This window comes from Streptomyces sp. NPDC007971 (assembly GCF_042958635.1).
GTDB lineage: Bacteria > Actinomycetota > Actinomycetes > Streptomycetales > Streptomycetaceae > Streptomyces.
In genome coordinates this window covers 590695-645869 of sequence record NZ_JBIBJK010000001.1, presented here as the reverse complement: position 1 = coordinate 645869, position 55175 = coordinate 590695, and the positions used below count along the sequence as shown (strand labels likewise).

Genomic DNA, 55175 nt, shown 5'->3' with positions numbered 1-55175 from the left:
TGGCGAGGGCCTTGTACTCCTTGACGAGTTCGGCGACCTGTCCGGGCAGGGGGTCCGGCACGGTCTCCTCGATCCGTGCGCCCTCCACCCACAGCGCCGCGCCCGGGCCCGTCGTACCGGCGCCGATGCGCACCCGGCCGCGGCCGCGGATCAGGGCGCCGGGGTCGCCGTCGGCCAGCCGGCCGACCTGCTCGACCGTGCCGAGGACGCCCGTCTTCGCGTACGTTCCGTCGATGCGCGGCACCAGCAGCACCCTGGGCTTGCCGGGCTCCGACCGGGCGGCGGCCTGTGCGGCCTCCACCGCGGCACGGACCTCGCTGTCGCTCAGGTCCAGCGGAACCACCATCCCGGGCAGCACGACCTCGTCGTCGAGCGGCAGCACGGGCAGCACGAGCGTGAACGCCGTGGACTCAGCAGCCATGATCTCCCCTTAGGCATTCAACTTGAGTTATGCCGACTCAATGCACGGGGCTGCGCCGATGTTCCCGGGTTGGTGTTCGCCGTGAGCGATCAGGCGGTGACTGACGTGTTTGCGCAGGCAGGGGCGCCCAGGGGGATGGCGTTCCGGACGGGCGCCCTGGTGCGGGCCCGTGGTGGCGGGTCGGTGAGGGGGCCCGTGGCGGCCGGCCGCGCGGTGCCCCGCGTCCCGGGCCGGGCTCAGCCGGAAAGTGCCGGAACGCCCGGCGACAGGCGCCAGGCGCGCACCAGCGGCCAGCCCGCGATGCCGATGCCCAGGGCGATCAGGTGGCCCCAGTTGGTCATCGGGTCGAGGAAGTCGATCAGGTCGCTCACGAGCATGCCCGCGAACAGGGTGAGCAGGGGCCAGCGGACCCAGGGGCTGAGCAGGCCGGCCAGGGCGCCGGTGCTGGCCGCGACACCGAAGCTGATGCCGTAGTCGAGGCGGTGCAAAGAGGTGTCCGGGAGGTGGCCGAACAGGACCGCGAGGCCCACCGGGACCTCCGTGGCAAGCGTGGCCAGGACATGGCCCGCCAGAAACACACAGGCCGCCCGCGCCCCGCCTATCCGCCGCTCCAGCGCGGTCAGCACCAGCACGAAGGCGACCGCGTACGGCGAAACGATCCCGCCCGCGATCCACAGCGCGCTCGCCAGCAGCACCGCGACGGGCGTGCGCACCAGGTGGGCGACGTCGGTGCTGGAGTCCTGGTACAGCACCTGCATGACGGAGGGGGTCGCGTAGGCGGCGAAGAGGGAGGTGACGGCGAGGACGGCCGCGTAGACGAACGTGAACGGCGTGCTGGTGGGGTTGGGCAGCAGGTGCCAGGGCCGGAAGGGGCGGCGGGTTGCCGCGGGCACGGAGGCCGGGGCCGCGGCGGGGGCCGGGGCCGGCAGTTCGCGCTGCCGTGGGACACCGTCGAGCAGCCCGGCGACGTCCGGCAGGGAACCGGCGGGAAAAGGCGTGCCCAGGGGCGGGGACGCGGCCGTCGCGGGGCCGGTCACGATCCGTTCCACGGTGAGGCGCTCCTTCCGTCGCGCCCCACCCTTCGTGTTCACGGGGCCCGCTGTCTATGACCGACGCCACGCGAGAGCGGATTCACAGCAACCTCAGAGGCTCCGGACGCGTCCGGAGCAGCCGGGTTCACGCCCGCCGCAGGCCGATCGGAGGGCCATCCTCCCTCCCTTCCCCCCGAATTCCCGTGAAACCCACCTCCCGTTCGACCAAGATGGATCCATGACTGCCGTGTACGCCTCGCCCGTGGTCCTGGATCGCCGGAACGGCCCCTACGGGGAGGTGGTGCTGCGCCGGGACGGCGCACTGCTGCAGATCATCGCCAACGGCTGCTTCCTGATGGACACGTCCGACGGGCGCTCCGAGCGGCTGCTGGTCGATGCCGCGTACGGCGCGCTGGACGGGCGCCCGGCGCCGGACGTGCTGATCGGGGGGCTGGGCGTGGGATTCTCTCTTGCACACGCGGCGGCGGACGGCAGATGGGGGCGGATCACCGTCGTGGAGCGGGAGCCCGCCGTCATCGCCTGGCACCGGGACGGCCCTCTGTCGGAACTGTCCGCGCAGGCGCTGGCCGACCCCCGGACGGTGATCGTCGCAGCGGATCTGGTGACGTACGTCCATGAGACATCGGACACGTTCGATGCATTGTGCCTCGATATCGACAACGGGCCCGGCTGGACCGTCACCGAGGACAACGGCGGCCTCTATGCGGAGGCCGGACTCGCCGCCTGCGCCCGGGTGTTGAGGCCCGGCGGGGTTCTGGCGATATGGTCGGCGCAGCCCTCTCCGGAATTTGAAGGAACCATGCGGAATGCCGGGTTCCAGCAGGTGCGTACCGAAGAGGTGCCCGTTGCCCGGGGCGTTCCGGACGCCGTACACCTCGCCGTCCGCCCTGGATAGCGACGGCACGGTGAGTCCCCGTAATGTGCTGCCGTGACGCGGATCATTCAAGCGTCAATCGCAGTCATGGGATCACCCCACTGGTTCCGGAAAGCAACAGGGGCGGGCGATGGAGCAGACACACACCTCCCAGACCGGCGCGGCCACGACCACCCCGGGCGCGCAGCGCCGGGTGCTGGTCGTCGAGGACGATCCCACGATCGTCGACGCCATCGCGGCCCGGCTCCGCGCCGAGGGATTTCTCGTACAGACGGCGTCCGACGGTCCGGCCGCGGTCGACACGGCCGAGGCCTGGCAGCCCGACCTGCTGATCCTCGACATCATGCTGCCGGGCTTCGACGGACTCGAGGTCTGCCGGCGGGTGCAGGCGCAGCGGCCGGTGCCGGTGCTGATGCTCACCGCGCGGGACGACGAGACCGACATGCTGGTCGGGCTCGGCGTCGGCGCCGACGACTACATGACCAAGCCGTTCTCGATGCGGGAGCTGGCCGCGCGGGTGCACGTCCTGCTGCGGCGCGTGGAGCGGGCGGCCGTCGCGGCCTCCACGCCCCGCTCCGGCATCCTGCGCCTGGGCGAGCTGGAGATCGACCACGCACAGCGCCGGGTGCGGGTGAAGTCCGAGGACGTCCACCTCACGCCGACCGAGTTCGACCTGCTGGTGTGCCTGGCGAACAGCCCGCGCGCGGTGCTCTCCCGCGAGCAGCTGCTGGCCGAGGTCTGGGACTGGGCGGACGCCTCCGGCACCCGGACCGTGGACAGCCACATCAAGGCGCTGCGCCGGAAGATCGGCGCCGAGCGGATCCGCACCGTGCACGGCGTGGGTTACGCGCTGGAGACCCCGACGCCATGAGCGACGGGCGTCAGGCCGCACGGAGGAGCCCCGGGTTGCCCGGAGAGGAACCCTGGGGCGGCGTACGCCCGTTCTCGATCAAGACCAAACTGGGCACGCTGGTCGTCATCTCGGTGCTGATCACCACGGGTCTGTCGATGATCGCGGTGCACACCAAGACGGAACTGCGCTTCATCACGGTCTTCTCGATGATCGCCACACTCCTGATAACGCAGTTCGTGGCGCATTCACTCACCGCTCCGCTGGACGAGATGAACGCGGTGGCCCGCTCGATCTCGCAGGGCGACTACACCCGCCGCGTGCGTGAGAACCGCCGCGACGAGCTGGGCGACCTGGCACAGACGATCAACGTCATGGCCGACGAGCTGGAAGCCCAGGACCGGCAGCGCAAAGAACTGGTGGCGAACGTCTCGCACGAGCTGCGCACACCGATCGCGGGGCTGCGCGCGGTGCTGGAGAACATCGTCGACGGGGTCACCCAGGCCGACCCGGAGACCATGCGCACGGCTCTCAAGCAGACCGAACGCCTCGGCCGCCTGGTGGAGACCCTGCTGGACCTCTCCCGGCTCGACAACGGCGTCGTACCGCTGAAGATGCGCCGGTTCGAGGTGTGGCCGTACCTCTCGGGCGTGCTGAAGGAGGCCAACATGGTCGCCTCCGCGCGCGCGGGCATCACCTCGGGCTCCGGCAGCCACACCCGCACGGACGTCCATCTGCACCTGGACGTCTCCCCGCCGGAGCTGACCGCGCACGCGGACCCGGAGCGCATCCACCAGGTCGTCGCCAACCTGGTCGACAACGCGGTCAAGCACAGCCCGCCGCACGGGCGCGTGACCCTGAAGGCGCGGCGCGGGCCGCAGCCCGAGTCGCTGGAGCTGGAGGTCCTGGACGAGGGCCCCGGCATCCCCCGCTCGGAGTGGCACCGGGTGTTCGAGCGGTTCAACCGGGGCGCGGTGACCCGGCCGCACGGACCGGGCAGCGACGGCGGCACGGGGCTCGGCCTGGCGATCGCCCGCTGGGCGGTGGATCTGCACGGCGGCCGAATCGGTGTGGCCGAATCCGACCGGGGCTGTCGGATCATCGTCACTCTCCCGGGACTGACTTCCGTCCCAAGTTGACGTAAAGTCCGAATCGGAGCCACAAGATCCACGAGCGTCGGCGCAGCCGGACACGTGTGATCAGGGACTGGCCCGGGTCGCCGTCGCGCCGGGCCCCGCTCGGTGATCCCACATACCCTCGCCCAGATGCGGAACCACGCTTGTTTCCCGCCATATCAAGCCCTGAAACAAGATTTCTGATGTGACTTACGCGACGATGAACGGGCCTGACCTGACCTTCACGCTCTGGGGGGCGTAGCCTTTATTTCCGCTGTCCATCACCTTGTGAAGCGGAAGAGGGCGGTTGCCGCCGTGTCGCCACAGTCCCCCAGTAACTCGAGCTCCCCCACCCTCCGGGCGGGGGGTGCCTCCACGACCGATGACCAAGCCGGGAAGAACCCCGCTGCTGCGTTCGGTCCCAACGAGTGGCTCGTCGACGAGATCTATCAGCAGTACCTCCAGGACCCGAATTCGGTAGACCGCGCCTGGTGGGACTTCTTCGCCGACTACAAGCCGGGTGCTCCGGCTGCGGCCGCGGGGGCCGCAGAGACCGCCACCCCGGCCCCGCAGGCCCAGCCCGCGGCTCCGGCAGCTCCGGCCGCCCCGGCCCCGAAGCCCGCCGCAGCGGCTCCGGTCCAGACCCCGGCGCCCGCGAAGGCCGCCGCCCCTGCCCCGGCCAAGCCGGCGACGCCCGCACAGGCGCCCGCTCAGCCGCAGGCGAAGGCCGCGCCGGCCACCACGGCCACGGAGGGTCCCGAGCTGATCACGCTGCGCGGCCCGGCCGCCGCCGTGGCGAAGAACATGAACGCCTCCCTGGAGCTGCCGACCGCCACCTCGGTCCGCGCGGTCCCGGTGAAGCTGCTGTTCGACAACCGGATCGTCATCAACAACCACCTGAAGCGCGCCCGGGGCGGGAAGATCTCCTTCACGCACCTGATCGGCTTCGCGATGGTGCAGGCCATCAAGGCCATGCCGGCCATGAACTGGTCGTTCGGCGAGAAGGACGGCAAGCCGACCCTCGTCAAGCCCGCGCACGTCAACCTCGGCCTGGCCATCGACCTGGTCAAGCCGAACGGTGACCGCCAGCTCGTCGTGGCCGCCATCAAGAAGGCCGAGACGCTGAACTTCTTCGAGTTCTGGCAGGCCTACGAGGACATCGTCCGCCGCGCCCGCGACGGCAAGCTGACGATGGACGACTTCACCGGTGTGACGGTCTCCCTGACCAACCCCGGCGGCCTCGGCACCGTCCACTCCGTGCCGCGTCTGATGCCCGGCCAGTCCGTGATCATGGGCGTCGGCTCCATGGACTACCCGGCGGAGTTCCAGGGCACCAGCCAGGACACCCTGAACAAGCTCGGCATCTCGAAGGTCATGACGCTCACGTCGACCTACGACCACCGGGTGATCCAGGGTGCCGCCTCCGGCGAGTTCCTGCGCCAGGTCTCGAACCTGCTGCTGGGCGAGAACGGCTTCTACGACGAGATCTTCGAGGCGCTGCGCATCCCCTACGAGCCGGTCCGCTGGCTCAAGGACATCGACGCCTCGCACGACGACGACGTCACCAAGGCCGCCCGCGTCTTCGAGCTGATCCACTCCTACCGGGTCCGCGGCCACGTCATGGCCGACACCGACCCGCTGGAGTACCGCCAGCGCAAGCACCCCGACCTGGACATCACCGAGCACGGCCTCACCCTGTGGGACCTGGAGCGCGAGTTCGCCGTCGGCGGCTTCTCCGGCAAGACCCTGATGAAGCTGCGCGACATCCTCGGTGTGCTGCGCGACTCGTACTGCCGCACCATCGGCATCGAGTTCATGCACATCCAGGACCCGAAGCAGCGCAAGTGGATCCAGGACCGCGTCGAGCGCCCGCACACCAAGCCCGAGCGCGAGGAGCAGCTGCGCATCCTGCGCCGGCTGAACGCGGCCGAGGCCTTCGAGACCTTCCTGCAGACGAAGTACGTCGGCCAGAAGCGCTTCTCGCTGGAGGGCGGCGAGTCCGTCATCCCGCTGCTGGACGCGGTCATCGACTCCGCCGCCGAGTCGCGCCTGGACGAGGTCGTCATCGGCATGGCCCACCGCGGCCGCCTGAACGTCCTGGCGAACATCGTCGGCAAGTCGTACGCGCAGATCTTCCGCGAGTTCGAGGGCAACCTCGACCCGAAGTCGATGCACGGCTCCGGCGACGTGAAGTACCACCTGGGCGCCCAGGGCACCTTCACCGGCCTGGACGGCGAGCAGATCACGGTCTCGCTGGCCGCCAACCCGTCCCACCTGGAGACGGTCGACCCGGTCATCGAGGGCATCGCCCGCGCCAAGCAGGACATCATCAACAAGGGCGGCACGGACTTCACGGTCCTGCCGGTCGCGCTGCACGGCGACGCGGCCTTCGCGGGCCAGGGCGTGGTGGCCGAGACCCTGAACATGTCGCAGCTGCGCGGCTACCGCACCGGCGGCACGGTCCACATCGTCATCAACAACCAGGTCGGCTTCACCGCGGCCCCCGAGTCCTCGCGTTCCTCCATGTACGCGACGGACGTGGCCCGCATGATCGAGGCCCCGATCTTCCACGTGAACGGCGACGACCCGGAGGCCGTGGTCCGCGTCGCGCGGCTCGCCTTCGAGTTCCGCCAGGCGTTCAACAAGGACGTGGTGATCGACCTCATCTGCTACCGCCGCCGCGGTCACAACGAGTCGGACAACCCGGCCTTCACCCAGCCGCTGATGTACGACCTGATCGACAAGAAGCGCTCGGTGCGCAAGCTCTACACCGAGTCCCTGATCGGTCGCGGCGACATCACCCTGGAAGAGGCCGAGCAGGCCCTGCAGGACTACCAGGGCCAGCTGGAGAAGGTCTTCACGGAGGTCCGCGAGGCCACGTCCCAGCCGGCCTCCGGCCCGGTGCCGGACCCCCAGGCGGACTTCCCGGTCGCCGTGAACACCGCGATCTCCACGGAGATCGTGAAGCGGATCGCCGAGTCCCAGGTCAACATCCCCGACTCCTTCCACGTCCACCCGCGTCTGCTGCCGCAGCTGCAGCGCCGGGCGACGATGGTCGAGGACGGGACGATCGACTGGGGCATGGGCGAGACCCTCGCCGTCGGCTCCCTCCTCCTGGAGGGCACCCCGGTCCGCCTGTCCGGCCAGGACTCCCAGCGGGGCACCTTCGGCCAGCGCCACGCGGTCCTCATCGACCGCGAGAACGGCGAGGAGTTCACGCCGCTGATGTACCTCGCCGAGGAGCAGGCGCGGTACAACGTCTACAACTCCCTCCTGTCCGAGTACGCGGTCATGGGCTTCGAGTACGGCTACTCGCTGGCCCGCCCCGACGCGCTCGTCATGTGGGAGGCGCAGTTCGGCGACTTCGTCAACGGCGCGCAGACGGTGGTCGACGAGTACATCTCGGCCGCGGAGCAGAAGTGGGGCCAGACGTCCGGCGTCACCCTCCTCCTCCCCCACGGCTACGAGGGCCAGGGCCCGGACCACTCCTCGGCCCGCGTCGAGCGCTTCCTGCAGCTCTGCGCCCAGAACAACATGACGGTCGCCATGCCGACCCTCCCGTCGAACTACTTCCACCTCCTGCGGTGGCAGGTGCACAACCCGCACCACAAGCCGCTGGTGGTCTTCACCCCGAAGTCGATGCTGCGCCTCAAGGCCGCCGCGTCGAAGACGGAGGAGTTCACGTCGGGTCAGTTCCGCCCCGTCATCGGCGACGCCACGGTGGACCCGGCCGCGGTCCGCAAGGTCGTCTTCGTGGCCGGCAAGCTGTACTACGACCTGGAGGCCGAGCGGATCAAGCGCGGTGTCACGGACACGGCGATCATCCGCATCGAGCGGCTGTACCCGCTGCCGGGTGCCGAGCTCCAGGCGGAGGTCAACAAGTACCCGAACGCCGAGAAGTACCTGTGGGCGCAGGAGGAGCCGGCGAACCAGGGTGCCTGGCCGTTCATCGCGCTCAACCTGATCGACCACCTGGACCTGGCGGTCGGCGCGGACATCCCGGCCGGCGAGCGGCTGCGGCGCATTTCGCGTCCGCACGGCTCGTCCCCGGCGGTGGGCTCCGCCAAGCGCCACCAGGCCGAGCAGGAGCAGCTGGTGCGTGAGGTGTTCGAGGCGTAAGGCCTCCGGCACGGCGAACGAAAGGGCCCGGCCCCGAGTCCCTACGGACTCGGGGCCGGGCCCTTCGCATGCGGCCGGGTTCCGGCCCGGGTGCGCGGTGCGGGGCGGCCGGCGACCGCCGCCCGCCCCGGAGCCGGCCGGTGCTACTCGTCGTCCTCGTCGTCGAGCCGGGCGAGCCAGGTCGCGAGCCGCTCGACGGGCACCTCGAAGTCCGGGTTGAGATCCACGAACGTGCGCAGCTGCTCGGCAAGCCACTCGAAGGTGACCTCTTCCTCGCCGCGCCGCTTCTCCAACTCCTCGATACCGCGGTCGGTGAAGTACATGAGCTGCCTCTCCTGCGTGTACGTCCATACGGATGATGAATCCAGGGACAGCCTATGCGTAGTCGCACGTCCAGGGCGGCCGGCCGGCACGGCACCGCGGCCGATCACGCACGCGCCGGCCGATCACGCACGCGCCGGCCGATCACGTACGCGCCGGCCGATCGCACGCGTGCCCGCTGAACCCACGAGTGCTGCCCGATCGCGTATGTGCCGGCCGGACCCACGGGTGCCGCCCGATCGCGCATGTGCCGGCCGGCCCCGTGCGTGCCGGACGACCGCCTACGAGCCGGCCGACCGTGGCCGGGCGGGCAGTTCCGGCTGTCCCTTCGGGGCGCTCGTGGCCCGGCATCCCGCAGGTCGCCAGCCGCCGCCGGCCGACCGCCGCCGGCCGCCACCGCCGATCGGCTCCCACGAAAGGGTGTCTTGACTTTCCTTGACCACGATATATCGTGATTGGAAGAAGACGCGATATGGCGTGTCGCGGTGTCGTGACCACGCCCGGTCGAGGAGGTTCCCCATGTCCGAGTGGTCCGTCGCCGAGCCCCGGAAGCTCACGTTCGACGCCCCCGTGAGCGACCTTCACGTACGCATCGTCAACGGAACGGTGAACGTCGTGGGCACGGACGAAGGTTCCGCCCGCCTGGAAGTCTCGGACATCGAGGGCCCACCCCTGATCGTCACGCAGCGGGACGGCACCCTCACCGTGGCCTACGAGGACCTGCCCTGGAAGGGCTTCCTGAAGTGGCTCGACCGCAAGGGCTGGCGCCGCAGCGCCGTCGTCTCGCTCGCGGTCCCCGCCGACACGCGCGTGGAGGTGGGTGTGGTCAGCGCCGGCGCGGTCGTCTCCGGCATCAGCGGCGCCTCGGTGGTCAAGGGCGTCAACGGCGACACGACTCTCGTGGGCCTGTCCGGCCCGGTCCGCGCCGACACCGTGTCCGGAAGCCTGGAAGCCCAGGCCGTCACCGGTGACCTGCGGTTCAACTCGGTCTCGGGCGACCTGACCGTGGTCGAGGGCTCGGGCCCGTCCGTCCACGCCGACTCCGTCAGCGGCTCCATGATCATCGACCTGGACCCGGACGGCCCCACCGACGTCCGGCTGACCAGCGTCTCCGGCGAGATCGCCATCCGCCTGCCGCACCCTGCGGACGCGGAGGTGGAGGCGAACACCGCGAGCGGCACGATCTCCAACGCGTTCGAAGGCCTGCGGGTGCACGGCCAGTGGGGCGCCCACAAGATCACCGGCCGGCTCGGCGCCGGCACCGGCAGGCTCAGGGCCACCACGGTCTCCGGCTCCATCGCCCTGCTGCGCCGGCCGCCGGGCGAGGACGAGAAGGACACCACCGAGGACACCCCCTGGGAGACCGAGTCCCCCGCCGGCCCTGCAGCCGCGGAGACACCCACCGCCCCGGCCGAGGGCACGACCGACAAGAAGGTGCTCTGACCATGCCCCCCGTCTTCGCCCACGGCCGTCTGCGCCTCTATCTGCTCAAGCTGCTCGACGAGGCCCCACGCCACGGCTACGAGGTGATCAGGCTCCTTGAGGAGCGCTTCCAGGGCCTGTACGCCCCCTCCGCAGGCACGGTCTACCCCCGCCTGGCCAAGCTGGAGGCCGAGGGTCTGGTCACGCACACCACCGAGGGCGGCCGCAAGGTGTACGCCATCACGGACGCCGGCCGCGCCGAGCTGGCCGACCGCAGTGGCGAACTGGCCGACCTGGAGCTGGAGATCCGCGAGTCCGTCGCCGAACTCGCCGCCGAGATACAGGCCGACGTGCGCGGCGCCGCCGGCGATCTGCGGCGCGAAGTGCGCGCGGCCGCCTCCGAGGCCCGCAGGGGCGGCAAGGCGGCTCCGGGCGAGGCGGGCCCCTTCGGGGAGTACGGCGACCTCGGCGACAAGGAGGCATGGCGGGCCGCCAAGGAGGAGATGCGCCGGGTCAAGCAGGAGTGGAAGGAACAGGCCCGCCGCGCCAAGGACGAGAGCCGCCGGGCCCGCGAGGAGGCCCAGCGGGCCCGCCGCCAGGCCCAGGAGGCGCAGTCGCGGGCGCGGGCCCAGGCGCAGGAGGAGATGCAGCGCATCGCCCGGCACGTCCAGGACCGCGTCCAGGACCACTTCACCCGGGGCGACTGGCCGACCGGCATGCGGGAGGGCCTGACCGAACTGGCCAAGGAGTTCGGCGAGTTCGGCAAGGACTACGGCAAGGAGTTCGGCCGGGACTGGGGCTTCGGCCGCCCCGCCGAAGAGCCCGCCGCGGGCTCCCGCAAGGCGACCCCCGCCGCGGAACCGGACTTCTCCTCCACCCCGGAGGACTTCCCGGCGCAGTACGAACCGGCCTGGGCCCACGAGGACCCCACCGGCGATCCGGCCCGCGACCTGGACCGCCTCCTGGACCGCTTCCGTGACGACATCCGCGACACGGCCCGCGACCAGGGCGTCACCGCCGACCAGCTGCGCGAGGCCCGCCGCCATCTGTCGACGGCGGCGGCCCACATCGGGGCGATACTGCGCGACCCCAAGGTCTGAGCCGCCCGGACACGGCGGTGCGCCCGAACCCACCGGACGCACCGCCGGGCGGTCCGCCCGAGCTTCCCCACAGGAGACCTCACCGGGAGTCTGTCCGGACCGTCCACCTCAGGCGCCCGCACCGAGGGTCCGCCCGAGCCGTCCATCCCACGAGTTGCCCGCCGAGCTGCCTGCCGAGTTGCCCGTCGTCAGCCGGCCAGGGCCGTACCGTCGCCGTACAGCACCCGCAGAAGGGACTCGTGGGTCACCCCGTGGTCGGCGAGCACCTCGGCCGGTACTCCGGGGCGCAGGGTCAGGGCGAGCAGGATGTGTTCGTCGCCGATGTGCCGCTCCCGGCGGTCGATCGCGGTGCGCAGCGCTCCTACCAGGACGTCCTTGGCGCCCCGGCTGAAGGTGCGGCGCCCCGACCGCCATCCCCTGTCCCGGCGGTCGCCGGCCATCGCCCCGGCGCCGTGCGCCTCCTCGACCCGGGAGACGATCTCCCCCACGTCGATCCCGAGTCCGGCGAGGGCGTCCGTCTCGGCCCGGGTCAGACCTCCCCGTCGCCTCGCCTCGCTCAGCGCCTCCCGCACTGACGCCCTGCGCCCGGTGAGCCCGAGGGCGGCCAGCGCGAAGGAGGCACGGCTCGCCTCGCGGTCGAGGACGGCGAGCAGCAGATGCTCGGCGCCGACGGACTGCACCCCCTCACGCTGCCCGTACGCGACGGCGACCTTTACGACGTCGCGCGCGTCCTCGGTGAAGCGTTCGAACATCACTGCCTCCCGTACTTCTTGTGCACGGCCTGCCTGCTGACGCCCAGCTCCGCGGCGATCTCCTGCCACGACCAGCCCTGATTGCGCGCACTGCGCACCTGTACCGCCTCCAGCTGCTCCAGCAGCCTGCGGAGCGCGGCCACGGCCCGCAGCCCGACCCGCGGATCGCGGTCACCGGCGCGCTGGGCGAGATCCGTTGCCTCGGTCATGATGTCAACTTACGTTGACATTCGCTCCATGTCAACCAAGGTTGACACGCTGGATACGGAAAAGGCGGGCCCGGTGTCCGGACCCGCCCGGCCGCGCCCCCGAAGGGACGTCAGGAAGTCAGAACGTCAGAACGTCAGGAGTTGGTGAGCACGATCTTCCCGAACTGCTCGCCGGACGCGAGCCGTTCGAAGCCCTCGCGGGCCCGGTCCATGGGCAGCACCTCGTCGATGACGGGCCGCAGACCGGTGGCGGCGCAGAAGGAGAGCAGGTCCTCCAGCTCGTCCTTGGTGCCCATGGTGGAGCCGACGACCTTCAGCTCCAGGAAGAAGATCCGGGTCAGCTCGGCGTGCGAGGGGCGGTCGCCGCTGGTGGCACCGGAGATGACGATCGTGCCGCCGGGCCGCAGGGACTTCACCGAGTGCGACCAGGTGGCCGCACCCACGGTCTCGATGACGGCGTCCACGCGCTGCGGCAGCCGGGCTCCCGGCTCCACCGCCTCGACCGCCCCGAGCTCCAGGGCCCGCTTCCGCTTCGCCTCGTCCCGGCTGGTGGCGAACACCCGCAGGCCGGCCGCCTTGCCGAGCATGATCGCGGCCGTGGCGACACCGCCGCCCGCGCCCTGCACCAGGACCGAGTCGCCGGGCCGCACCCCGGCGTTGGTGAACAGCATCCGGTACGCCGTCAGCCACGCGGTCGGCAGACAGGCGGCCTCCGCGAAGGAGAGCTCCTTGGGCTTGGGCAGCACGTTCCAGGTCGGCACGGCGACCTGCTCGGCGAAGGTGCCCTGGTAACGCTCGGTCAGGATGGAGCGGGGCTCCTTCGGGCCGACGCCGTGGCCGCTCTGACCGATGACGGAGTGCAGGACGACCTCGTTGCCGTCCTCGTCGATCCCGGCGGCGTCGCAGCCGAGGATCATCGGCAGCCGGTCCTCGGGGAGTCCGACGCCCCGCAGGGACCAGAGGTCGTGGTGGTTGAGGGAGGCGGCCCGCACGGTGACGGTGCTCCAGCCCGGCCGGGCCTCGGGAGCCGGGCGCTCCCCCAACTCCAGGCCCAAGAGCGGCTGGTCGCGGTCGATTCGGGCGGCGTAGACAGCGAACATGGGCTCGACGATAGGGTCCCGGCTCCGCCGAAGGAACCAGGGGCGGCTGTGACACATGCCCTCTTGCGCAGCGGCACCCGTGCGGCGCAGCAGCATGGGGACGCCCCGGCCGAACGAGCAGAAGCCGGGCCGGCGTGGGCGGGTGGACGGGCAAAGGAAATGGCCCCGCCCGGACGGGCGGGGCCATTCAGCGCAACGTCAGCGACGGGCAACGCCCTCGGCACGAGCAGCAGCCGCAACCGCCGCGGTGACGGCGGGAGCAACCCGCTCGTCGAACGGCGACGGGATCACATAGTCGGCGGCAAGATCGTCACCCACGACGGCGGCCAGCGCCTCCGCGGCGGCGATCTTCATCCCCTCCGTGATCCGCGAGGCCCGCACCTGCAGCGCGCCCGCGAAGATCCCGGGGAAGGCCAGCACGTTGTTGATCTGGTTGGGGAAGTCCGAGCGCCCGGTCGCGACGACCGCCGCGTACTTGTGCGCCACGTCCGGGTGCACCTCCGGGTTCGGGTTGGCCATCGCGAACACGAAGGCACCCTCCGCCATGGAGGCCACGGCCTCCTCCGGGACCGTACCGCCGGAGACGCCGATGAAGACGTCGGCGCCCGCGAGGGCCTTCTCCAGCGGACCGGCGATGCCGGCCTTGTTGGTGAAGGAGGCCAGCTCCCGCTTGACCGGCGTGAGGTCCTCCCGGTCCGCCGACACGACGCCCTTGCGGTCCGCCACCGCCACGTCCCCGATGCCGGCCTCGACCAGCATCTTGGCGATGGCGACACCGGCCGCGCCGGCACCCGAGATGACGGCCCGCAGCTGCCCGATCTCGCGCCCGCTCAGCCGCGCCGCGTTGCGCAGCGCCGCGAGCGTCACGACGGCCGTGCCGTGCTGGTCGTCGTGGAAGACCGGGATGTCGAGGCGCTCCTGGAGGCGGCGCTCGATCTCGAAGCACCGGGGTGCCGAGATGTCCTCCAGGTTCACTCCGCCGAAAGAGGGAGCGAGCCGGACGACGGTCTCGATGATGTCGTCCACGTCGGTGCAGTCGAGCGCGATCGGCACCGCGTCGACGCCGCCGAACTGCTTGAACAGGATCGCCTTGCCCTCCATGACGGGGAGGGAGGCCTGGGGACCGATGTCCCCGAGTCCGAGCACGGCCGTCCCGTCGGTCACGACGGCGACCACCGAGGACTTCCATGTGTAGTCGTTGACCAGCTCCGGCTGCTCCGCGATCGCGGTGCACACGCGCGCGACGCCGGGCGTGTACGCGAGGGAAAGGTCGTCCTTGTTCCGGACCGGCACGGTGGCCTGCACGGCCATTTTGCCGCCGCGGTGCAGCGCGAACGCCGGATCGAAGGAATCGAGGGGCTCGGCCCCGCCGTCCTGATCCGCTGTGCTGTCGCTGCGAGGATTGACGATCTCCGCTGCCACTTTGTCTTACCCCTTAGGTATGCATGGTTTGAGGGTCGACCACTCCTGGTGAGGGGTGGGCGGGCACCGCGCAAGGCCCGGTTGCTGATACGTACGGGCACATACGCGACGGGCGCGCCGCACACGCGCCCTGAGCCCCGGATGAGGGGTGTAAAGAACCTTCTTACCGGACGGACGGCGCTCACGACGAGTCCATTAGGTGCAAGGTCACATCTCGGGTCCAGAAAGCCACACGCGGATGACGTGCGGCTGACATGAGCGCAACACGGGTGCGTCACGGGCGCGGCGCGGCCCTGTCCGGACGGCGACGCGCGGCCGACCGGACGGCGAACACGACGACCGTCCCGCCGAGGACGACGACCGGCCCGGCGAACACGACGACCGCCCTGGCGAACGCGGAGATCGGGCCGGGAAACGGGACGACCAACCGAAACGATGGACCACATCGTGAGATGACCCGAAGACTTTCCGGCCTGGATGCAGGATTTCCGCAGATGGTGCGGCCTTGGAGCCCCGTCCTGGCGGGACCTGACGCGGTTCGGGGGTCACCCGTTATGCGATTTTGACATAGCGACGCCCCTGAATGGCCTAGTCCGAATGGCAAGATGCCGTAAACCCACGAGGTCGCGGCACCCGAAAGTGTGTGTTTCCGTCGACCCATCGGTATGTCTTCCCATCTGCCGGAGGAACCACGATGACCGCAAGCTCCACCCCTCGTACGACCGCCGCGCACTCCAGGCTGGCTGCGGTCGGCGCCATCGCGGTCGCGGGCGCCCTGCTGCTCACCGGCTGCGGTGACCAGACCAAGGACAAGAGCAAGGACTCCGGCAGCGCATCCAGCTCGAACGCCCCGCTGGCCGACAAGCTCCCCCAGGAGTTCCGCGACAAGGGGAAGATCAAGGTCGGTTCGGACATCGCCTACGCCCCGGTGGAGTTCAAGGACTCCTCCGGCAAGGTCGTCGGCCTCGACCCCGACCTCGCCGCGGCCATGGGCAAGCAGCTCGGCGTGCAGCTGGAGTTCGAGAACGGCACCTTCGACGCCCTGCTCACCGGTCTGCGCTCGGGCCGTTACGACATCGCGATGTCGGCGATGACGGACAACAAGAACCGCCAGGAGGGTGTCGACCCGGACACGGGCAAGAAGGTCGGCGAGGGCGTCGACTTCGTCGACTACCTGACCGCCGGTGTCTCGATCTACACCCGCAAGGGCGACACCCAGGGCATCACGTCCTGGTCGGACCTGTGCGGCAAGAAGATCGCCGTGGAGCGCGGCACCGTCTCGGAGGACCTGGCCAAGCAGGAGGCCAAGAAGTGTCCGAGCGGCAAGAAGCTCACCATCGAGGCCTTCGACGACGACCAGCAGTCCCAGACCCGTCTGCGCTCGGGCGGCGTGGACGCGGCCTCCTCCGACTTCCCGGTCGCCGCGTACGCGGTGAAGACCTCGGGCGGCGGCAAGGACTTCCAGATCGTCGGCGACCAGGTCGAGGCGGCCCCGTACGGCATCGCCGTGGCCAAGAACGACACCAAGCTGCGCGACGCGCTCCAGGCCGCGATGGACGCCATCATCAAGAACGGCGAGTACCAGAAGATCCTCGAGAAGTGGGGCGCCCAGGACGGCGCCGTCAAGCAGTCCGCAGTCAACGGCGGCAAGTGACCCGCGTACCCCGAGCGGCCACCGAGAGGCAACACCCGTGACTGACATCGACAAGACGGCCGGGGGTCCGAGCACTCCCCCGGCCGGCCCGGAGGCCATCAAGGCCATCCCGGTCCGGCACTACGGACGCTACGTCACCGCCGTCGTCGCGATCGCGATCCTCGTCGCGATCATCTACGCCTTCGGCCAGGGCAGGATCAACTGGCACGCGGTACCGGACTACTTCTTCGACGACCGGATCATGACCGGCGTCGGCAAGACCCTCCTGCTGACGGTCCTGTCGATGCTGATCGGCATCGTCGGCGGCATCGTCCTCGCGGTCATGCGCCTGTCGAAGAACCCGGTGACGTCGTCGATCGCCTGGTTCTACATCTGGTTCTTCCGCGGCACCCCGGTCCTGGTCCAGCTGTTCCTCTGGTTCAACCTGGGCCTGGTCTTCGAGTACATCAACCTGATGCCGTTCTACAAGGACTACTGGTCGAACTTCATGACGCCGTTGCTGACGGCGCTCCTCGGCCTGGGTCTGAACGAGGCCGCGTACATGGCGGAGATCTGCCGGGCCGGTCTGCTCGCGGTGGACGAGGGCCAGACCGAGGCGGCCCACGCCCTCGGCATGAGCCACAGCAAGACCCTGCGCCGGGTGATCATCCCGCAGGCGATGCGGGTGATCGTGCCGCCGACAGGCAACGAAGTGATCAACATGCTGAAGACGACCTCGCTCGTGGCGGCCGTCCAGTATCCCGAGCTGTTCCGCTACGCCCAGGACATCGGCCAGAACTCCGGTGCCCCGGTGGAGATGTACTTCCTCGCCGCGGCCTGGTACCTGATCATGACCTCGGTGCTGAGCGTGGGCCAGTACTACATCGAGCGGTACTACGCCCGCGGCTCCAGCCGCCAGCTGCCGCCGACCCCGTGGCAGAAGGTGAAGGCCAACATGCTGTCGCTGGGACGCCCGAAGGGAGCGGTGGGCGCATGACCGACAAGCTGAGCAAGACGCAGGACGCCCGTCCGCAGGGCACGGTCCCGATGGTCAGGTCGCAGGGCGTGCACAAGTCCTTCGGCCACGTCGAGGTGCTCAAGGGCATCGACCTGGAGGTCAAGCCGGGCGAGGTGTTCTGCCTCATCGGCCCCTCCGGCTCTGGCAAGTCGACCTTCCTGCGGTGCATCAACCACCTGGAGAAGATCAACGGCGGCCGTCTGTACGTGGACGGCGAGCTGGTCGGCTACCGCCAGAAGGGCGACAAGCTGTACGAGCTCAAGGACAGCGAGGTCGCGCTCAAGCGCCGGGACATCGGCATGGTCTTCCAGCGCTTCAACCTGTTCCCGCACATGACGGCCACGGAGAACGTCATGGAGGCGCCGGTCCAGGTCAAGGGCGTCGGCCGGGCCCAGGCCAAGGAGCGGGCGATGCAGCTCCTGGAGCGGGTGGGCCTCCAGGACAAGGCCGGGAACTACCCCTCGCAGCTCTCCGGCGGCCAGCAGCAGCGCGTGGCGATCGCCCGGGCCCTCGCGATGGACCCGAAGCTGATGCTGTTCGACGAGCCGACCTCGGCCCTGGACCCGGAGCTGGTCGGTGACGTCCTGGACGTCATGCGCGACCTCGCCGAGTCCGGCATGACGATGGTGGTGGTCACCCACGAGATGGGCTTCGCCCGCGAGGTGGGCGACAGCCTGGTGTTCATGGACGGCGGAGTGGTGGTCGAATCCGGTCATCCCCGCGACGTCCTGACCAACCCGCAGCACGAGCGGACGCAGTCGTTCCTGTCCAAGGTCCTCTGATCCGAGGTTCTCTGATCCAGGGTCCTCTGGCGCCGTCCGGCTGAGCAAAGGCGGTGGAAGGGCGGTACGGGCTCCCCGTACCGCCCTTCCGCGTCACTTCAGCGCCAGCAGCAGGGTGTCGGACGGCGAGCACCACACCGCCCGTGCCTCCCCGAACCCCTTCTCGCACAGCACGCGCGTGCCAGGCCGCCGACGGCATGTCCCCGTCGGCATGGTCGCCGTAGATCTGGAAGCGGCGGGCGGTGGGCTCGGCGAGGACGGGGTCCTGGGCAGCGAGCTGCCACACTCGGACCAGCCGAGGGTTCCGTCCTGCTTGGCGTGATCCATACGGGAGTGACCGCAGGTGCGCTCGGCCGCGTTGATCCGGGGCGTGCTCCCGTCGATCATGTGGTCCGCGTTCATGAAGACACCGCCGTCGCGGACCAGATCCGCGACCCGACCGTAGAGGGCCGCGAGGGGTTCGCTGTGCAGCCAGTGCAGGGCCGTGGCGGTGAGGAGCTCTCCCTGCACGCGCATGTGCGTGGCCACGACACCCACAGCGCGGCCCGGTGTGCCGACGTAGAATTGTCCGTACCTGCGGCACCGGAGCTAGGAGGCTCCGATCATGCGCGACGGTGAGCCGGACGAGCGTCGTTTGTCGGCCGTCGAGGAATCCTCCGTCGGCCGTTCGGGTACCCGCAGCTTCGAAGGCTTCGACAGACTCGGCGACTATGTGCTGTGCGAGGTGCTCGGCGAGGGCGGCATGGGGCAGGTGTACCGGGCGTACGACCTGAGCCAGGACCGAGAGGTCGCACTCAAGATCCTTTCCCCGCAGTTGCAGGTCGACAAGGAGTTCCGGCAGCGCTTCCAGCGTGAGTCACGGATCGTGGCGCGGCTGAACGAGCCGCACATCATCCCCATTCACCACTACGGCGAGATCGAGGGCCTTCTCTACCTCGATATGCGGTTGGTCGAGGGTGAGGACCTGCGCAGCAGGCTGCGCGACCGGGGCCCGCTGCCCCTGCCGGAGGCGACGAACGTCCTGGGGCAGGTTGCTGACGCACTCGACGCCGCACACGAAGCCGAAGTGACCCACCGGGACGTCAAGCCGTCGAACATCCTGCTCAGCAAGGGACGCAGCGGTGCCCCCTTCGTCTACCTGGTCGATTTCGGTATCGCCCGTTCCGGAAGAGGCACCACTGTCACCGCGCCCACCCAGGCGATCGGAACCGCGGAGTACATGGCCCCGGAGCGCTTCCTGGGCACAGGCACGGACTCGCGTATCGATGTCTACTCGCTCGCCTGCGTGCTCTACGAGTGCCTGACCGGTCGTACCCCGTTCCCCGGGCAGGAGTTCGCGTCCCAGTGCCATGCCCACATCGAGTTGCCGCCACCTCGTGCCTCGGCGGCTGCCGCCGGGCTCCCGGCGGAGTTGGACGACATCATCGCCAAGGGCATGGCGAAGCAGCCTGAGGAGCGTTACGCGACGGCCGGCGAGCTCGCACAGCACCTGCGAGGCGTGGCGGAGGCGACGACCCCTCAGGGGCACGGGGCCTGGGCGGCGGACATCGATTCCGGACAGTGCGCACCAGCCGGGGAACGCGCCTCGCCCCCGCAGGCCACCCCATCCGTGGGAGGCACGCCGGCCCCGGACACCATGGCGGGCATCCAGTGCGCGCGGGACCAGGCGCACAGCCGCGAAGCAGCCGCCAAGCGCGACGCCGGCCGGCAGCACGGTACGGGCGCGGATCACGGCACGGACCGCGAACACCCGCCGGCCCCGGGTCACCGCGAACCGACGAGAAGCCGATTCCCGAAGCCGCTGTTCAGGCGCAGGGCGTTTCTGATCGCTGCCGCCGTGGCCGTGGGACTGTGCATCGGCCTGCTCGTGTTCGGCCTGCGGCCCTCGCCCTCACCGTCGACGGCTTCCAGAGCGCCCTCGGCCAACCCGACGTCAGGACCCGGGGCAGGTACGTTGTCGGCGCTGTTCACCACGTCGCTTCCGACGGCGGACAACACCGACGAGACGGTAAGCCCGGCCGAGCAGCCGCTGTCGGGATCCTCGCACTTCGACCACTGTCGCCCGATGCAGAGCCTGGAGAGCAACCGTAAGGTCCACGCCGCCGTGCATTGCTGGATGGACAACGGCGGCCCGGGCGGCAGACCGACCGTGGGGAACTTCTACAGGTTCGACAGCTCCGACTCCCTGGACCGGGCCGTCGGTGCGCAGACCGCCCGGGCCGGGAAGGGGCCCTGCACGGGCGCCGGGCCCACTGCTCAGAACTGGCCGACCGGCAGCGCGGTCGCCTCTGGGACGCTGTACTGCTTCACCGGCCAGGACGGCCCCACGTTGGCCTGGTCCGACGACCGCCAGGGGAAGGCCACCCTCGGCGTCGTCGGCGGCTCCGGGATGCAGACGCTGTATCGCTGGTGGTCGGTGAACCGCTGAGCGCCCGGTAGCACGGGCGCCGAGCAGCGGTCAGCTCGTCGTGATCGACAGCAGCGGTCCGCTGTCCGTGTCGACCTCGAAGTGGGCGACCGTATCCACGCTCTTCGAGATCGCGCCGGGAATCGGGACGGTGTCGGTGCCGTTGCCCGCGAGCCAGCTGGCGGCGGTCTCATGGCTGCCCTCCAGGCCGACGGCGACCAGGGTGCAGTGCGTATGGGAGGGGATCCCGGACACGTCGAGTCGCACTTCACTGCCCCAGGGCGTGGGGGCGGTGGTCACCGTGGCCCGCACGCCCGAGGCCTGGTCGGACGCCCTGAAGATCCGGGTACCCCGATCGCCGATCCGGGAGGTGGTACCGGGGGACGACAACCGTGACGTCACCAGCCAGGTGACGGCGGCGACGACCACCACCAGAGCGAGCACGGCCGCAGGCCGCCGCCACGCGCGGAGCGGCTCGTCACCGGCCTGCTGATGCATCTCCTCGAGTGCGGTTCCGCCGGGCTGGGCCTGGGTGGCTTCATAGCGCCCGAGCTGACCGGCGCCATCGCGCCTGGTCGTCACCGTCCTCTCGGGCCCGGCCTCGGCGGGGGAGGCGCGCCCCGGCATCACATCGGCTTCGCTGACAGTGCCGAGCAGCGGGACGATCTCGGCCAGCGCGTCCCGCTCCGCCCGACAGCCGGTGCAAGTGGCGAGGTGAGCGGCGACCACCAGTGCCTCGTCCGGCGCAAGCTTGCCCAGCACGTACGCACCCAGCGAGAGCCGGGCGGGGTCGAATCCCGAGGCGCGTGTGCGCGTCTCGTCGCCCCGGCCGGTGTCGGCCGCGGCGACGGGGCCTGACGCCGCCCCCGCGCGCCCCGCCGCCGTACCGCCCGCGGCCTCGGGGCGGGCGCTCCTGGGGTCCCGCTCGGCCAGCTCAGCGTGGAGCCGCGTCAGCGCGTGATAGAGACGGGACTTCACCGTGCCGACGGGGACGCCGAGCGCCTCAGCGGTCTCGGCCAGGTTCCTGCCGCGATAGTGGGTCTCCAGAAGCACGGTGCGTTGGGTGGGGACGAGGCCACGCACGGCCTCGATCACCCGCTGATTCCGGGCGGATCGGCGGTGCCCTTGCTCCACGGTGTCCCCTCCGGTGGGCCCATGGGCGGGCCCCTCCGGGCGGACCGCCGAACCGGACTCGGCTGCCAGGCCGCGCAGGACCGAGCGCAGCCGCTCCCGGGGGGATTCCCGTTGCGAGTCGAAGGCGTCGGGGTTGCGCCAAGCCCGCAGGAGTGCCTCCCGCACCAGCGCCTGCGCCCGCTGCCGATCCCCCGAGGTGAGATCCATGGCGTCGTTCAGCAGCGGTTCGCCGTGCTCGGCGTACATGGTCAGCAGCACCTCCTCGTCAGAGCTGAAGCCACTACGCTCACCGTTCACGATGGTCGATCACTCCCAAATGCACCGGTTTGCTGGAGTATGCCGCGCATCAAATATTACTCTAAGCAAAACCTATGCAACTTTCCGTAGCAGGGAGGCAGTATGAAGAGACCGCTCTACGCAGTCATGGCGCTCGCGACCATGGCGTCAACCGCGGCACCCGGAGCCGCGGTTGCGCAACCCAGCGGCATCCAGCGCTACCAGGCCATCCTTGACCCGGTGCCCACGAACCGGGTCAACGGGTCGGGTCTGGCCAACCTACAGCTCAGCGGGACCCAGGCGCAGATCACGATCGAGACCGCCGGCCTCGTGAACAGCTGGCACGCCCTGCATCTCCACGTCCACGGCCAGGGCAAATGCCCCGACGCCTCGATGGCGAAGCAGCACAACAACCACACGGCGATCAGCGCGACCGACGGCGCCCCCGCCTACGGCGAGATCATGACGTCGCTGACGGTGAGCGGGGACACCAGCCCGAGCCGGGCGTTCACTTCGAACCGCTTCCCCTCAGGAAGCAATCTCACCTACGGGCGAACGGTGACACTCGACCGCGACACCATCGAGCAGTTGCAGTACGGCAAGGCGGTCCTCGTCGTCCATGGCATCGACTACGACGGCCACGGCCAGTACGACGACGCCCTGGGGACCAGCGAAGACGACACCACGCAGACGCAGGACGCCACCGCCCCGGCGCTGTGCGGAACCTTCAGTGCACTCGGCGCCTCCGCACCCCATTCGGCCGCGCCCAGCACCGGCCCCACCGGCTCCGAACCCGGCCAGTACGCACAGAAGGGGACGGGCACGGCCACCGGAACGAGCACGGTCGACATCGTCGCGCTCCTCGTGGCCTCGGCGGCCCTCGCAGGAGCCCTCGTCGCGGCGTTCTACAGCCGCGCCGCCCTGAAACGCCTCGAACGCTGAATCACCGGCCCCGTGGCGTGCCGGACATCGGTACGGTGTGGCCAACGAGCGCTCCCGGCCAGGAACGCGCCTGGGCATGCACCAGCCTCCATCGGTTCGCCAACACCTCGGCTATCCTGCCCCGCCAGGTCACCTGCCAGGTACGTGCCCCGTTCTCAGTCGGATCGGCGACTGCCGACCGGACTTGCCGGCAACAAAGTAGTTCCTCAGCCGTCAGGAAACAGCCCGCCCGGGACGGAATCACCCCGACCTGATGCGGCAACGCAGCCGGAACCCGAGACAGCCCCGAAGTAGTTGCACTGATCGCCCCTACCCAACGCCGGACCGCGAAACTCGCTGCCCCCGAAATCGACATGATCACGGTCACCCGCCACAGCACCCCCCTCCCCGCACACATGACATAGCGACCATGTCGATGCACACCACTGACACCGCCCAGACCAGAAAGACACCCTGGTCACGGGCCGACGCCGCACAACCACACCCCCACAACGGTGGCCCCGTCTACAGCAGCCCACACCCCCAAAGGTCTCTGCCCCGCCCGGCACTTACCGGACGGGGCACTATGATGCGGCGAATTCCAAGGTCAGCAACTCCAGGGGATCAAGCGATACAGTGCGGTTAACGAGCGCTCCCGGTCAGGACCGCGTCGTAGGAGTCGTACGGCAGCTTCGCCGTCCACTCGGGGTCCTTGAGGTCGGCGGTGACGAGGGTGACGCGGTCGTCGCCCTCGAAGGTGCCGTGCGCGATGGCGAGCAGCGCCGGGGCGAGGTCGACCCCGGTGCTGGTGGCCCCGGGGAGCCGCGCCAGCAGCCGGGCGGTGATGCTGCCGGTGCCGCAGGCGAGGTCGAGCACGCGCGGAGCCGTGCCGACGAGCGCCTCGACCATGTCGAGCATGATCCGGAACCGCTCCTCGCGGTCCGGCATGAACCACTCCTGCTGCCGGTTCCAGCTCTCCTGCCAGGCGGCCCAGTCGGTTCCGGTACCGGTGGTCATGAATTCCCCGCCCCCTCACCCATACGTAATACCCTGTAGGCACGACCGGCTGTTACCCGACCGCAGACACGACCATAGAGCGCCCTCGTAAGGACTACAAGTGGAACTGGCCTATTACTCGGATTACGCCGTACGTCTCGTCAACAGCGAGGACCCGGCCCGGGGCAAGGACTCGCTGACCTCGGTCGAGGCCATCCGCGACCTCTTCGGCGCCAACGCGTCGGCGGCCCGCCGCGCCACCGACGCCGACCTCACCCGCTTCCGCTCGGTACGGGGCCGGCTGCGCGCGGTCTTCGAGGCGGCGGACCAGGGCGACGAGACCCTGGCCGTGGACCTGCTCAACTCCCTGCTGCTGGAGTTCCCCGTGAGCCCGCAGATCTCCGGGCACGACCACCGGGACGACGACGGCCGCCCGCTGTGGCACATGCACCTCGCCGACCACCCGTCCAACGCCACCGCCGGGTACGCGGCGATCGCGGCGATGGGCCTGGCCTTCCACCTGACCGAGTACGACGTGGACCGCCTGGGCCTGTGCCAGGCCGCCCCCTGCCGCAACGCCTACCTCGACACGTCCACGAACCGCTCCCGGCGCTACTGCTCGGACCGCTGCGCGACCCGCGCCAACGTGGCCGCCTACCGGGCCCGCAAGCGCCTGGAGGCCGACCGGTCGGGCAGCAGCGGCCTGGCGGCCGAGAAGATCCAGCGCGCCAGCGCCACCGGTGAGCGCTGACCGCTCCCGAGCGGCCGGTACCGCAACCGCGCCCTGCCGAGGATCAGCTCCTCGGGGACGACGCCGTAGTCGGTGCTGTCCCCACCCGCGTACGGATTGTCCCCGAGCACCCACCAGCCGCCCTCGCGCAGCTCCACGGCGCGCTTGACGACCAGCAGGTCCTGCTGGAAGGGATGACGCAGGACGACGATGTCCCCGGGCCTGACCGCGGCCCCGTACCGCACCAGCAGCCGGTCCCCGTGGTGCAGCGTGGGCACCATGGACGGGCCGGTCACCTCGGCCAGCCCGAAGGGCGCCCCCGCCCTCCCCCGCTCGGTCTCCTGCGACAGCTCCGGCATCCCCGGCACCTCCCCGGTCCGTTCCTCCACCAGTCTCAGTCTGACCCTGGACTTTTGTCCTAAGCCCTAGGGGGCACTCGCGAAAACCCGTCCCTCAGGGAGTAATGTCCCACCTGAGAAGACGATCACGAGGAAGGAATGCTCCATGCTTTCCCGCCTGTTTGCCCCCAAGGTCAAGGTCAGCGCGCACTGCGACCTGCCCTGCGGCGTGTACGACCCGGCCCAGGCCCGCATCGAGGCGGAGTCCGTGAAGGCCGTTCAGGAGAAGATGGCCGCCAACGACGACCCGCACTTCCAGGCGCGTGCCACCGTCATCAAGGAGCAGCGCGCGGAGCTGGCCAAGCACCACGTCTCCGTGCTCTGGAGCGACTACTTCAAGCCCCCGCACTTCGAGAAGTACCCGCAGCTGCACCAGTTGGTCAACGACACCCTGAAGGCCCTCTCGGCCGCCAAGGCGTCGACGGACCCGAAGACGGGCGAGAAGGCGCTGGAGCTCATCGCCGAGATCGACCGCATCTTCTGGGAGACCAAGAAGGCCTGATCTTTGGCTAGGCCGTTGGACCTGCGGTTTCGCGGGTCGTATCGCCTACCTGTCCGCACCCGGTCCGCAGGCCGCCGAGCACGGCGTCCATGACGGCCCGGGTGCGGTCTTCTTCGCCCGGCCACAGGTGGGCGTAGCTCCGCAGTGCGATGACGGCGGACGCGTGGCCGAGAACCAGCTGGACCTGCTTGACGCTCGCTCCGCCGGCGATGAGGGCGGATGCGAAGAAGCGGCGCAGGTCGCGCGACGAGCACACCGACCCGCACATCGTCGTCGCCGCGGGCACCGATGGAACAGCCTGTTCGGAGTCGTTCGGACAGCCCCCGAAGTGCGGTGCTGCTCCATGGGGGATCTGGTGGACAACGGGGGTTGGAAGTCAACTGTCCTGATCACGTGTGACATGCCACGTCTGGCGGAATGGGCACATTGGGTCGCCCGGCCGCGTCACTCTGGAAGGGTTACCACCCCGCCGGTCGGCTACGGCGGTGAAGAGCCCCGGATCAGCGAGCAGATGCTCCAACTCGGCGACCGGGTGCTGTGTTTCACCGACGGCCTGATCGAGGACATCCAGCTGCCCGACGCCTGTCGCGCGCGTCCTTTGGGGATCGGCTGATGACGGGAGTCCGGCCGAACAAGCGGAGCTGATCATGACGGGTTGGCGGGTCAGGGACTGGCGTCCAGGCCGACCGGGAGTCGATCCGCGACGGATGTGTCAGGCCGGCGCAGGTGGCCTTTCGCTGCCCGTGTCGATGAGGATCTGCTTGGCCTCGGCGACGTTGTCGGCCCGTACGGCCCTGGCCATCGCGGCGCGTGCCGCGTCGAGCGTCGTGTCCGGGGGGACCAGCATCAGGGAGAAATGGTCCCGGTCGCCCCGGGTGATGAGGACGGTGTCGTCACCGACCGGGAAGGAATCGATGTGGACGACTCGGCCATCGACCATCACCCGGGTCGGCAGGTCGTCCCAGGCGCTGCCGTCCAGACCGACCCGGGTGACAGGTCCGAGGTGCTCGGTCAACGCGGAGATCAGCGAGGGGAGCTCGACACCGATGTCCCGGGACCGCGGCCACCATGCGCCGTCCAGGATTCCCTCACGTGCATCTGTCATCTCCAGCCGCAGCAGGGCCGTGCCGGGTTTCACCGACCGGTGGACGGCGTCCGGCAGGCGCCCGGGGAGGTGGTCGGGGGTGTCTGAGTCGGCCATGGTGTCCGCCCGTCCGCAAAGAGCAGTGCGACCGCACAGCGTGCGACCGTGATACGCCCCTGCTCCCTCACCGTACTCCGCACGACGCTCGCGCGAGCGTCGTGCGGAGCGCGGTGACGGAAACAGGCAACGGCTCCGGCGTAGACCCGCCGGAGCCGCCCTTCCGGGTCATTGCACGTGAGCGTGTGCCGACCCGCCTTCCACATTACGCCAAAGGGATCAATCCGACATGAACCATCCCGGCGAAGGTTCACTTCGGTCCGAGAAGCCGACGCGGCGGCTCAGCCACGCCCTTCCTCCTCCGTCTCCATCTGCCGGATCCCCTGGTGCGTCAGCGTGATCATCGCGGGCGTGTTGCCCCTCCCCCAGTCCACGACGACCAGGCCCTCTCCCGCCAGGTACATACAGGCAGCGGCCATGTCCTGCTCAGGGATACCGAGATCGGTGCGGAGCTTCGCCCCCTCGACGCCCAGGAGGCGATTGCCCTCGGCGGCTTGGTACAGAGCCTGCATGATCCTCTCGCGGTACGTCTTCCGGTCTCGCAATATCGCCATGACGCGCCCTCCTCTGGCGCCCACGATCGGGCCGAAGTCGATGTCATCCGCGGTCGCCGTCACGGTGGGGCGCGCCGGAACGGTCGCGTCCACCGCCGACCGACGCTGCCGCCGGGTCCGACGCCCGATCCCCGGCAGAACATCGCTGTAGTGGAAGGCAGCGATCCGTTCGTCGTGCTGACCGTTGAGCCGGTGGATCAGAACGACTCCGACGGCGATCAGAAGAAGCAGCACGGACACGGCGATGACAGTCATGGTTCTCCCACCTCCGCCGACCGACGGGCGAAGGCCCTGTCGAGCCGATGGGCCGGGACATCGAGGCCGTCGACCTCCAGCCCGCCCGGCGCCGGCATCAGGGACAGACGAACCGGCAGCGACGGCACGCGCCTGCTCGGTGTCGTACGGTCAATGGTCACGGCCATGGCGCGGACCTGTCCCCGGGCTCGTGGATGCGGCCCGGCGTTGTCGATCACCGGAAACGGCACCCGCGGCGGAGCCGGTACGCGAAGAACTCCCGGTGTCTTCACACTACTCCGCCCGCCGGCCCGAAAGGCGGGGGTGACCAGGCATTTCCCTGCCTCCGGAAACTGGTCACCGGTGCCTGGCACCGGGCCGGTCAGAGCCAGTCCTTGCGCTTGAACGTCGCATACAGCAGTGCGGACAGGACCACGATGACGGCGGCGGAGGTGACGAATCCCGACTCGCGACCGAAACCGGGATGGGGGAGGTTCTGGCCGTAGTAGCCGGTGATCGCGGTGGGACGGCGATGATCGCGGCCCAGCTCGTCAGCGCCCCGGTCGCGATGGACGTCGCCATCGCGTTCGCCGTGTCGTGGAATCCATTGGTGAAGTCGAAGGCCAACGCCGTGACGATGACGACCGCCACGAGGAACGTGACGTGGTCCATTCCCCGAGGAAAGCAAGGGCAGGCCAATGCCCGGCGAACTGAAGGCGAAGGGAGTGTCGAAGCCGGGGAACCGTGTTGTGCGTTCCTGTGCGAAACAGTTCCGTGCCCGGCCGCCGTGCACGACGTGTCCGGGCCGCGCGGAAGTGTCCGAGCCGCGCGGAAGTATCCGGCCATGCGAAAGTGTCCGGGCCTGTCGGCGCATCGGAGGACGACTGCCCGTGCGGACGTATCAGGGACGCCTGCCCGTGCGGAACCCTCTGTGCCAAGCTGGGGGAATGACCCTGGAGGACCTGGTACGGCTGCGACGGGTGCGCGACCGCATGGACCGCGAGTACGCCGAGCCGCTCGACATGACCGAGCTGGCCCGTGGCGCCCACATGTCGCCGGGCCACTTCCAGCGCAGCTTCCGCAAGGCGTACGGGGAGACGCCGTACAGCTATCTCATGACGCGCCGGGTCGAGCGGGCCAAGGCGCTGCTGCGCGGCGGCGACCTCACCGTGACCGAGGTCTGCTTCGCCGTCGGCTGCACCTCGCTCGGCTCGTTCAGTTCCCGGTTCACCGAGCTGGTGGGCCGGACCCCGAGCGCCTACCGGGCCGGGCCCCACGAGGAGAGCGCGGTCATCCCGTCCTGCGTGGCCCGCACGTTCACCCGCCCGCGCCGTCGCCCGTACTGAGCCGGCGAGCATGCTGAGCCGTCGCCCGTACTGAGCCGGGGACCATACCAAGCCGGGGACCGTACTCAGCCGCCGATCGCACGGCACCGCGGACCATACCGAGCCGCGTGCCTCGGTGAACCGCGTGCCTTGCTGAACCGCGGGTTGTTGCGGAGGAGTCCCGGGTGCTCACGGGCCGGTGTGCCACCTGTGCGCACGGCGGCCCGGCTGGGCCTAGCGTGAAGCCATGGACCTGAAACTCAAGCAGTGCTTCATCGCCGTGGACGACCACGACAAGGCGCTCCACTTCTACTGCGACGTGCTCGGCATGGAGATCCGCAACGACGTGGGCTTCGAGGGAATGCGGTGGGTCACCGTGGGCTCACCGCTCCAGCCGGACGTGGAGATCGTGCTGGAGCCGCCGGGTGCGAGCCCGGACATCTCCGCGGCCGACAAGCAGGCGATCGCCGAGCTGCTCGCCAAGGGGCTGCTGCGCGGGGTCATCTTCACGACCACCGACTGCGACACGCTGTACGAGCGGGTCCGGGAGGCCGGCGGCGACGTGCTGCAGGAGCCGACGGACCAGCCGTACGGGGTGCGCGACTGCGCCTTCCGGGACCCTGCCGGGAACATGCTGCGGTTCCTGCAGCGGCCCGCGGACTGACCTCGCGCCGGCGCAGCGGGGACGGGTGCCTACGATCCCCGCCATGAACACCATCCGATGGACCTACGCCTTCGTCGACCGGCCCGCCGCCCGCCTGGCCGAGGCTCGTTCCTTCTGGACGGCCGTCACCGGCACCCGACCGTCCGAACCTCGCGGTGAGCAGGGCGAGTTCATGACCCTGCTGCCCGAGGGGACGGACGCCTGCGTGAAGCTTCAGGGGGTCGCCTCGGGCGCGGGCGGCGCCCACCTCGACCTCTGCGCCGAGGACCCGGCGGCCCTGGCCGCGACCGCCCGCCGCCTCGGCGCGGACCTGGTGGCGGACCACGGGGACTGGGCGGTCCTGCGCTCGCCCGCCGGGCTGCTGTTCTGCGCGGTGCCGTGGCACGGCGAGACGGTACGTCCGGCCGTGGTCGAGGGCAGCCGGCTGGACCAGGTTTGCCTGGACGTCCCGCCCTCCGGGTACGACGCCGAGACCGCCTTCTGGGCCGCGCTGACCGGCTGGGTCCTGCGGGACGGTTCGCTGCCGGAGTTCCGGGCGCTCGTGCCGCCCGCGGGGCTGCCCGTCCGGATCCTGCTCCAGCGGCTGGGCGGCGAACGCCCGGCCTCCGCCCATCTGGACCTCGCCTGCGCGGACATCGAGGCGACGCGCGCCCGGCACGAGCGGCTGGGCGCCGCGCGCGTCCACCGGGGCCCGCACTGGACGGTGCTGCGTGACCCGGCCGGCGGCACGTACTGCCTGACGGGCCGGGACCCCGGGACGGGCGGGCTGCCCGCGACGGTCAGCGGGGCGTAGAGGCGATCAGCGGGGCGTGGACACGTACGCGCAGGCGACGGCCGCGGGGTCCGGTCCCTGCGCCGGTTCGGCCGACGGGCTCGGCACGCACGCGTTCTCGTCCGCGCGCGGATCGTGGAGCGGACGGGGCGTACCGCGGGGCACCTTGCGCGGCGTCGCCCCGTCCTCGCTGTCCCAGACGTACGGCTGCCGGGGCCGGACCGAGTCGTGGAGCCACAGGGTGAACCCGCCCCCGGCGGCCACCGCGACGACCCAGGCGCCGACGGCCCGGCGCCACCACCTGCGCCGTCGCGCTCCCCTCTGCTCGCTCACCCCCAGGGTTCGACGTCCACCACGGCCCGGACCGGCACCGGCCCGTACACGTGCGGGAACTCCTCGCCGTTCGGCGGCATGGCCTCGTACTTGAGCGGAGCATCGAGCAGGGCCGGGTCCACGACCAGCACGACCAGCTCGTCCGGGCCCTCGTAGTCGCCGTACAGGAAGGCGGCGATGCGCGGGAGTTGGTCCCTGGTGGAGAAGTGGATGAACCCCTCCTCCTGGAGGGTGCGGCCGCGGGTGGACACCTCGTAGGTGCCCGATCGGCGGGCCGCCTCCCACAGGGAGCGCTCGGTGATGTGGACGATGTGCGGAAGTTTCGGCATGCGGCCACGCTACGGACTCGGCCGGGCCCCGCGCATCCGCATACACCGGCCCCCGCGCGCATCCGCATACGGGTCCCCCGGGGGATGCGGGAGCCGGGCCGGGACGCTCGGGCTCAGGACTGTTGCGGGGTGGATTCCCCGGGCTGGGGCTGGGCGGTTCCGGTGGCGCGGGTCGCGGGCCCGGCATGCCCTCCGTAGGCCGCGCAGGCGGGGTTGCGGCACGGGCCGGAGCCCCACACCGGCACCCAGGCGCCGAGTGTCTTGTGCCGCCCGACGACCGTCTCGACCGTCTGTCCGCAGGCGGGACAGACGCGTTGCTCACTGTCCATGTCCTCAGGGTAGGGCGGGCCGGTGGTCAGCGCTTCCTGTGGTACGTCCGTACGAGCACGCCGTTGCCGAAGGTGCGCACGGAGCCGGAGTCCAGGGTGAACTCCTTGATGTCGAGGCCGCTGCCGAACATCGGCATGCCGGTGCCGTAGACGATCGGGTAGGTCTTGATGACGAGTTCGTCGATCTCGTCGAGCAGGGCTCCCGCGACCTGCGCGCCTCCGCACAGGTAGATGCCCAACCCGCCCTCTTCGGCCTTCAGTTCGCGGACACGGCCGACGAGGTCGGCGTCGATGATCTCGACGTGCGGGTCGGGTGAGGTGCCCAGGGCGCGGGAGGCGACGTACTCGCGCAGATGGGCGTAGGGGCTGGTGATGCCCTCCTTCAGCGCCAGCTCGTAGCTGGCCCGGCCCTGGACGACGGTGTCGAACCGCCTGTTCTCCAGGTGGTCGAGGCCGAGAGGCCTGCGGCCATGGGTGGGCAGGGTCTCCGGGAACTCCGTCCGGAGGAAGGCGAAGTACTCCTCGTCCATGAAGCGGAGCATCTCGGACGCGTCGCCGTGCTCGTCACCGATGAAGCCGTCGAGCGAGCAGGCGATGAAGTACGTGAGCTTTCGCAAGCCGATCCCTTTTCGCAGGTTGCGGAGCGGAACTTCAACCACTCCGTTCGTAGTGCTTTATTTGTAGTACTCCGATTGCAGTGGTGGCAAGCCGTTTCGGCGGCACTTTCGGGACCGAGGACAAGTGGGGCAGGGGATTCCGTATGGCGGGCCGTCCGGGACGGCGGGCGGGACTGCTCGACGCGGGGCTCACGGGGCCGGCACGGGAGGGTGCGTGTACAGCGACCGCACTGCGGTGGGCGACGGCTCGGCCGCGGCTCGCTCACCGCAGGGGCGCGCGCCCGGACTCACCGGCGCGAACAGCGTGCCCCCGCACACCGTGGGGGTGTGCGGGGGCACGCCGGGCCGGAGCCCCCGGTGGCCGCGCGGGGTCAGGAACCGCACGGCCCCGGCGACTCCGGGGTCCTTCGTCGGCCGCCGGGCAGGGCAGCCGCAGATCACCCCCGCGACAGGTGACGGCAGGCGCAATTCGCCGGAGCCGTCTCCGGGTTACGGCGCGCGCAGATCACCATGGCCGTCTCCGGGTTACGGCGCACCCAGATCCTCATGGCCGCCTTCGGATACGGCACGCGCAGGTCACCACGGCCGCGGGTACGGCAAGCGCAGATCACCACGGTCGCCTCCGGGTTGCGGCACGCGCAGATCACCGCGGTCGCCTCCGGGCTGCGGCAGGGGCGAGCCGCGGCCGGCCGTTCGGACCGGCGCCCTCAGGAGGTCCGCCGGGTCACGTACTCGGCCAGGGCCAGCAGGCCGCCCGCCGCCTCCGGCACGGGCACGGCGCGGGTCAGCTCCTGCACCGCCCGGCTCATCCGGTCGGCCGCCTCGGCCTGCGCCCAGTCGCGGCCGCCGGCCTGCTCCACGGCCAGCGCTGTCCGGGCGATCTCGCCGCCGTCCCCGGCCTCCCCCGCGAGGTACGGCTTGCCGTACATCGCGGCGAGTTCGGCCGCCGCCGGCGTGCCGGAGGCGAGGGCCGCCACCACCGGCAGGGACTTCTTGCGGACCGCGAGATCGGCACCGGCCGGCTTGCCGGTGCGCTGCGGATCCCCCCATATGCCGATCACGTCGTCGATCAGCTGGAAGGCGAGTCCGGCCTGGCGGCCGAAGCCGTCGAGCGCCGCCACGTCGTCCTCGCCGACGCCCGCGTACAGCGCGCCGAGGGCGCAGGCGCAGCCCAGCAGCGCGCCGGTCTTCGCCTCGGCCATGGCGAGCACCTCGTCCAGGGTGACGTCGCCGGGGGCGCGCTGTTCCATGGCCGTGTCGGTGTGCTGTCCGGAGCACAGTTCCACGACACAGTCGGCGAGCCGGGCCGCGGCCGCGGCGGAGGCCGGATGCGGATCCTCGGCGAGCAGCCGCAGGGCCAGCGCCTGCAGGGCGTCCCCGGCGAGGATCGCGTCGGGGACGCCGAACACGGTCCATGCGGTGGGCCGGTGCCTGCGGGAGGCGTCCCGGTCCATCACGTCGTCGTGCAACAACGTGAAGTTGTGGACCAGTTCGACCGCGGTGGCGGCGCGGACGGCTGCCACCCGCGCCTCCGGTCCGCCCAGCGCGGCGGCCGCGGCGAGGACCAGCGCGGGCCGTATCGCCTTGCCCGCGTTGCCCGCCGCCGGGGTGCCGTCCGCGTGCTCCCACCCGAAGTGGTAGAGCGCGATCCGGCGGATCGGGCCGGGCAGCGACTCGACGGCCGCCCGCAGCTCGGGGTCGACCAGGGTCCGGGTCCGCTCCAGCAGTGCCGCCGCCTCGTGCCCGTCGAGCGGACCGGCTCCGTCAGCGTCGGCCCCCCGCCGTTCGCCCGGTCCCGGTGGCGCGGGCTCCTCCCCCACCCCGGCGGACCGGGGCGCTTCGGGCGAACGTTGTTTGGTCTCCGTCATGAACTCGGGCATGAGTCCCCCTCGCACAGTCCGTGGACGGTGGCGCTTGCGCTCCGGCTGGACGCATATCCCGAGGATGTACCCGCCCCGAAGGGCGGGAACACGGCCGCGAAGTGCGGAAACGTCACCTCCACCGGCCGATCTCGACGTTTTCCAGCACGCCGAGCGCATCGGGCACCAGGACGGCGGCCGAGTAGTACGCCGTCACCAGGTACTTGATGATGGCCTGTTCGTTGATGCCCATGAACCGCACGGACAGGCTCGGCTCGATCTCGTCCGGGATGCCGGACTGCCTGAGCCCGACGACACCCTGGTCGGCCTCGCCGGTACGCATGGCGATGATCGAGGTGGTGCGGGCCTCGCTGACCGGGATCTTGTTGCACGGGTAGATCGGCACACCGCGCCAGGTGGGGATGCGGTTGCCGCCGATCTCGACGCTCTCCGGGACCAGCCCGCGCTTGTTCAGCTCGCGTCCGAACGCGGCGATCGCGCGCGGGTGGGCCAGGAACAGCTTGGTGCTGCGCCGGCGGCTGAGCAGCTCGTCCATGTCGTCCGGGCTGGGCACACCGTCGTGCGGCTGGATGCGCTGGTCGTACTCGCAGTTGTGCAGCAGTCCGAAGTTGCGGTTGTTGACCAGCTCGTGCTCCTGGCGCTCCTTCAGCGCCTCGACCGTGAGCCGCAACTGCTGCTCGGTCTGGTTCATCGGCTGGTTGTACAGGTCGGCCACGCGCGTGTGGATGCGCAGCACGGTCTGGGCGATGCTCAGTTCGTACTCGCGCGGCCGGGCCTCGTAGTCCACGAAGGTGTGCGGGATGTCCGGCTCACCGCTGTGGCCGGCCGCCAGCGCGACCTCCTTCTCGCCGTACTTGTTGGTCTGCTGAGCGGGGACCGAGCGCAGCTCCTGAAGGTGTTCGCGCAGCGAGTCGGCGCGCTCGGCGACCTGCTCGAAGTCCTGGCGGCTGAGGATCAGCACCGTGCACGCGGTGTCCGCGCGGGCGGTGTACTCCCAGATGGCGTCCGGGTCCAGCAGGGCCTGCTCGCCGAAGTAGGCGCCGTCGGCGAGGACTCCGAGGACCGCGTCGTCGCCGTAGGGGCCCGTGCCGACCTTCTCGACCCTGCCGTGGGCCAGCAGGTACACCTCGTCGGTGCGGCTGCCGAAGCCGGCGATCACCTCGCCCGGTGCGAAGTCCCGTTGACGGCAGCGCCGGGCCAGCTCCGTCAGCACCTCGCCGTCCTCGTACGACCTGAGGGCCGGCAGCTCGCCGAGCTCGGCCGGGATGACCTCGACCTGGTCCCCGGTCTTCACAAAGGTGATCCGGCCGTCGCCGACGGCGAACGTCAGTCGCCGGTTCACACGGTACGTGCCGCCCTGCACGTCGACCCAGGGCAGCGTCCGCAGCAGCCAGCGGGAGCTGATCTCCTGCATCTGCGGAACGGACTTGGTCGTGGTGGCCAGGTTCCGCGCCGCCGACGTGCCGAGAGACTGCTGCGGCTTGCCCTGTTCGGTGCGGACCTCATCGCCTACCGACATAAGAAAGTGCCCTCTCCTGTATGCCCGGTGCCGAATCGCACACCGGTCTCACGAGTGAGCCTTCCATCACGCAACGCACACGCACCATTACCCGAAAGAGCGGGAATGGATCATCGCACTACTGGGCAGAAAGAGGGACCCTGTCCAGCCCCTGACGTGAGCGCCCGTTGTCCGGATCGGCTCGCACAGTGTGCGAACGATGTAGTCCGGGACGTCCGGTTTCGGTAGAAGCAAGCGGTACGAGAGGGCCGCGAACGGCGGCCACCGGGCACGACAGCACGAAGGAGGCGGTCATGGCCCCACCCATGTCCGCGAGCCGGTTCCTGGACGCGCTCCGCGCCGAGGGCGTCACCGTCGCCGAGGTCGGGGACTGGCCGAACCACAACCGCAACCACAAGGGCCCCTGGGGCCCCGTCCACGGCGTGATGATCCACCACACGGTGACCACCGGCAGCGAGCACACCGTGGAGGTCTGCCGGGACGGCACCACCAAGCTGCCGGGCCCGCTGTGCCACGGCGTGATCACCAAGGACGGCACGGTCCACCTGGTCGGCTACGGCCGCGCCAACCACGCCGGCGCAGGTGACGACGACGTCCTGCGGGCGGTGATCGCCGAGAAGAGGCTGCCGCCGGACAACGAGGCGAACACCGACGGCAACCGGTACTTCTACGGCTTCGAGTGCGAGAACCTGGGCGACGGCGAGGACCCCTGGCCCGAGGCGCAGCTGGAGGCGATCGTGCGGGCCGCCGCGGCCGTGTGCCGCCACCACGCGTGGTCGGCACGGTCGGTCATCGGACACCTGGAGTGGCAGCCGGGCAAGGTGGACCCGCGCGGGTTCACGATGGAGTGGCTGCGGGAGCGGATCGGCGAGCGCCTGAAGGAGGCGTAGCCGCGGGGCGGCGCCGGGCAGCGGCCGGAGCAGGCGCGGCAGCGGATCGGCGCCGGAGGTGCACGGAGGCGCGGCAGCGGATCGGCGCCGGGCAGCGGCCGAAAGAGGCGTGGCCGTGGATCGGCGCCGGGCGAGAATGAGGGCGTGACCAGCACCGACCCGCTCGCCCCGCGACTGCCCTCTCCCCTGGAGGAGCTGGCGGACGACCGCTTCTCCCGGCAGGGCCTGAGGCTGCTGCTCAAGCGGGACGACCTGATCCACCCGGAGCTGATCGGCAACAAGTGGCGCAAGCTGGTGCCCAGCATCGAGGCGGCACGGGGCCGCGCGCTGGTCACCTTCGGCGGGGCGTACTCCAACCATCTGCGGGCCACCGCCGCCGCGGGCCGGCTGCTCGGGCTGCCGACCACCGGCGTGGTCCGCGGCCAGGAGCTGGCCGGCCGGCCGCTCAACCCGTCCCTGTCCCGGTGCGCGGCCGACGGCATGCGGCTGCACTTCGTCGACAGATCGACGTACCGGCACAAGAGCGAGCCGGAGACCCTGGCCGCGATTCTGCGTGCGGCCGGTGCCGAGGGTGCGTACGTCGTCCCGGAGGGCGGCAGCAACGCAGGGGCCGTGCGTGGCTGCCGGGCCCTCGGTGAGGAGCTGCGCGACCGTGCCGACGTCGTGGCCGTCGCCTGCGGCACCGGCGGCACACTCGCCGGACTCGCCGCGGGACTGGGCGCCGGACAGCGCGCGCTCGGCATACCGGTGCTCAAGGGCGGCTTCCTGGCGGGCGACGTCCAGGCGCTCCAGGAGCGCGCCTTCGGCGCCCGCACCGGCCTGTGGTCCCTCGACGACCGCTTCCACTTCGGCGGCTACGCCCGGACGACCGATGCGCTCGACGCCTTCGCCGAGGACTTCGAGCGGCGGCACGGACTGCCCATCGAACGTCTCTATGTCGCCAAGTTGCTCTACGGACTCGTCGCCCTGGCGGAGGAAGGCGCCTTCGCGCGCGGGACGTCGGTCGCGGCAGTCGTCACCGGACGGCCGTTTCCCGGTCCCGCACCGACGGCGTGATCCGCGGGGCAGGCCCTCAGTCGGCCTCCCGGAAGGCGGCCGCTTCCTCCAGGTCGAGCCTGCGCAGGAGCGCGCGGAGCATCTCGTCGTCGAGGTAACGGCGGTCGCGGAGCCTGACGAAGACCTCGCGCTCGACGCCGATCATCTCCCTGGACAGGCGGCGGTAGGTGTCGTCCACGGACTCACCGGTAACGGCGTTGACCTGGCCGAGCCGTTCCCAGACGGCATTGCGTCTGCGCTCCAGGACGTCGCGCAGACGGTCCGCGAGCGGTGGCGGCAGCTCGTTGCGCTCGTCCAGGAGGAGGTCGTCCAGGCGGCTCTCGGCGGCCCGGGAGGCCTGCGCCTGGGCATTGGCCTCGGCGAGCGTCTCGGCCTGCGGGTCGCGCCCGGGGAAGCGCATCAGGCGGATCACCAGCGGGAGGGTCAAGCCCTGCACGACCAGCGTGCCGATGACGGTGGTGAAAGTCAGGAAGAGGATCAGGTCGCGCTGCGGAAAGTGGGCGCCCCCGTGCACCGTGGCCGGGATCGAGAACGCGATGGCCAGCGAGACCACGCCCCGCATGCCGGCCCACGACGTCACGATCGGACCGCGCCAGGTGGGATTTTCCTCGCGTTCCCGGATGCGCCGGGACAGCAGGCGGGGCAGGAAGGTCGCCGGGTACACCCACACGAACCGGGCCGCGACGACCACGACGAAGACGGCGACCGCGTACCAGGCGGCGTCGGAGCCCTCGTACGCGCCGAGGCCCTTGAGGACCCGGGGCAGCTGCAGGCCGATCAGCGCGAACACCGCCGACTCCAGGAGGAAGGCGACCATCCGCCACACGGCGTCCTCCTGGAGCCGGGTGGCGAAGTCGACCTCCCACGCGCGGTGCCCGAGGTAGACGGCGACGACCACGACCGCGAGGACGCCCGAGCCGTGCAGCTGCTCGGCGACGCCGTAGGCGACGAACGGGATCAGCAGGGAGAGGGTGTTCTGGAGCAGCGCCTCCTTGAGGTGCGTGCGCAGCCAGTGGATCGGCACCATGAGCACCAGTCCGACGACGACACCGCCGACCGCCGCCCGCAGGAACTCGCCGATGCCGCCCGACCAGGTGGCGCCCTCGCCGACGGCCGCGGCTAGGGCCACCTTGTAGGCGGTGATCGCGGTCGCGTCGTTCAGCAGGGACTCGCCCTGGAGGATGGTGGTGATCCGCGACGGCAGCCCGACCCGGCGCGCGATCGCCGCGGCCGCGACCGCGTCCGTCGGCGCCACCACGGCGCCCAGCACCAGCGCCGCCGGCAGCGGCAGCCCCGGGACGACCAGGTAGGCGGCCCAGCCGACGACGAAGGTCGCGAAGAGCACGTAGCCGACCGACAGCAGCCCCACGGGCCGTATCTGGGCCCGCAGGTCCAGGTACGAGCTCTCGGTGCCCTCCTTGTACAGCAGCGGGGGCAGCACCAGGGGCAGGACGACGTCGGGTTCGAGCGTGTAGTGCGGGACACCGGGGAGGTAGGAGACCGCAAGGCCGACCGCCACCAGCAGCAGTGGCGCCGGCACCGGGGTGCGCCGGGCGGCACCGGCCACCGCGGCACTGCCTGCCACCAGCAACAGCAGCGGCATCACGTCCATGGTCCTCGCCCACCCTCATTTTCCGCGCGGTCACCCGCACGCCCGTCGTAATCTGGCAATCATGAAACAGTGCACGCACGCCCACGCGCTGCCGCACCCGGACCCGGAGCCGCGCAGCGAGACCTGCCCGGAGTGTCTCGCGAACGGGACGCATCCGGTGCAGCTGCGGATCTGTCTGACCTGTGGCCACGTCGGCTGCTGCGACTCCTCACCGGGACGGCACGCCACCGAGCACCACGCGACGTCCGGACACCCGGTGATGCGGACCTTCGAGCCCGGCGAGGACTGGCGGTGGTGCTTCGTCGACCACGTTCTCGTGTGACACTGCACTGACGCGGTATACGGCCGCGGCCGACGACGGTTCGAGCGTCCGACGCCGGGGTACGTCAACCCGGCGCGCGCTCTTCCCATTTGGGCCCGCAAACCCTCTAGACACGGAGCGTATCCACAGCTTTACTGTGAGTGACGCCAGGGGGTTGGGGTCCCGGGGACAGGACCGTCAGGGGCGCGATAGCGTCACCGCGGAACCACGTACGCGTTACCCCGGGGGGCGACCCTCGGCCCCGTAAAGCTTGTACCACCATGGAGGTGAGGGTGTCCCAGATCGCAGGCGAGCCCGCGACCCAGGACTTCGTGGAAGTCCGGCTGCCGGCTGCGGGTGCCTACCTGTCGGTGCTGCGGACGGCCACGGCCGGTCTGGCGGCCCGCTTGGACTTCACCCTGGACGAGATCGAGGACCTGCGCATCGCCGTGGACGAGGCCTGCGCGATCCTGCTGCAGCAGGCCGTGCCCGGCTCCGTGCTCAGTTGCGTCTTCCGCCTCGTCGACGACTCACTGGAGGTCACGGTCTCGGCGCCGACCACCGACGGCCACGCCCCCTCGCGGGACACCTTCGCCTGGACGGTGCTCTCGGCCCTGGCGGGCAAGGTCTCCTCGGCCGTCGACGAGGACAAGACCGTGTCCATCAGCCTCTACAAACAGCGCGGCGCGGGCCCCGGGCCGGCGTGAGGAACGGGGACGGGCCGGTGCGGGACGAAGAGCGCGGCACACGGGAGCTGCCGACGGAGGCCACGGGCTCCGCGGACGCTTCCCGACGTATGGCTGACGGCATCGACGGCATCCCCGAGCAGGCCAGACCGCATCCGGAGGAGGACTCCGCGCAGGCCGGCGGAGCCGGTGCCGCGCAGAGCGCGCCTTCGGAGGGACGCGGCGGGGTCGGGCCCGCCACCCGCGCGGCGGCGAGGGCTCGGGGAAGGGCTACGGGCGGGACGATGAGCGAGCACGAGCGATACGCCGAGGACGACGCGCTGGGCAAGGAGGCCGTGCAGGCCACCCAGCACGACCCCCAGGACCGCAGCGGGGCGCGTGCGATGTTCATCGAGCTGCGCAAGCTGAACCAGGGCAGCCCCCAGTACGCGGAGCTGCGCAACCAGCTGGTCCGTATGCACCTGCCGCTCGTCGAACACCTGGCACGCCGCTTCCGCAACCGCGGCGAGCCGCTGGACGACCTCACCCAGGTCGCCACGATCGGTCTGATCAAGTCCGTCGACCGCTTCGACCCGGAGCGCGGCGTGGAGTTCTCCACGTACGCCACCCCGACCGTCGTCGGCGAGATCAAGCGGCACTTCCGGGACAAGGGCTGGGCGGTCCGCGTGCCGCGCCGCCTGCAGGAGCTGCGGCTCGCGCTGACCACGGCGACGGCCGAGCTGTCCCAGCTGCACGGCCGCTCCCCCACGGTCCACGAGCTCGCCGAGAAGCTCGCGATCTCCGAAGAGGAGGTCCTGGAGGGCCTGGAGTCCGCCAACGCGTACTCCACGCTGTCCCTGGACGTCCCCGACACCGACGACGAGTCCCCGGCGGTCGCCGACACCCTCGGCGCCGAGGACGAGGCGCTGGAGGGCGTGGAGTACCGCGAGTCCCTCAAGCCGCTGCTGGAGGACCTGCCCCCGCGCGAGAAGCGCATCCTGCTCCTGCGCTTCTTCGGGAACATGACCCAGTCGCAGATCGCGCAGGAGGTCGGCATCTCCCAGATGCACGTCTCCCGGCTGCTCGCCAGGACCCTGGCCCAGCTGCGGGAGAAGTTGCTGGTCGAGGAGTAGGCAGCCGTCGTACGGCTACTGCGGCTTCGATTCCCCGGTGCGGCCCGGCCCCTTGATCCCCAGGGCCTGGGTCGTGGCCGGGTTCACCAGCAGGACCAGCGAGGCCACCGCGACCACGGCCAGGGCGATGCCCGCGGGGATCGCCATGCTCTCCGCCTGGAGCAGGCTGTAGGAGACCGGCAGGGCCATGAGCTGGGTGATCACGGCGGGGCCGCGGCTCCAGCTGCGGCGCGCCAGCAGGCCGCGCGCGGCCAGCAGCGGGAGCAGCGCCAGGACGATCAGGGTGACACCCAGAGTGACGGCCTGCTGCCGGTCGTCCGGGGCGCCGGTGAGACCGAGGACGAGCGTCCACACGCCGCCGGCCACCAGGGCCGCGCCCTCCAGGGCACTCAGCGCCGCCGCGTACGTCAGTCGACGCGGACGGGGGCCGCCGACCGCGGCGGCTTGGGCGGTGTCCGGGGCGGAATTCTGCTCACTGCTCACCCCGGAAGCGTAGCCCCGCACCCCGTGGCGGCCCCCGCCGCCCCGCGCTCCGCACCCTCGTGCGTGGTCAGGCTCACGCCCCCTCCTCTTACCGGATCCCTACCTCGGGCTGGGCCGGGTACCCCCCAGTAGGTACGCTGCCCTCCATGCGTGCACTTCTCGTGGTCAATCCGGCGGCAACCACCACAAGCGCACGCAGGCGTGATGTGCTGATCCACGCGCTGGCGAGCGAGATGAAGCTGGAAGCGGTCACCACCGAGTACCGCGGCCATGCGCGCGACCTGGGCCGGCAGGCCGCGGAGAGCGACGACATCGACCTGGTCGTGGCCCTCGGCGGCGACGGCACGGTCAACGAGGTGGTCAACGGCCTCCTGCACGCCGGCCCCGACCCGGACCGCCTGCCCGGTCTCGCCGTGGTCCCCGGTGGCTCCACCAATGTCTTCGCCCGCGCCCTGGGCCTGCCCAACGACCCCGTCGACGCCACCGGCGCGCTGCTGGACGCCCTGCGTGACGGCAGCGAGCGGCTGGTCGGACTCGGTCTGACCTCGGGCACGCCCGGCACCGAGGACGAGGCGGTGCCCGACCGCTGGTTCACCTTCAACGCCGGACTCGGCTTCGACGCGGGGGTGGTCGGCCGAGTTGAGCAGCAGCGCGAGCGCGGCAAGAAGTCGACGCACGCCCTGTACGTCCGCCAGGTGGTCCGGCAGTTCCTCGGCGAGCAGCACCGCCGGCGCGGCCCGATCACTCTCGAACGGCCCGGGGCGGACCCGGTGACCGATCTTGTTGTCGCCATAGTCTCGAACACGTCCCCTTGGACGTATCTCGGCAATCGCCCGATGTACACGTCGCCTAAGGCGTCGTTCGATACCGGCGTCGACGTGCTCGGTCTCAGCCGCCTGTCGACGGCTGCGGTTGCCCGGTATGGCACACAGTTGCTCACTTCGTCCCCCGATCGGGGACCCCACGGCAAGCACGTCCTCTCCCTGCACGATCTGGACCAGTTCACCTTGCATTCGAAGGCCCCCCTCCCCCTTCAGATGGACGGCGACCACCTAGGACTGCGTACCAGCGTGACGTTCACAGGCGTACGCCGCGCACTGCGTGTGATTGTGTGAGCGGAACGGGCGAAAGTCCTTTCACTCGAACGTTTAGGCCAGGATCCACCCCATGGAAGTACGGCTGTGACCCAGTCGACACCGAGGAATCAAAAAAAACTTTCCGGAAGGGGTTGTATCCGTCGCTGAGGTTTGCGAGTCTCTACGTGGCGATCGGGACGGCCCGCAACACCGGCCTCCACTGATCACCGGAACCCCTCTTCAAACCAAGGACCACGCCGAGGTCAACTCGGCGGTCGGCCCTTCCCTTGTTGAGGGATTCGTGAAAGCGTTCACATTCACAAGCAACGAGCACGTAATACCAAGGAGAGGTAGCAGCCATGGACTGGCGTCACAACGCCGTTTGCCGCGAGGAAGACCCCGAGCTCTTCTTCCCCATCGGCAACACCGGTCCTGCGCTGCTGCAGATCGAGGAAGCCAAGGCCGTCTGCCGTCGCTGCCCGGTGATCGAGCAGTGTCTGCAGTGGGCGCTCGAGTCCGGTCAGGACTCCGGCGTCTGGGGTGGTCTCAGCGAGGACGAGCGCCGCGCCATGAAGCGCCGCGCCGCTCGCAACCGGGCTCGTCAGGCCTCCGCCTGACGCTCCCACCCCTGCTGACAGCCTGAGCTTGGCGGCGCGTACAGCGAGTACGCATCTCCCGCCCCCGAGCCGCAGCGCGCAGTACCCCCGATGCGCTTAGCGACATAGCAGAGCAGCAACGAGCTTTAAGCCCCGGCCCACCAAGTGGTCCGGGGCTCAATGCTGTTCGGGGTCGCTCCGGGCTGTACGGGAACGCCGCGCAGGGAAGCCGTACAGGGAAGCTGTGTGTGAGGACTGTGCAGGGAAACTGTGCGTGAGTGCTGCACAGGGAAGCTGTGCGTGAGGGCTGTGCGGGGAGGCTTTCCGTTCGGCCGTCCGGGTGCTTTCTACTTCTGCGCCCGCACCGGGACGTCCAGGATCACCCGAGTTCCCCGCCCGGGCGCAGGAACCATGTCGAAGGTTCCGCCCAACTCGCCCTCCACCAGGGTTCGTACGATCTGCAGACCGAGATTGCCCGAGCGGTGCGGGTCGAAGTCCTCGGGCAGTCCGACCCCGTCGTCCTGGACGGTGACGAGGAGGCGGGCCTCCTTGGTGGTGCCGCCGCGCACCGCGGAGACCTCGACCGTGCCGGTGTCGCCCTCGCGGAAGCCGTGCTCCAGGGCGTTCTGCAGGATCTCGGTGAGGACCATCGACAGCGGGGTGGCGACCTCGGCGTCGAGGATCCCGAACCGCCCGCTGCGCCGGCCGGTCACCTTGCCGGGCGAGATCTCGGCGACCATCGCGAGGACCCGGTCGGCGATGTCGTCGAACTCCACCCGCTCGTCGAGGTTCTGCGACAGCGTCTCGTGGACGATCGCGATCGAGCCGACGCGGCGCACGGCCTCCTCCAGGGCCTCCCGGCCGCGCTCGGAGTCGATGCGCCGGGCCTGCAGACGCAGCAGGGCCGCGACGGTCTGGAGGTTGTTCTTCACCCGGTGGTGGATCTCCCGGATGGTCGCGTCCTTGGTGATCAACTCACGCTCGCGGCGGCGGAGTTCGGTGACGTCCCGCAGCAGCACCAGGGACCCGATGCGGGTGCCCTTGGGCTTGAGCGGGATGGCCCGGAACTGGATCACCCCGTCGTTCGCCTCGATCTCGAACTCGCGCGGCGCCCAGCCGCTCGCCACCTTGGCGAGCGCCTCGTCCACCGGCCCCCGGGTCGGGGCGAGTTCGGCCGTGGTCTGCCCCAGGTGCTGGCCGACCAGGTCGGCGGCGAGGCCGAGGTGGTGGTAGGCGGAGAGGGCGTTCGGGGAGGCGTACTGGACGATGCCGTCCGCGTCCAGCCGGATCAGGCCGTCACCGACGCGCGGGGAGGCGTCCATGTCGACCTGCTGGCCGGGGAAGGGGAAGGAGCCGGCCGCGATCATCTGCGCGAGGTCCGAGGCGCTCTGGAGATAGGTCAGCTCAAGACGGCTGGGGGTGCGGACGGTGAGCAGGTTGGTGTTGCGGGCGATGACGCCGAGGACCCGGCCCTCACGCCGTACGGGGATGGACTCGACCCGGACGGGGACCTCTTCGCGCCACTCCGGGTCGCCCTCGCGCACGATCCTGCCCTCGTCCAGCGCCGCGTCCAGCATGGGCCGCCGGCCGCGCGGGACCAGGTGGCCGACCATGTCGTCCTGGTAGGAGGTGGGGCCGGTGTTGGGGCGCATCTGGGCGACCGAGACGTACCGGGTGCCGTCGCGGGTGGGGACCCACAGGACCAGGTCGGCGAAGGAGAGGTCGGAGAGCAGCTGCCACTCCGATACCAGCAGGTGGAGCCACTCGAGATCGGAGTCGTCGAGGGCCGTGTGCTGGCGTACGAGTTCGTTCATGGAGGGCACGTCTGCGAGCGTACCCGGGGCCCGCGCATGGCCGGAAAACACCCGCGGGCCGCGGCGCCTGAGAGGGACCCTCAACCCTCCCGGCACCGCAGCCCGGAGCATCATCGGCCGTGGGGTGTGCGGTCCCGGTCGGCCGAAGGCCGAGGAGTCGGGGCAGTCAGGGCAGAGAGCTCCGGTTCCTCGGTCCGTCTTCCTGTGCGGGGAAGACGGAAGCTGTTCAGTTTTCCCTACGATTGTCCCCTACGCATTGTGGACTAGACCACGATGGCGTGTCCATGAGCGAGAGGGTATGCGCTGAAGTCGTCCGGCACGCGATGCCACGCAGCCTAGCCCGCCCGGGTCAGCCCTGGGGCCAGATGGTCATGGCAATTTCCGCGAGCGCCGTCAGTTCCGCCCGGCTCGCGCCGTCCCGGGCCTGCTGGGACATGCCCTGGATCATGGCCCCGGTGTGCCGGGCGAGCGCCGCGGCGTCGGTACCGGCCGGCAGCCGCCCTGCCGCCACGTCGGCCTTGATGCGGGACTCCAGGCCCGAGATGCTCGCGTTGCGCCGCTCCCGCAGCAGCGCCTCGACCTCCGGGCTGGTGCAGTTGGTGGCCGCGTGGACGACCAGGCAGCCGTACGGGTGGGCAGGGTCCGTGTACGCGGCGGCGGCTTCGCGCAGCGTCCGCTCGACGGCCGCGCGGGCGGTGGACTCCTCGGCGAGGGCGCGGTCGCCGAAGGCGCCGTGGGTGCCGGCGTAGACCCTCACGACCTCCTCGAACAGGGTCCGCTTGTCACCGAAGGCCGCATACAGACTCGGGGCGCCGATGCCCATGATCCGGGTGAGATCGGAGACCGAGGTCGCCTCGTAGCCGTGCTCCCAGAAGGCCATGAGCGCCTTCTCCAGCGCGGTGGCACGGTCGAAGGAGCGCGGGCGGCCCCGCGACCTGGACGTCCTGACCTGCTCTTTTGCCTCTTCCGTCTCCTGGTCCGTCTCCCGGGCGCTCACCATGGAGTGCATTTTATAGCGCCCCCTAGAGAAATGTCGGCGGCGTGCTGTACGGTTTTTTTGTAGCGACCGCTAGACAAATGAGGGGTGGCGGACATGGGTGCGCTCACGGGGAAGACGGCGCTGGTCACGGGCGCGAGCCGGGGCATCGGACGGGGCATCGCCGAACGGCTGGGGCGGGACGGGGCACGGGTCGCGGTGCACTACGGCAGCAACGGGGCGGCGGCACAGGAGGCGGTGGCCGCGATCGAGGCGGGGGGCGGCTCCGCGTTCGCGATCGGGGTGGAGCTGGGGGTGCCGGGCGACGCCGAGCGGCTGTGGGAGGAGTTCGACCGGCATGCGGACGGGGTGGACATCCTGGTGAACAACGCGGGGATCGGCACCTCCCGCCCCTTCGAGGAGATCGGAGAGGAGGAGTACGACCGGCTGTTCGCGGTGAACGTGAAGGCACCGCACTTCATCACCCGGCTCGGGGCGCGGCGGCTGCGGGACGGCGGGCGGGTGGTGAACATATCGTCCGGGCTGGCGCGGGCCGCCGTGATGCCCGAGCTGATGGCCTACGCGATGACGAAGGCGGCGCTGGACGTCCTCACCCGGGATCTGTCCAAGGTGCTGGGGCCGCGCGGCATCACGGTGAACTCGGTCGCGCCCGGCATCGTGGACACGGACGTCAACGCCGGATGGCTGCGCACGAGCGACGAGGCCTGGCGGGACGCGGCGGGGTACTCGGCACTGGGGCGGGTGGGCACGCCGGCCGACATCGCCGACGCGGTGGCTTTCCTCGTGTCGCAGGACGGGCGATGGGTGACCGGGCACTGGCTGGACGCCACGGGAGGTTCCCTGGCGTAGCAGCCGCCTCATCTGGGCCCGGGAGGCCGATTCTGTTAGATTGGTCTAAACCACATAGCGACTTGTGCTCCGAGCCCTCCCAGACCTCCAGGCCCTCTTCAGAACGGCAGGCCCAGCGTGGAAGTTGTCATCGTTCCGGATGCCGCGGCGGGCGGCGAGCTCATCGCCGAGGCCATGGCCCACCTGCTGCGACGCAAGCCCGACGCCCTGCTCGGTGTGGCCACCGGCTCCACTCCGCTGCCCATCTACCAGGCGCTGACCGCCAAGGTGCACTCCGGCGCCGTGGACACCGCAGGGGCCCGGATAGCCCAGCTCGACGAATACGTCGGGCTGCCCGCCGAGCATCCCGAGTCCTACCGCTCGGTGCTGCGCCGGGAGGTGCTGGAGCCGCTCGGCATCGGGATGGACGCGTTCATAGGCCCGGACGGCACGGCCGAGGACGTCCGTGCGGCGTGCAAGGCCTACGACCGGGCGCTCGCGGAGGCCGGCGGGGTGGATCTGCAGCTGCTGGGGATCGGGACGGACGGGCACATCGGGTTCAACGAGCCGTGCTCCTCGCTCGCCTCGCGCACCCGGATCAAGACGCTGACGGAGCAGACCCGGATCGACAACGCGCGCTTCTTCGACGGCGACATCACGCAGGTGCCGCACCACGTCATCACCCAGGGCATCGGCACCATCCTGGAGGCCCGCCACCTGGTCCTGCTCGCGACGGGCGAGGGCAAGGCGGACGCGGTCGCCGCGACTGTCGAGGGACCGGTCGCGGCCGTCTGCCCGGCCTCGGCACTCCAGCTGCACCCGCATGCCACGGTGGTCGTCGACGAGGCCGCCGCGTCCAAGCTGAAGCTGGCCGACTACTTCCGGCACGCCTATGCGAACAAGCCGGACTGGCAGGGAATCTGACCCTGGGTGCCGGTGCCGTCACCGGCGCTCACCGGTCACCGCTCCCGGGGGCGGCACCCGCCTGCTGGACTAGACCAGCAGCGGGTCCGACGGTATACAGAGAGGATCACGGAGCGTGCGGGTGGAGTCCTGATCCACGAAGCCGTGCCACGATGTGAGCCGTGGCCGATGGGATGTCGGTCGCTTTCGGCATCAGGAGCCGGGAAGGCAGAGCATGAGCACCGACGTCGGCAGTGCGGAGAACGAGGCCGGGACGGTCCGTACCGCGCGTGTGCCCAAGTACTACCGCTTGAAGAAGCACCTGCTCGACATGACGGAGACGCAGGCTCCGGGCACTCCGGTCCCGCCCGAGCGCACGCTGGCGGCCGAGTTCGACACCTCCCGCACCACCGTCCGCCAGGCCCTGCAGGAGCTCGTCGTCGAAGGACGCCTGGAACGCATCCAGGGCAAGGGCACCTTCGTCGCCAAGCCGAAGGTGTCCCAGGCGCTGCAGCTCACGTCCTACACCGAGGACATGCGGGCCCAGGGGCTGGAGCCCACCTCGCAGCTGCTGGACGTCGGCTACATCACCGCCGACGACCGGCTCGCCGAGCTGCTCGACATAACGGCCGGCGGGCGCGTGCTGCGCATCGAGCGGCTGCGCATGGCCAACGGCGAGCCGATGGCGATCGAGACCACCCATCTGTCGGCCAAGCGCTTCCCGGCCCTCAGACGCTCGCTCGTGAAGTACACCTCCCTGTACACCGCCCTCGCCGAGGTCTACGACGTCCATCTCGCCGAGGCCGAGGAGACCATCGAGACCTCGCTGGCCACCCCGCGCGAGGCGGGTCTGCTCGGCACCGACGTGGGTCTGCCGATGCTGATGCTGTCCCGCCACAGCCTGGACCGTGAGGGCAAGCCGGTGGAGTGGGTCCGGTCTGTCTACCGGGGCGACCGGTACAAGTTCGTGGCCAGGCTCAAGCGCCCGCAGGACTAGGGAGAGTTGGGGTCTTCACACCTCAATCCCCAAATCGACATACCGACATACGGACGAGGTCTTCCGCTGCCGCGGCACGTCACCTAGATTGCCTGCGCATTACACAGGTGATCAGCGAGGGGACGGAGCCGTGGCATGTCGGAAGCGCCTGAAGTGAGACCACCGGTCGTGACACCGGTCCGCGTGGTCATCGCCCTGTGTCTCGTCGCGCCCTTCGTGGCGATGCTGTGGGTGGGCTCGTACGCCAAGACGGACCCCGCGTTCATCGGGATCCCGTTCTTCTACTGGTACCAGATGCTGTGGGTGCTGATCTCCACCGCGCTCACGATGCTGGCGTACCGGCTCTGGCAGCACGACCAGCGCGGCCGCAAGGGCGCGAAGGGGGGTGCGGCGCAGTGAAGAACGGCGTCAACGGCGTCGCGCTCGGCGTCTTCATCTTCTTCTTCCTGGCCGTCACGGTCATGGGCTTCCTGGCCGCCCGCTGGCGCAGGGCCGACGACGAGCACTCCCTGGACGAATGGGGCCTGGGCGGACGGTCGTTCGGCACCTGGATCACGTGGTTCCTGCTCGGCGGCGACCTGTACACGGCGTACACGTTCGTCGCGGTGCCGGCGGCGGTCTACGCGGCGGGCGCGGCCGGCTTCTTCGCGGTGCCCTACACGATCCTGGTCTATCCGCTGATCTTCACGTTCCTGCCCCGTCTGTGGTCGGTGTCCCACAAGCACGGCTATGTGACGACCTCGGACTTCGTGCGCGGCCGCTTCGGCTCCAAGGGCCTGTCCCTGGCCGTGGCGCTGACCGGCATCCTGGCGACGATGCCGTACATCGCGCTCCAGCTCGTCGGCATCCAGGCGGTGCTGGACGTGATGGGCGTGGGCGGCGGTGACCACACCAACTGGTTCGTGAAGGACCTGCCCCTGCTCATCGCCTTCGGTGTGCTGGCGGCCTACACCTACTCCTCGGGCCTGCGCGCCCCCGCACTGATCGCGTTCGTCAAGGACACGCTGATCTACATCGTGATCACGGTGGCGATCATCTACATCCCGATCAAGCTGGGCGGGTTCGACGACGTCTTCGCCAAGGCGGGCCACGCGTTCAGCCAGGTCAACCCCGCCACCGGCAAGCCGCGCGGCGCGCTCGCCCCGCCGGAGGCGGGCCAGTGGACGTACGCCACGCTGGCGCTCGGCTCGGCGCTCGCGCTGTTCATGTACCCGCACTCGATCACCGCGACGCTGTCGTCCAGGAGCCGTGAGGTGATCCGCCGCAACACCACGATCCTGCCGCTGTACTCGCTGATGCTGGGCCTGCTGGCTCTTCTCGGCTTCATGGCGATCGCGGCCGGCGTGAAGGTCACCAACGGGCAGCTGGCGATCCCGCAGCTGTTCGAGGACATGTTCCCGGACTGGTTCGCGGGCGTGGCCTTCGCGGCGATCGGCATCGGCGCGCTGGTCCCGGCGGCCATCATGTCGATCGCGGCGGCGAACCTGTTCACCCGCAACATCTACAAGGACTTCATCAAGCCGGACGCCACGCCGAAGCAGGAGGCCCAGGTCTCCAAGTTCGTGTCGCTGCTGGTGAAGGTCGGCGCACTGGTCTTCGTCCTGACCATGGACAAGACGGTCGCCATCAACTTCCAGCTGCTGGGCGGCATCTGGATCCTGCAGACCTTCCCGGCGCTGGTCGGCGGCCTGTTCACACGCTGGTTCCACCGCTGGGCGCTGCTGGCCGGGTGGGCGGTCGGCATGGTGTACGGCACGGCGGCGGCCTACGGGGTCGCCTCCCCGACCCAGAAGCACTTCGGCGGCAGCGCCAAGGAGATCCCCGGCATCGGTGAGATCGGCTACATCGGCCTGACGGCCTTCGTGCTGAACGTCCTCGTCACCGTGGTCCTGACCGTCGTCCTGAAGGCCGTGAAGGCCCCCGAGGGCCTCGACGAGACCCGCCCGGAGGACTACACGGCGGACGCGGGCGAGCCGGGGGTCGAGGCGGAACTCCCGCCCGCCACGGCAGGAAGCACCCACTAGCCCCCGCCCAGCGGGCCGCCGGGTTACCACCCACCACGGCGGCCCGCTGTTTCGTGCACACTCACCGGCATGGACCTCCTGATCCGCCGCGCAGACCCCGCCGAATACGCCGCCCTGGGAGAACTCACCGCCCAGGCCTACCTCCAGGACGGCCTGCTGGACTTCGGCGAGAGCGACGCGTACCTCGGTGAGCTCCGGGACGTGGCCAAGCGGGCGGCCGCGGCCGAAGTCCTCGTGGCCGTCCGCAACGCGACAGTCCTGGGCGGAGTCACCTTCGTCCCGTCCGGTGGCCCCATGGCCGACATAGCGGGCCCGGCAGAGGCCGAGATCCGGATGCTCGCGGTCTCGCGCACCGCCCGCGGCCGGGGCGTCGGCGAGGCCCTCGTCCGCGCGTGCATCGACCGGGCCCGCCGCACCGCGGGATGCACCCGCATCGTCCTGTCCACGCAGCGCACCATGCACAGCGCCCACCGCATCTACGAGCGCCTGGGTTTCGTTCGCACACCCGAGCGGGACTGGAATCCCCTCCCCGACCTGGACGACATCACTCTCCTCACCTACGAGTTGACCCTCTGAAGCCACGACGACACAACATCTGGGGGTGACACGACAGCCCGGCACTAGATGTATGCTCATCCTCGCTGTCGTCGCAGGGGAATCCGGTGCGAATCCGGAACTGTCCCGCAACGGTGTACTTGCGTGCATCCGCACGCCCGCGTCAGTCCGAGGACCTGCCGGCAGCACGCACCCGGCCGTCCGGCGCGGGTGCCTTGAGACGTCCGGGCCTCGTGGAGTGGGCTGGTGGACGCGACGCCGTGTGCGCTCGTGCCGCCCCCTGCCCTCCGCAAGGCCCCGTGCCGAGCGAGGGAGAGCCCCACGTGACCATCGCGCCAGCCGACCCGGCTTCAGCCATCCAGGCGACCGGAGCCCCGGTGGAGACCGACGGTCCCGGTGCCGCGCTGCTGCGGACCCTGACCGAGCTGACCGCCGACCTCCCCGACGCCGACCCCGGCCGGGTCGCCGCGGCCGCCCTGCGCGGCCGCTCCGCCCGGGCCGACGAGGCGGAGTTGCGCGAGCTGGCCACGGAGGCGGCCGCCGGCCTCATCTCCGAGGACCCCGCCTACTCCCGGCTGGCCGCCCGGCTGCTGACCCTCTCCGTCCGCGCGGAGGCCGCCTCGCAGGGTGTGACGTCCTTCACCGAGTCCGTAGCCGTGGGCCACCGCGAGGGCCTCGTCGCCGACCGCACCGCCGAGTTCGTCCGGCTGCACGCCGACCGGCTGGACTCCCTCGTCGACCCGGCCGCCGACGACCGCTTCGGCTACTTCGGCCTGCGCACCCTGCACAGCCGCTACCTGCTGCGCCACCCGATCACCCGCCAGGTGATCGAGACGCCCCAGCACTTCATGCTGCGCGTGGCCGCCGGTCTCGCCGAGGACGACAGCGCCCGCGCGGTGGACGAGGTCGCGGCGCTCTACGGGCTCATGAGCCGCCTCGACTACCTGCCCTCCTCCCCCACGCTGTTCAACTCCGGTACGCGCCACCCGCAGATGTCGTCCTGCTACCTGCTCGACTCCCCGCTGGATGAGCTGGACTCCATCTACGACCGCTACCACCAGGTCGCCCGTCTCTCGAAGCACGCCGGCGGCATCGGTCTGTCGTACTCCCGCATCCGTTCGCGCGGTTCGCTGATCCGCGGCACCAACGGGCACTCCAACGGCATCGTCCCGTTCCTGAAGACCCTGGACGCCTCGGTGGCCGCGGTGAACCAGGGCGGCCGGCGCAAGGGGGCCGCGGCCGTGTACCTGGAGACCTGGCACTCCGACATCGAGGAGTTCCTGGAGCTGCGGGACAACACCGGCGAGGACGCCCGCCGTACGCACAACCTGAACCTCGCGCACTGGGTCCCGGACGAGTTCATGCGCCGGGTCAACGCCGACGAGCAGTGGTCGCTGTTCTCCCCGGCGGACGTGCCGGAGCTGGTCGACCTGTGGGGCGAGGAGTTCGACGCCGCCTACCGCAGGGCGGAGGCGGCGGGGCTCGCGAAGAAGACCATCCCGGCCCGTGACCTGTACGGCCGCATGATGCGCACCCTCGCGCAGACCGGCAACGGCTGGATGACCTTCAAGGACGCCGCCAACCGCACGGCCAACCAGACGGCGACCGCGGGCCATGTCGTCCACTCCTCCAACCTCTGCACGGAGATCCTGGAGGTCACGGACGACGGGGAGACCGCGGTCTGCAATCTGGGCTCGGTCAACCTCGGTGCCTTCGTGAGCGACGGGGACATCGACTGGAAGCGCCTGGACGAGACCGTCCGCACGGCCGTCACCTTCCTCGACCGTGTCGTGGACATCAACTTCTACCCGACCGAGCAGGCGGGCCGCTCCAACGCCAGGTGGCGTCCGGTGGGCCTGGGCGCGATGGGTCTGCAGGACGTCTTCTTCAAGCTCCGTCTGCCCTTCGACTCGCCCGAGGCCAAGGCCCTGTCCACGCGGATCGCCGAGCGGATCATGCTCGCCGCGTACGAGGCCTCCGCCGACCTCGCCGAGCGGAACGGCCCGCTGCCCGCCTGGGAGAAGACCCGCACCGCCCAGGGTGTCCTGCACCCCGACCACTACGGCGTCGAGCCGGTCTGGCCCGAGCGCTGGGCGGCGCTGCGCGAGCGGATCGCCGCGGTCGGCATGCGCAACTCGCTGCTCCTCGCGATCGCCCCGACCGCGACGATCGCCTCCATCGCGGGTGTGTACGAGTGCATCGAGCCGCAGGTCTCCAACCTGTTCAAGCGCGAGACCCTGTCCGGCGAGTTCCTGCAGGTCAACTCGTACCTGGTGCAGGACCTGAAGGAGCTGGGCGTCTGGGACGCGCGCACCCGTGAGGCGCTGCGCGACTCCAACGGCTCGGTGCAGGACTTCGTGTGGATCCCGGCGGACCTGCGGGCGCTGTACCGCACGGCCTGGGAGATCCCGCAGCGCGGGCTCATCGACATGGCCGCGGCCCGCACCCCGTACCTGGACCAGTCGCAGTCCCTGAACCTGTTCCTGGAGACGCCGACGATCGGCAAGCTCTCCTCGATGTACGCGTACGCCTGGAAGTCGGGCCTGAAGACGACGTACTACCTGCGCTCGCGTCCGGCGACGCGGATCGCCCGCGCGGCGCAGGCCCAGCCGGCCATCCCCGTCCAGCAGGCGGCCGACCCCGACGCCGTCGCCTGCTCCCTGGAGAACCCCGAGTCCTGCGAGGCCTGCCAGTAGCTCCCGCCCGCCACCCGACCATCACCACTGGAGGACGGCGCCTCGCGCCGACAGCAATGACTCACCAGAACCTGCTCGACCCCGGCTTCGAGCTCACCCTGCGTCCGATGCGCTACCCGGACTTCTACGAGCGCTACCGGGACGCCATCAAGAACACCTGGACCGTGGAGGAGGTCGACCTCCACTCGGACGTCGCCGACCTCGCGAAGCTGTCCCCCGAGGAGCAGCACCTGATCGGCCGTCTGGTGGCCTTCTTCGCGACGGGCGACTCGATCGTCGCGAACAACCTGGTGCTGACGCTGTACAAGCACATCAACTCCCCGGAGGCGCGCCTGTACCTGTCGCGCCAGCTGTTCGAGGAGGCCGTGCACGTCCAGTTCTATCTGACGCTGCTCGACACCTACCTGCCCGACCCGGACGACCGCGCCGCCGCCTTCGCGGCCGTGGAGAACATCCCGTCGATCCGTGAGAAGGCCGGGTTCTGCTTCAAGTGGATCGACTCGGTCGACAAGCTGGACCGTCTGGAGTCCAGGGCCGACCGCCGCCGCTTCCTGCTCAACCTGATCTGCTTCGCCGCGTGCATCGAGGGCCTGTTCTTCTACGGCGCCTTCGCGTACGTCTACTGGTTCCGCAGCCGGGGTCTGCTGCACGGTCTCGCGACCGGCACCAACTGGGTGTTCCGCGACGAGACGATGCACATGTCCTTCGCCTTCGAGGTGGTCGACACCGTCCGCAAGGAGGAGCCGGACCTCTTCGACGACGAGCTGCAGCAGCAGGTCACCGACATGCTGCGGGAGGCCGTCGAGGCCGAGCTGCAGTTCGCGCGCGACCTGTGCGGTGACGGCCTGCCGGGCATGAACACCGAGTCGATGCGGCAGTACCTGGAGTGCGTCGCCGACCAGCGCCTGACGCGCCTCGGCTTCGCCCCGGTGTACGGCTCGGAGAACCCCTTCTCCTTCATGGAGCTGCAGGGTGTTCAGGAGCTGACGAACTTCTTCGAGCGCCGCCCGTCGGCGTACCAGGTCGCGGTGGAGGGCACCGTGGACCTGGACGAGGACTTCTGAGTCTCCTTGTTCCGCTGATCGCCTCCGCGGTTCTCCTGGGCCTCCCCGAGCTGCCGGTCGATGCGCCTGTCGCGCACGATGCCGAGCACGGACGGGAGGGCCAGGAGGACCAGGATGCCGAGCGTGGTGAGCATTCCGATCAGGCCTTCGATCTGGTTTCCGGTCATGTCACCA

The 55175-nt window shown here is 70.3% G+C and carries 54 protein-coding genes, 4 pseudogenes and 1 riboswitch (1 of these 59 running past the window's edge); of the genes and pseudogenes, 32 read left to right on the top strand and 26 right to left on the bottom strand.

What is annotated here, in order from left to right:
- Positions 1 to 421: the 5' portion of an endopeptidase La gene (gene lon / locus ACFZCP_RS02945; protein ID WP_391423443.1), read on the bottom strand. Its footprint begins 2000 nt before the window's first position; only the first 421 of its 2421 coding nucleotides appear in the window; its start codon is at positions 419 to 421; its stop codon lies beyond the left edge, outside the window.
- 236 nt (positions 422 to 657) lie between these two features.
- Positions 658 to 1470, bottom strand: a complete 813-nt coding sequence (locus ACFZCP_RS02940; RefSeq protein WP_391423441.1) for a rhomboid-like protein — start codon at positions 1468 to 1470, stop codon at positions 658 to 660.
- Positions 1471 to 1690: 220 nt separating this feature from the next.
- On the opposite strand from ACFZCP_RS02940, the gene ACFZCP_RS02935 reads away from it, so the two are divergent.
- From ACFZCP_RS02935 to ACFZCP_RS02920, 4 genes are all read left to right on the top strand, one after another.
- On the top strand, positions 1691 to 2368 hold the full coding sequence (locus ACFZCP_RS02935; RefSeq protein ID WP_391423439.1) for a spermidine synthase: 678 nt from the start codon (positions 1691 to 1693) through the stop codon (positions 2366 to 2368).
- Positions 2369 to 2477: 109 nt separating this feature from the next.
- On the top strand, positions 2478 to 3218 hold the full coding sequence (locus tag ACFZCP_RS02930) for a response regulator (protein WP_391423438.1): 741 nt from the start codon (positions 2478 to 2480) through the stop codon (positions 3216 to 3218).
- Positions 3215 to 4336: an ATP-binding protein gene (locus ACFZCP_RS02925; protein WP_391423436.1), complete on the top strand. Its 1122-nt coding sequence runs from the start codon at positions 3215 to 3217 to the stop codon at positions 4334 to 4336. The genes ACFZCP_RS02930 and ACFZCP_RS02925 overlap by 4 nt, the downstream gene beginning before the upstream one ends.
- 291 nt (positions 4337 to 4627) lie before the next feature.
- Positions 4628 to 8431, top strand: coding sequence for a multifunctional oxoglutarate decarboxylase/oxoglutarate dehydrogenase thiamine pyrophosphate-binding subunit/dihydrolipoyllysine-residue succinyltransferase subunit (locus ACFZCP_RS02920; protein WP_391423434.1), 3804 nt, complete (start codon positions 4628 to 4630; stop codon positions 8429 to 8431).
- Positions 8432 to 8574: 143 nt separating this feature from the next.
- On the opposite strand, the gene ACFZCP_RS02915 is transcribed toward ACFZCP_RS02920, so the two are convergent.
- Positions 8575 to 8754: a DUF6104 family protein gene (locus tag ACFZCP_RS02915; RefSeq protein WP_003992906.1), complete on the bottom strand. Its 180-nt coding sequence runs from the start codon at positions 8752 to 8754 to the stop codon at positions 8575 to 8577.
- A 517-nt stretch (positions 8755 to 9271) separates the two neighbouring features.
- Here ACFZCP_RS02915 and ACFZCP_RS02910 point away from each other — a divergent pair.
- Together ACFZCP_RS02910 and ACFZCP_RS02905 are read left to right on the top strand one after the other, a co-directional pair.
- Positions 9272 to 10195, top strand: coding sequence for a DUF4097 family beta strand repeat-containing protein (locus ACFZCP_RS02910; RefSeq protein WP_391423433.1), 924 nt, complete (start codon positions 9272 to 9274; stop codon positions 10193 to 10195).
- Positions 10196 to 10197: 2 nt separating this feature from the next.
- Positions 10198 to 11274, top strand: a complete 1077-nt coding sequence (locus ACFZCP_RS02905; protein WP_391423431.1) for a helix-turn-helix transcriptional regulator — start codon at positions 10198 to 10200, stop codon at positions 11272 to 11274.
- A 188-nt stretch (positions 11275 to 11462) separates the two neighbouring features.
- On the opposite strand, the gene ACFZCP_RS02900 is transcribed toward ACFZCP_RS02905, so the two are convergent.
- The 4 genes from ACFZCP_RS02900 to ACFZCP_RS02885 all read right to left on the bottom strand — a co-directional run bounded on the left by ACFZCP_RS02900 (position 11463) and on the right by ACFZCP_RS02885 (position 14757).
- The gene (locus ACFZCP_RS02900) at positions 11463 to 12026 is read right to left on the bottom strand and encodes a Clp protease N-terminal domain-containing protein (protein WP_362692098.1); all 564 of its coding nucleotides are present in this window, start codon (positions 12024 to 12026) and stop codon (positions 11463 to 11465) included.
- Complete coding sequence (locus tag ACFZCP_RS02895; protein WP_067002878.1) at positions 12026 to 12235, bottom strand: helix-turn-helix domain-containing protein; 210 nt, start codon at positions 12233 to 12235, stop codon at positions 12026 to 12028. Before ACFZCP_RS02895 ends, ACFZCP_RS02900 begins: the two co-directional genes overlap by 1 nt.
- Before the next feature lie 134 nt (positions 12236 to 12369).
- Positions 12370 to 13335: a zinc-binding dehydrogenase gene (locus ACFZCP_RS02890; RefSeq protein WP_362692094.1), complete on the bottom strand. Its 966-nt coding sequence runs from the start codon at positions 13333 to 13335 to the stop codon at positions 12370 to 12372.
- A gap of 198 nt (positions 13336 to 13533) precedes the next feature.
- Positions 13534 to 14757: an NADP-dependent malic enzyme gene (locus ACFZCP_RS02885; RefSeq protein ID WP_362692090.1), complete on the bottom strand. Its 1224-nt coding sequence runs from the start codon at positions 14755 to 14757 to the stop codon at positions 13534 to 13536.
- 694 nt (positions 14758 to 15451) lie between these two features.
- Here ACFZCP_RS02885 and ACFZCP_RS02880 point away from each other — a divergent pair.
- From ACFZCP_RS02880 to ACFZCP_RS02870, 3 genes are read left to right on the top strand one after another with little or no spacing between them, the layout of a single operon-like run.
- Positions 15452 to 16411 carry a transporter substrate-binding domain-containing protein gene (locus tag ACFZCP_RS02880; RefSeq protein WP_391423428.1) on the top strand — a complete coding sequence of 320 codons (960 nt, stop codon included), beginning with the start codon at positions 15452 to 15454 and terminating at the stop codon, positions 16409 to 16411.
- A 37-nt stretch (positions 16412 to 16448) separates the two neighbouring features.
- Positions 16449 to 17387 carry an ABC transporter permease subunit gene (locus tag ACFZCP_RS02875; protein ID WP_391423426.1) on the top strand — a complete coding sequence of 313 codons (939 nt, stop codon included), beginning with the start codon at positions 16449 to 16451 and terminating at the stop codon, positions 17385 to 17387.
- Positions 17384 to 18190 carry an amino acid ABC transporter ATP-binding protein gene (locus ACFZCP_RS02870; protein WP_362692081.1) on the top strand — a complete coding sequence of 269 codons (807 nt, stop codon included), beginning with the start codon at positions 17384 to 17386 and terminating at the stop codon, positions 18188 to 18190. The genes ACFZCP_RS02875 and ACFZCP_RS02870 overlap by 4 nt, the downstream gene beginning before the upstream one ends.
- A 93-nt stretch (positions 18191 to 18283) precedes the next feature.
- Here ACFZCP_RS02870 and ACFZCP_RS02865 read toward each other — a convergent pair.
- Positions 18284 to 18688, bottom strand: a pseudogene (locus tag ACFZCP_RS02865) (SAM-dependent methyltransferase); the annotation flags it as partial.
- Between the two features lie 106 nt (positions 18689 to 18794).
- Between ACFZCP_RS02865 and ACFZCP_RS02860 the strand changes: the two are divergent.
- Positions 18795 to 20618, top strand: coding sequence for a protein kinase (locus tag ACFZCP_RS02860; protein WP_391423423.1), 1824 nt, complete (start codon positions 18795 to 18797; stop codon positions 20616 to 20618).
- Between the two features lie 30 nt (positions 20619 to 20648).
- On the opposite strand, the gene ACFZCP_RS02855 is transcribed toward ACFZCP_RS02860, so the two are convergent.
- A complete protein-coding gene (locus tag ACFZCP_RS02855; RefSeq protein ID WP_391423422.1) occupies positions 20649 to 22028 on the bottom strand; it encodes a sigma factor-like helix-turn-helix DNA-binding protein in 1380 nt (459 codons plus the stop codon).
- Positions 22029 to 22130: 102 nt separating this feature from the next.
- Here ACFZCP_RS02855 and ACFZCP_RS02850 point away from each other — a divergent pair, with 102 nt between their 5' ends.
- Entirely contained in the window at positions 22131 to 22949 is an 819-nt protein-coding gene (locus ACFZCP_RS02850; protein ID WP_391423420.1) for a hypothetical protein, read from the top strand.
- A gap of 627 nt (positions 22950 to 23576) precedes the next feature.
- Here the strand turns inward: ACFZCP_RS02850 and ACFZCP_RS02845 are convergent.
- Positions 23577 to 23945, bottom strand: a pseudogene (locus ACFZCP_RS02845) (class I SAM-dependent methyltransferase); the annotation flags it as partial.
- A 100-nt stretch (positions 23946 to 24045) separates the two neighbouring features.
- On the opposite strand from ACFZCP_RS02845, the gene ACFZCP_RS02840 reads away from it, so the two are divergent.
- The gene (locus ACFZCP_RS02840) at positions 24046 to 24675 is read left to right on the top strand and encodes an ABATE domain-containing protein (RefSeq protein ID WP_391423418.1); all 630 of its coding nucleotides are present in this window, start codon (positions 24046 to 24048) and stop codon (positions 24673 to 24675) included.
- Here the strand turns inward: ACFZCP_RS02840 and sodX are convergent.
- Positions 24579 to 25013 carry a nickel-type superoxide dismutase maturation protease gene (gene sodX, locus ACFZCP_RS02835; RefSeq protein ID WP_391423704.1) on the bottom strand — a complete coding sequence of 145 codons (435 nt, stop codon included), beginning with the start codon at positions 25011 to 25013 and terminating at the stop codon, positions 24579 to 24581. The genes ACFZCP_RS02840 and sodX overlap by 97 nt on opposite strands.
- 145 nt (positions 25014 to 25158) lie before the next feature.
- Between sodX and sodN the strand changes: the two genes are divergently transcribed.
- Positions 25159 to 25554, top strand: coding sequence for a superoxide dismutase, Ni (sodN, locus tag ACFZCP_RS02830; protein ID WP_356142172.1), 396 nt, complete (start codon positions 25159 to 25161; stop codon positions 25552 to 25554).
- A 7-nt stretch (positions 25555 to 25561) separates the two neighbouring features.
- On the opposite strand, the pseudogene ACFZCP_RS02825 reads toward sodN, so the two are convergent.
- A pseudogene (locus ACFZCP_RS02825) lies at positions 25562 to 25801 on the bottom strand (site-specific integrase); the annotation flags it as partial.
- Between the two features lie 96 nt (positions 25802 to 25897).
- On the opposite strand from ACFZCP_RS02825, the gene ACFZCP_RS02820 reads away from it, so the two are divergent.
- The gene (locus tag ACFZCP_RS02820; protein ID WP_391423715.1) at positions 25898 to 26167 is read left to right on the top strand and encodes a hypothetical protein; all 270 of its coding nucleotides are present in this window, start codon (positions 25898 to 25900) and stop codon (positions 26165 to 26167) included.
- Positions 26168 to 26266: 99 nt separating this feature from the next.
- Here the strand turns inward: ACFZCP_RS02820 and ACFZCP_RS02815 are convergent, their stop codons facing one another.
- From ACFZCP_RS02815 to ACFZCP_RS02805, 3 genes and pseudogenes are all read right to left on the bottom strand, one after another.
- A complete protein-coding gene (locus ACFZCP_RS02815; protein ID WP_391423416.1) occupies positions 26267 to 26755 on the bottom strand; it encodes a DUF5994 family protein in 489 nt (162 codons plus the stop codon).
- 281 nt (positions 26756 to 27036) lie between these two features.
- A complete protein-coding gene (locus ACFZCP_RS02810) occupies positions 27037 to 27309 on the bottom strand; it encodes a hypothetical protein (RefSeq protein WP_391423702.1) in 273 nt (90 codons plus the stop codon).
- A 765-nt stretch (positions 27310 to 28074) separates the two neighbouring features.
- Positions 28075 to 28215 (bottom strand): annotated as a pseudogene (locus tag ACFZCP_RS02805) (inorganic phosphate transporter); the annotation flags it as partial.
- Positions 28216 to 28490: 275 nt separating this feature from the next.
- On the opposite strand from ACFZCP_RS02805, the gene ACFZCP_RS02800 reads away from it, so the two are divergent.
- From ACFZCP_RS02800 to ACFZCP_RS02790, 3 genes are all read left to right on the top strand, one after another.
- The gene (locus ACFZCP_RS02800; RefSeq protein WP_362692052.1) at positions 28491 to 28889 is read left to right on the top strand and encodes a helix-turn-helix transcriptional regulator; all 399 of its coding nucleotides are present in this window, start codon (positions 28491 to 28493) and stop codon (positions 28887 to 28889) included.
- A gap of 226 nt (positions 28890 to 29115) precedes the next feature.
- Entirely contained in the window at positions 29116 to 29532 is a 417-nt protein-coding gene (locus ACFZCP_RS02795) for a VOC family protein (RefSeq protein ID WP_362692049.1), read from the top strand.
- Positions 29533 to 29575: 43 nt separating this feature from the next.
- Positions 29576 to 30325, top strand: a complete 750-nt coding sequence (locus tag ACFZCP_RS02790; protein ID WP_391423413.1) for a VOC family protein — start codon at positions 29576 to 29578, stop codon at positions 30323 to 30325.
- A gap of 6 nt (positions 30326 to 30331) precedes the next feature.
- Here the strand turns inward: ACFZCP_RS02790 and ACFZCP_RS02785 are convergent, their stop codons facing one another.
- The 6 genes from ACFZCP_RS02785 to ACFZCP_RS02760 all read right to left on the bottom strand — a co-directional run bounded on the left by ACFZCP_RS02785 (position 30332) and on the right by ACFZCP_RS02760 (position 35311).
- Complete coding sequence (locus ACFZCP_RS02785) at positions 30332 to 30637, bottom strand: hypothetical protein (RefSeq protein ID WP_391423411.1); 306 nt, start codon at positions 30635 to 30637, stop codon at positions 30332 to 30334.
- Entirely contained in the window at positions 30634 to 30966 is a 333-nt protein-coding gene (locus ACFZCP_RS02780) for a DUF952 domain-containing protein (RefSeq protein ID WP_391423409.1), read from the bottom strand. The genes ACFZCP_RS02785 and ACFZCP_RS02780 overlap by 4 nt, the downstream gene beginning before the upstream one ends.
- 113 nt (positions 30967 to 31079) lie before the next feature.
- Complete coding sequence (locus tag ACFZCP_RS02775) at positions 31080 to 31295, bottom strand: hypothetical protein (protein WP_391423407.1); 216 nt, start codon at positions 31293 to 31295, stop codon at positions 31080 to 31082.
- A gap of 26 nt (positions 31296 to 31321) precedes the next feature.
- A complete protein-coding gene (locus tag ACFZCP_RS02770) occupies positions 31322 to 31912 on the bottom strand; it encodes a dihydrofolate reductase family protein (protein WP_362692036.1) in 591 nt (196 codons plus the stop codon).
- Between the two features lie 707 nt (positions 31913 to 32619).
- Complete coding sequence (locus ACFZCP_RS02765; protein WP_391423405.1) at positions 32620 to 33792, bottom strand: family 2 encapsulin nanocompartment cargo protein polyprenyl transferase; 1173 nt, start codon at positions 33790 to 33792, stop codon at positions 32620 to 32622.
- 112 nt (positions 33793 to 33904) lie between these two features.
- Positions 33905 to 35311 (bottom strand): family 2B encapsulin nanocompartment shell protein, encoded by a 1407-nt coding sequence (locus tag ACFZCP_RS02760; RefSeq protein ID WP_362692031.1) that lies wholly within the window; start codon positions 35309 to 35311, stop codon positions 33905 to 33907.
- Between the two features lie 293 nt (positions 35312 to 35604).
- Between ACFZCP_RS02760 and ACFZCP_RS02755 the strand changes: the two genes are divergently transcribed.
- Both ACFZCP_RS02755 and ACFZCP_RS02750 read left to right on the top strand, forming a co-directional pair.
- The gene (locus ACFZCP_RS02755) at positions 35605 to 36201 is read left to right on the top strand and encodes an N-acetylmuramoyl-L-alanine amidase (protein ID WP_362692028.1); all 597 of its coding nucleotides are present in this window, start codon (positions 35605 to 35607) and stop codon (positions 36199 to 36201) included.
- 144 nt (positions 36202 to 36345) lie between these two features.
- Positions 36346 to 37257 (top strand): pyridoxal-phosphate dependent enzyme, encoded by a 912-nt coding sequence (locus ACFZCP_RS02750; protein WP_391423402.1) that lies wholly within the window; start codon positions 36346 to 36348, stop codon positions 37255 to 37257.
- A 16-nt stretch (positions 37258 to 37273) separates the two neighbouring features.
- Here ACFZCP_RS02750 and ACFZCP_RS02745 read toward each other — a convergent pair whose 3' ends face one another.
- Entirely contained in the window at positions 37274 to 38869 is a 1596-nt protein-coding gene (locus ACFZCP_RS02745; RefSeq protein ID WP_391423400.1) for a Na+/H+ antiporter, read from the bottom strand.
- A 61-nt stretch (positions 38870 to 38930) separates the two neighbouring features.
- Here ACFZCP_RS02745 and ACFZCP_RS02740 point away from each other — a divergent pair, with 61 nt between their 5' ends.
- The 3 genes from ACFZCP_RS02740 (at position 38931) to ACFZCP_RS02730 (ending at position 40968) form a co-directional block, all read left to right on the top strand.
- Positions 38931 to 39191 carry a UBP-type zinc finger domain-containing protein gene (locus tag ACFZCP_RS02740; RefSeq protein WP_362692019.1) on the top strand — a complete coding sequence of 87 codons (261 nt, stop codon included), beginning with the start codon at positions 38931 to 38933 and terminating at the stop codon, positions 39189 to 39191.
- Between the two features lie 272 nt (positions 39192 to 39463).
- On the top strand, positions 39464 to 39877 hold the full coding sequence (locus ACFZCP_RS02735) for an anti-sigma regulatory factor (RefSeq protein WP_004925829.1): 414 nt from the start codon (positions 39464 to 39466) through the stop codon (positions 39875 to 39877).
- On the top strand, positions 39874 to 40968 hold the full coding sequence (locus tag ACFZCP_RS02730) for a SigB/SigF/SigG family RNA polymerase sigma factor (RefSeq protein WP_391423397.1): 1095 nt from the start codon (positions 39874 to 39876) through the stop codon (positions 40966 to 40968). Before ACFZCP_RS02735 ends, ACFZCP_RS02730 begins: the two co-directional genes overlap by 4 nt.
- A 15-nt stretch (positions 40969 to 40983) precedes the next feature.
- Here ACFZCP_RS02730 and ACFZCP_RS02725 read toward each other — a convergent pair whose 3' ends face one another.
- Entirely contained in the window at positions 40984 to 41451 is a 468-nt protein-coding gene (locus ACFZCP_RS02725) for a hypothetical protein (protein ID WP_391423395.1), read from the bottom strand.
- Positions 41452 to 41597: 146 nt separating this feature from the next.
- Here ACFZCP_RS02725 and ACFZCP_RS02720 point away from each other — a divergent pair, with 146 nt between their 5' ends.
- The gene (locus ACFZCP_RS02720; protein WP_362692010.1) at positions 41598 to 42566 is read left to right on the top strand and encodes a diacylglycerol kinase family protein; all 969 of its coding nucleotides are present in this window, start codon (positions 41598 to 41600) and stop codon (positions 42564 to 42566) included.
- Positions 42567 to 42886: 320 nt separating this feature from the next.
- A complete protein-coding gene (locus ACFZCP_RS02715; protein WP_003992873.1) occupies positions 42887 to 43144 on the top strand; it encodes a WhiB family transcriptional regulator in 258 nt (85 codons plus the stop codon).
- A 326-nt stretch (positions 43145 to 43470) separates the two neighbouring features.
- On the opposite strand, the gene ACFZCP_RS02710 is transcribed toward ACFZCP_RS02715, so the two are convergent.
- On the bottom strand, positions 43471 to 44946 hold the full coding sequence (locus ACFZCP_RS02710; RefSeq protein WP_362692007.1) for a PAS domain-containing sensor histidine kinase: 1476 nt from the start codon (positions 44944 to 44946) through the stop codon (positions 43471 to 43473).
- A gap of 340 nt (positions 44947 to 45286) precedes the next feature.
- A complete protein-coding gene (locus ACFZCP_RS02705) occupies positions 45287 to 45937 on the bottom strand; it encodes a TetR family transcriptional regulator (RefSeq protein WP_391423392.1) in 651 nt (216 codons plus the stop codon).
- Between the two features lie 93 nt (positions 45938 to 46030).
- Here ACFZCP_RS02705 and ACFZCP_RS02700 point away from each other — a divergent pair, with 93 nt between their 5' ends.
- The 8 genes from ACFZCP_RS02700 (at position 46031) to ACFZCP_RS02665 (ending at position 55001) form a co-directional block, all read left to right on the top strand.
- On the top strand, positions 46031 to 46783 hold the full coding sequence (locus ACFZCP_RS02700) for an SDR family oxidoreductase (protein ID WP_391423390.1): 753 nt from the start codon (positions 46031 to 46033) through the stop codon (positions 46781 to 46783).
- A gap of 117 nt (positions 46784 to 46900) precedes the next feature.
- Positions 46901 to 47686, top strand: a complete 786-nt coding sequence (gene nagB, locus ACFZCP_RS02695; RefSeq protein WP_391423387.1) for a glucosamine-6-phosphate deaminase — start codon at positions 46901 to 46903, stop codon at positions 47684 to 47686.
- Positions 47687 to 47900: 214 nt separating this feature from the next.
- The gene (locus ACFZCP_RS02690; protein WP_362691995.1) at positions 47901 to 48662 is read left to right on the top strand and encodes a GntR family transcriptional regulator; all 762 of its coding nucleotides are present in this window, start codon (positions 47901 to 47903) and stop codon (positions 48660 to 48662) included.
- Between the two features lie 135 nt (positions 48663 to 48797).
- A complete protein-coding gene (locus tag ACFZCP_RS02685) occupies positions 48798 to 49061 on the top strand; it encodes a DUF3311 domain-containing protein (RefSeq protein WP_362691992.1) in 264 nt (87 codons plus the stop codon).
- Positions 49058 to 50686 (top strand): monocarboxylate uptake permease MctP, encoded by a 1629-nt coding sequence (mctP, locus tag ACFZCP_RS02680; RefSeq protein ID WP_391423385.1) that lies wholly within the window; start codon positions 49058 to 49060, stop codon positions 50684 to 50686. Before ACFZCP_RS02685 ends, mctP begins: the two co-directional genes overlap by 4 nt.
- Positions 50687 to 50755: 69 nt before the next feature.
- Complete coding sequence (locus ACFZCP_RS02675) at positions 50756 to 51262, top strand: GNAT family N-acetyltransferase (RefSeq protein ID WP_362691986.1); 507 nt, start codon at positions 50756 to 50758, stop codon at positions 51260 to 51262.
- A 22-nt stretch (positions 51263 to 51284) separates the two neighbouring features.
- A riboswitch (cobalamin riboswitch) is annotated at positions 51285 to 51440 on the top strand.
- A 124-nt stretch (positions 51441 to 51564) separates the two neighbouring features.
- Complete coding sequence (locus ACFZCP_RS02670) at positions 51565 to 53937, top strand: ribonucleoside-diphosphate reductase subunit alpha (RefSeq protein WP_391423382.1); 2373 nt, start codon at positions 51565 to 51567, stop codon at positions 53935 to 53937.
- 56 nt (positions 53938 to 53993) lie between these two features.
- A complete protein-coding gene (locus ACFZCP_RS02665) occupies positions 53994 to 55001 on the top strand; it encodes a ribonucleotide-diphosphate reductase subunit beta (protein ID WP_391423381.1) in 1008 nt (335 codons plus the stop codon).
- On the opposite strand, the gene ACFZCP_RS02660 is transcribed toward ACFZCP_RS02665, so the two are convergent.
- Positions 54914 to 55168: a hypothetical protein gene (locus tag ACFZCP_RS02660; RefSeq protein ID WP_362691977.1), complete on the bottom strand. Its 255-nt coding sequence runs from the start codon at positions 55166 to 55168 to the stop codon at positions 54914 to 54916. The two genes, ACFZCP_RS02665 and ACFZCP_RS02660, sit on opposite strands and share 88 nt — an antisense overlap.
- Positions 55169 to 55175: the final 7 nt, after the last annotated feature.

What these genes read in the sequence shown, in the direction of transcription:
- ACFZCP_RS02860 (WP_391423423.1), top strand. Translation starts at nt 18,795, where the DNA reads ATGCGCGACGGTGAGCCGGACGAGCGTCGTTTGTCGGCCGTCGAGGAA.
- ACFZCP_RS02685 (WP_362691992.1), top strand. Translation starts at nt 48,798, where the DNA reads ATGTCGGAAGCGCCTGAAGTGAGACCACCGGTCGTGACACCGGTCCGC.
- ACFZCP_RS02700 (WP_391423390.1), top strand. Translation starts at nt 46,031, where the DNA reads ATGGGTGCGCTCACGGGGAAGACGGCGCTGGTCACGGGCGCGAGCCGG.
- ACFZCP_RS02765 (WP_391423405.1), bottom strand. Translation starts at nt 33,792, where the DNA reads ATGCCCGAGTTCATGACGGAGACCAAACAACGTTCGCCCGAAGCGCCC.
- ACFZCP_RS02715 (WP_003992873.1), top strand. Translation starts at nt 42,887, where the DNA reads ATGGACTGGCGTCACAACGCCGTTTGCCGCGAGGAAGACCCCGAGCTC.
- ACFZCP_RS02935 (WP_391423439.1), top strand. Translation starts at nt 1,691, where the DNA reads ATGACTGCCGTGTACGCCTCGCCCGTGGTCCTGGATCGCCGGAACGGC.
- ACFZCP_RS02880 (WP_391423428.1), top strand. Translation starts at nt 15,452, where the DNA reads ATGACCGCAAGCTCCACCCCTCGTACGACCGCCGCGCACTCCAGGCTG.
- sodX (WP_391423704.1), bottom strand. Translation starts at nt 25,013, where the DNA reads ATGCCGGAGCTGTCGCAGGAGACCGAGCGGGGGAGGGCGGGGGCGCCC.
- ACFZCP_RS02925 (WP_391423436.1), top strand. Translation starts at nt 3,215, where the DNA reads ATGAGCGACGGGCGTCAGGCCGCACGGAGGAGCCCCGGGTTGCCCGGA.
- sodN (WP_356142172.1), top strand. Translation starts at nt 25,159, where the DNA reads ATGCTTTCCCGCCTGTTTGCCCCCAAGGTCAAGGTCAGCGCGCACTGC.
- ACFZCP_RS02795 (WP_362692049.1), top strand. Translation starts at nt 29,116, where the DNA reads ATGGACCTGAAACTCAAGCAGTGCTTCATCGCCGTGGACGACCACGAC.
- ACFZCP_RS02800 (WP_362692052.1), top strand. Translation starts at nt 28,491, where the DNA reads ATGACCCTGGAGGACCTGGTACGGCTGCGACGGGTGCGCGACCGCATG.
- ACFZCP_RS02900 (WP_362692098.1), bottom strand. Translation starts at nt 12,026, where the DNA reads ATGTTCGAACGCTTCACCGAGGACGCGCGCGACGTCGTAAAGGTCGCC.
- ACFZCP_RS02905 (WP_391423431.1), top strand. Translation starts at nt 10,198, where the DNA reads ATGCCCCCCGTCTTCGCCCACGGCCGTCTGCGCCTCTATCTGCTCAAG.
- ACFZCP_RS02720 (WP_362692010.1), top strand. Translation starts at nt 41,598, where the DNA reads ATGCGTGCACTTCTCGTGGTCAATCCGGCGGCAACCACCACAAGCGCA.
- ACFZCP_RS02910 (WP_391423433.1), top strand. Translation starts at nt 9,272, where the DNA reads ATGTCCGAGTGGTCCGTCGCCGAGCCCCGGAAGCTCACGTTCGACGCC.
- ACFZCP_RS02775 (WP_391423407.1), bottom strand. Translation starts at nt 31,295, where the DNA reads ATGGACAGTGAGCAACGCGTCTGTCCCGCCTGCGGACAGACGGTCGAG.
- ACFZCP_RS02895 (WP_067002878.1), bottom strand. Translation starts at nt 12,235, where the DNA reads ATGACCGAGGCAACGGATCTCGCCCAGCGCGCCGGTGACCGCGATCCG.
- ACFZCP_RS02915 (WP_003992906.1), bottom strand. Translation starts at nt 8,754, where the DNA reads ATGTACTTCACCGACCGCGGTATCGAGGAGTTGGAGAAGCGGCGCGGC.
- ACFZCP_RS02705 (WP_391423392.1), bottom strand. Translation starts at nt 45,937, where the DNA reads ATGGTGAGCGCCCGGGAGACGGACCAGGAGACGGAAGAGGCAAAAGAG.
- ACFZCP_RS02760 (WP_362692031.1), bottom strand. Translation starts at nt 35,311, where the DNA reads ATGTCGGTAGGCGATGAGGTCCGCACCGAACAGGGCAAGCCGCAGCAG.
- ACFZCP_RS02870 (WP_362692081.1), top strand. Translation starts at nt 17,384, where the DNA reads ATGACCGACAAGCTGAGCAAGACGCAGGACGCCCGTCCGCAGGGCACG.
- ACFZCP_RS02930 (WP_391423438.1), top strand. Translation starts at nt 2,478, where the DNA reads ATGGAGCAGACACACACCTCCCAGACCGGCGCGGCCACGACCACCCCG.
- ACFZCP_RS02675 (WP_362691986.1), top strand. Translation starts at nt 50,756, where the DNA reads ATGGACCTCCTGATCCGCCGCGCAGACCCCGCCGAATACGCCGCCCTG.
- ACFZCP_RS02665 (WP_391423381.1), top strand. Translation starts at nt 53,994, where the DNA reads ATGACTCACCAGAACCTGCTCGACCCCGGCTTCGAGCTCACCCTGCGT.
- ACFZCP_RS02660 (WP_362691977.1), bottom strand. Translation starts at nt 55,168, where the DNA reads ATGACCGGAAACCAGATCGAAGGCCTGATCGGAATGCTCACCACGCTC.
- ACFZCP_RS02890 (WP_362692094.1), bottom strand. Translation starts at nt 13,335, where the DNA reads ATGTTCGCTGTCTACGCCGCCCGAATCGACCGCGACCAGCCGCTCTTG.
- ACFZCP_RS02745 (WP_391423400.1), bottom strand. Translation starts at nt 38,869, where the DNA reads ATGGACGTGATGCCGCTGCTGTTGCTGGTGGCAGGCAGTGCCGCGGTG.
- ACFZCP_RS02740 (WP_362692019.1), top strand. Translation starts at nt 38,931, where the DNA reads ATGAAACAGTGCACGCACGCCCACGCGCTGCCGCACCCGGACCCGGAG.
- ACFZCP_RS02780 (WP_391423409.1), bottom strand. Translation starts at nt 30,966, where the DNA reads ATGCCGAAACTTCCGCACATCGTCCACATCACCGAGCGCTCCCTGTGG.
- ACFZCP_RS02810 (WP_391423702.1), bottom strand. Translation starts at nt 27,309, where the DNA reads ATGGCGATATTGCGAGACCGGAAGACGTACCGCGAGAGGATCATGCAG.
- ACFZCP_RS02820 (WP_391423715.1), top strand. Translation starts at nt 25,898, where the DNA reads ATGGGGGATCTGGTGGACAACGGGGGTTGGAAGTCAACTGTCCTGATC.
- ACFZCP_RS02755 (WP_362692028.1), top strand. Translation starts at nt 35,605, where the DNA reads ATGGCCCCACCCATGTCCGCGAGCCGGTTCCTGGACGCGCTCCGCGCC.
- ACFZCP_RS02815 (WP_391423416.1), bottom strand. Translation starts at nt 26,755, where the DNA reads ATGGCCGACTCAGACACCCCCGACCACCTCCCCGGGCGCCTGCCGGAC.
- ACFZCP_RS02790 (WP_391423413.1), top strand. Translation starts at nt 29,576, where the DNA reads ATGAACACCATCCGATGGACCTACGCCTTCGTCGACCGGCCCGCCGCC.
- ACFZCP_RS02690 (WP_362691995.1), top strand. Translation starts at nt 47,901, where the DNA reads ATGAGCACCGACGTCGGCAGTGCGGAGAACGAGGCCGGGACGGTCCGT.
- ACFZCP_RS02850 (WP_391423420.1), top strand. Translation starts at nt 22,131, where the DNA reads ATGAAGAGACCGCTCTACGCAGTCATGGCGCTCGCGACCATGGCGTCA.